General features: G+C 72.9%; 57 protein-coding genes (2 of these 57 cut by a window edge). 28 read left to right on the plus strand and 29 right to left on the minus strand.

Annotated features, from left to right (window positions below; genetic code table 11):
• The 3 genes in view from AC5WRL_RS15550 to AC5WRL_RS15560 are tightly spaced (at most 48 nt apart) and all read right to left on the minus strand, a layout consistent with a single transcriptional unit that may run on beyond the window.
• Window positions 1-259: the 5' portion of a prevent-host-death family protein gene (locus AC5WRL_RS15550; protein ID WP_496089094.1), read on the minus strand. 203 nt of this gene lie to the left of the window's left edge; 259 of the gene's 462 nt are visible here — the first part of the coding sequence; the start codon lies at window positions 257-259; its stop codon lies beyond the left edge, outside the window.
• 42 nt (window positions 260-301) lie between these two features.
• On the minus strand, window positions 302-784 hold the full coding sequence (locus tag AC5WRL_RS15555) for a pyridoxamine 5'-phosphate oxidase family protein (protein WP_496089095.1): 483 nt from the start codon (window positions 782-784) through the stop codon (window positions 302-304).
• A gap of 48 nt (window positions 785-832) precedes the next feature.
• Window positions 833-1,060 carry a hypothetical protein gene (locus AC5WRL_RS15560; RefSeq protein ID WP_496089166.1) on the minus strand — a complete coding sequence of 76 codons (228 nt, stop codon included), beginning with the start codon at window positions 1,058-1,060 and terminating at the stop codon, window positions 833-835.
• A gap of 74 nt (window positions 1,061-1,134) precedes the next feature.
• Here AC5WRL_RS15560 and holA point away from each other — a divergent pair, with 74 nt between their 5' ends.
• The gene (holA, locus tag AC5WRL_RS15565; protein ID WP_496089096.1) at window positions 1,135-2,124 is read left to right on the plus strand and encodes a DNA polymerase III subunit delta; all 990 of its coding nucleotides are present in this window, start codon (window positions 1,135-1,137) and stop codon (window positions 2,122-2,124) included.
• Window positions 2,125-2,136: 12 nt separating this feature from the next.
• On the opposite strand, the gene AC5WRL_RS15570 is transcribed toward holA, so the two are convergent.
• Window positions 2,137-2,892: a hypothetical protein gene (locus AC5WRL_RS15570; protein ID WP_496089097.1), complete on the minus strand. Its 756-nt coding sequence runs from the start codon at window positions 2,890-2,892 to the stop codon at window positions 2,137-2,139.
• A gap of 222 nt (window positions 2,893-3,114) precedes the next feature.
• The gene (rpsT, locus tag AC5WRL_RS15575) at window positions 3,115-3,381 is read right to left on the minus strand and encodes a 30S ribosomal protein S20 (protein WP_496089098.1); all 267 of its coding nucleotides are present in this window, start codon (window positions 3,379-3,381) and stop codon (window positions 3,115-3,117) included.
• A 272-nt stretch (window positions 3,382-3,653) separates the two neighbouring features.
• Here rpsT and lepA point away from each other — a divergent pair, with 272 nt between their 5' ends.
• Entirely contained in the window at window positions 3,654-5,510 is a 1,857-nt protein-coding gene (gene lepA / locus AC5WRL_RS15580) for a translation elongation factor 4 (protein WP_496089099.1), read from the plus strand.
• Window positions 5,511-5,644: 134 nt separating this feature from the next.
• Window positions 5,645-7,525 (plus strand): AMP-dependent synthetase/ligase, encoded by a 1,881-nt coding sequence (locus tag AC5WRL_RS15585; protein ID WP_496089100.1) that lies wholly within the window; start codon window positions 5,645-5,647, stop codon window positions 7,523-7,525.
• A 62-nt stretch (window positions 7,526-7,587) separates the two neighbouring features.
• On the opposite strand, the gene hemW is transcribed toward AC5WRL_RS15585, so the two are convergent.
• From hemW to AC5WRL_RS15610, 5 genes are read right to left on the minus strand one after another with little or no spacing between them, the layout of a single operon-like run.
• Window positions 7,588-8,820: a radical SAM family heme chaperone HemW gene (gene hemW, locus AC5WRL_RS15590; RefSeq protein ID WP_496089101.1), complete on the minus strand. Its 1,233-nt coding sequence runs from the start codon at window positions 8,818-8,820 to the stop codon at window positions 7,588-7,590.
• 49 nt (window positions 8,821-8,869) lie between these two features.
• Entirely contained in the window at window positions 8,870-9,319 is a 450-nt protein-coding gene (locus AC5WRL_RS15595; protein WP_496089102.1) for a type II toxin-antitoxin system VapC family toxin, read from the minus strand.
• The gene (locus AC5WRL_RS15600; protein WP_496089103.1) at window positions 9,309-9,578 is read right to left on the minus strand and encodes a type II toxin-antitoxin system Phd/YefM family antitoxin; all 270 of its coding nucleotides are present in this window, start codon (window positions 9,576-9,578) and stop codon (window positions 9,309-9,311) included. Before AC5WRL_RS15600 ends, AC5WRL_RS15595 begins: the two co-directional genes overlap by 11 nt.
• A 52-nt stretch (window positions 9,579-9,630) precedes the next feature.
• On the minus strand, window positions 9,631-10,464 hold the full coding sequence (locus tag AC5WRL_RS15605; RefSeq protein ID WP_496089104.1) for a DUF3097 domain-containing protein: 834 nt from the start codon (window positions 10,462-10,464) through the stop codon (window positions 9,631-9,633).
• Window positions 10,465-10,469: 5 nt separating this feature from the next.
• Entirely contained in the window at window positions 10,470-11,150 is a 681-nt protein-coding gene (locus AC5WRL_RS15610) for an MBL fold metallo-hydrolase (protein ID WP_496089105.1), read from the minus strand.
• Between the two features lie 190 nt (window positions 11,151-11,340).
• Here AC5WRL_RS15610 and hrcA point away from each other — a divergent pair, with 190 nt between their 5' ends.
• The 3 genes from hrcA to AC5WRL_RS15625 are packed head-to-tail and all read left to right on the plus strand — an operon-like array spanning window position 11,341 to window position 14,243.
• Window positions 11,341-12,357 carry a heat-inducible transcriptional repressor HrcA gene (gene hrcA, locus AC5WRL_RS15615; RefSeq protein ID WP_496089106.1) on the plus strand — a complete coding sequence of 339 codons (1,017 nt, stop codon included), beginning with the start codon at window positions 11,341-11,343 and terminating at the stop codon, window positions 12,355-12,357.
• Entirely contained in the window at window positions 12,358-13,500 is a 1,143-nt protein-coding gene (dnaJ, locus tag AC5WRL_RS15620) for a molecular chaperone DnaJ (RefSeq protein WP_496089107.1), read from the plus strand.
• Window positions 13,497-14,243, plus strand: a complete 747-nt coding sequence (locus tag AC5WRL_RS15625; RefSeq protein ID WP_496089108.1) for a 16S rRNA (uracil(1498)-N(3))-methyltransferase — start codon at window positions 13,497-13,499, stop codon at window positions 14,241-14,243. The genes dnaJ and AC5WRL_RS15625 overlap by 4 nt, the downstream gene beginning before the upstream one ends.
• 78 nt (window positions 14,244-14,321) lie before the next feature.
• Here the strand turns inward: AC5WRL_RS15625 and AC5WRL_RS15630 are convergent, their stop codons facing one another.
• Together AC5WRL_RS15630 and AC5WRL_RS15635 are read right to left on the minus strand one after the other, a co-directional pair.
• On the minus strand, window positions 14,322-14,432 hold the full coding sequence (locus tag AC5WRL_RS15630) for a methionine/alanine import family NSS transporter small subunit (RefSeq protein ID WP_496089109.1): 111 nt from the start codon (window positions 14,430-14,432) through the stop codon (window positions 14,322-14,324).
• On the minus strand, window positions 14,429-15,970 hold the full coding sequence (locus tag AC5WRL_RS15635) for a sodium-dependent transporter (RefSeq protein ID WP_496089110.1): 1,542 nt from the start codon (window positions 15,968-15,970) through the stop codon (window positions 14,429-14,431). The genes AC5WRL_RS15630 and AC5WRL_RS15635 overlap by 4 nt, the downstream gene beginning before the upstream one ends.
• Before the next feature lie 133 nt (window positions 15,971-16,103).
• Between AC5WRL_RS15635 and AC5WRL_RS15640 the strand changes: the two genes are divergently transcribed.
• The 5 genes from AC5WRL_RS15640 (at window position 16,104) to AC5WRL_RS15660 (ending at window position 22,917) form a co-directional block, all read left to right on the plus strand.
• Window positions 16,104-19,262 (plus strand): S41 family peptidase, encoded by a 3,159-nt coding sequence (locus tag AC5WRL_RS15640; RefSeq protein ID WP_496089111.1) that lies wholly within the window; start codon window positions 16,104-16,106, stop codon window positions 19,260-19,262.
• A 43-nt stretch (window positions 19,263-19,305) separates the two neighbouring features.
• The gene (locus tag AC5WRL_RS15645) at window positions 19,306-19,665 is read left to right on the plus strand and encodes a histidine triad nucleotide-binding protein (protein WP_496089112.1); all 360 of its coding nucleotides are present in this window, start codon (window positions 19,306-19,308) and stop codon (window positions 19,663-19,665) included.
• 13 nt (window positions 19,666-19,678) lie between these two features.
• Window positions 19,679-20,584, plus strand: a complete 906-nt coding sequence (locus AC5WRL_RS15650; protein WP_496089113.1) for a ribonuclease Z — start codon at window positions 19,679-19,681, stop codon at window positions 20,582-20,584.
• 20 nt (window positions 20,585-20,604) lie between these two features.
• Window positions 20,605-22,155 carry a glycoside hydrolase family 43 protein gene (locus AC5WRL_RS15655; RefSeq protein ID WP_496089114.1) on the plus strand — a complete coding sequence of 517 codons (1,551 nt, stop codon included), beginning with the start codon at window positions 20,605-20,607 and terminating at the stop codon, window positions 22,153-22,155.
• Between the two features lie 96 nt (window positions 22,156-22,251).
• On the plus strand, window positions 22,252-22,917 hold the full coding sequence (locus AC5WRL_RS15660) for an SDR family NAD(P)-dependent oxidoreductase (protein WP_496089115.1): 666 nt from the start codon (window positions 22,252-22,254) through the stop codon (window positions 22,915-22,917).
• A 7-nt stretch (window positions 22,918-22,924) separates the two neighbouring features.
• Here AC5WRL_RS15660 and AC5WRL_RS15665 read toward each other — a convergent pair whose 3' ends face one another.
• The gene (locus AC5WRL_RS15665) at window positions 22,925-24,250 is read right to left on the minus strand and encodes a family 4 glycosyl hydrolase (protein WP_496089116.1); all 1,326 of its coding nucleotides are present in this window, start codon (window positions 24,248-24,250) and stop codon (window positions 22,925-22,927) included.
• Window positions 24,251-24,310: 60 nt separating this feature from the next.
• Between AC5WRL_RS15665 and AC5WRL_RS15670 the strand changes: the two genes are divergently transcribed.
• The 4 genes from AC5WRL_RS15670 (at window position 24,311) to AC5WRL_RS15685 (ending at window position 28,505) form a co-directional block, all read left to right on the plus strand.
• Window positions 24,311-25,474 carry a carbohydrate kinase family protein gene (locus tag AC5WRL_RS15670; protein ID WP_496089117.1) on the plus strand — a complete coding sequence of 388 codons (1,164 nt, stop codon included), beginning with the start codon at window positions 24,311-24,313 and terminating at the stop codon, window positions 25,472-25,474.
• Window positions 25,475-25,596: 122 nt separating this feature from the next.
• Entirely contained in the window at window positions 25,597-26,652 is a 1,056-nt protein-coding gene (locus AC5WRL_RS15675) for a PhoH family protein (RefSeq protein WP_496089118.1), read from the plus strand.
• Window positions 26,653-26,665: 13 nt separating this feature from the next.
• Entirely contained in the window at window positions 26,666-27,163 is a 498-nt protein-coding gene (gene ybeY, locus AC5WRL_RS15680; protein ID WP_496089119.1) for an rRNA maturation RNase YbeY, read from the plus strand.
• A 22-nt stretch (window positions 27,164-27,185) separates the two neighbouring features.
• The gene (locus AC5WRL_RS15685; protein WP_496089120.1) at window positions 27,186-28,505 is read left to right on the plus strand and encodes a hemolysin family protein; all 1,320 of its coding nucleotides are present in this window, start codon (window positions 27,186-27,188) and stop codon (window positions 28,503-28,505) included.
• 246 nt (window positions 28,506-28,751) lie between these two features.
• On the opposite strand, the gene AC5WRL_RS15690 is transcribed toward AC5WRL_RS15685, so the two are convergent.
• On the minus strand, window positions 28,752-29,207 hold the full coding sequence (locus AC5WRL_RS15690) for a hypothetical protein (RefSeq protein WP_496089121.1): 456 nt from the start codon (window positions 29,205-29,207) through the stop codon (window positions 28,752-28,754).
• Window positions 29,208-29,543: 336 nt separating this feature from the next.
• Between AC5WRL_RS15690 and AC5WRL_RS15695 the strand changes: the two genes are divergently transcribed.
• The 3 genes from AC5WRL_RS15695 to era are packed head-to-tail and all read left to right on the plus strand — an operon-like array spanning window position 29,544 to window position 31,716.
• Complete coding sequence (locus AC5WRL_RS15695; RefSeq protein WP_496089122.1) at window positions 29,544-30,383, plus strand: hypothetical protein; 840 nt, start codon at window positions 29,544-29,546, stop codon at window positions 30,381-30,383.
• Between the two features lie 20 nt (window positions 30,384-30,403).
• The gene (locus AC5WRL_RS15700; RefSeq protein ID WP_496089123.1) at window positions 30,404-30,757 is read left to right on the plus strand and encodes a cytidine deaminase-like protein; all 354 of its coding nucleotides are present in this window, start codon (window positions 30,404-30,406) and stop codon (window positions 30,755-30,757) included.
• Window positions 30,758-30,774: 17 nt separating this feature from the next.
• Window positions 30,775-31,716, plus strand: coding sequence for a GTPase Era (era, locus tag AC5WRL_RS15705; RefSeq protein WP_496089167.1), 942 nt, complete (start codon window positions 30,775-30,777; stop codon window positions 31,714-31,716).
• Here era and AC5WRL_RS15710 read toward each other — a convergent pair.
• Complete coding sequence (locus AC5WRL_RS15710) at window positions 31,713-32,477, minus strand: GNAT family N-acetyltransferase (protein ID WP_496089124.1); 765 nt, start codon at window positions 32,475-32,477, stop codon at window positions 31,713-31,715. The genes era and AC5WRL_RS15710 overlap by 4 nt on opposite strands.
• 315 nt (window positions 32,478-32,792) lie before the next feature.
• Between AC5WRL_RS15710 and leuA the strand changes: the two genes are divergently transcribed.
• Entirely contained in the window at window positions 32,793-34,502 is a 1,710-nt protein-coding gene (gene leuA / locus AC5WRL_RS15715) for a 2-isopropylmalate synthase (RefSeq protein ID WP_496089168.1), read from the plus strand.
• 158 nt (window positions 34,503-34,660) lie between these two features.
• On the plus strand, window positions 34,661-35,299 hold the full coding sequence (locus AC5WRL_RS15720) for a TerB family tellurite resistance protein (protein WP_496089125.1): 639 nt from the start codon (window positions 34,661-34,663) through the stop codon (window positions 35,297-35,299).
• 79 nt (window positions 35,300-35,378) lie between these two features.
• Here AC5WRL_RS15720 and AC5WRL_RS15725 read toward each other — a convergent pair whose 3' ends face one another.
• From AC5WRL_RS15725 to AC5WRL_RS15740, 4 genes are all read right to left on the minus strand, one after another.
• Window positions 35,379-35,603 carry a hypothetical protein gene (locus tag AC5WRL_RS15725; RefSeq protein ID WP_496089126.1) on the minus strand — a complete coding sequence of 75 codons (225 nt, stop codon included), beginning with the start codon at window positions 35,601-35,603 and terminating at the stop codon, window positions 35,379-35,381.
• A gap of 244 nt (window positions 35,604-35,847) precedes the next feature.
• Entirely contained in the window at window positions 35,848-36,684 is an 837-nt protein-coding gene (locus tag AC5WRL_RS15730) for a helix-turn-helix domain-containing protein (protein ID WP_496089127.1), read from the minus strand.
• A gap of 25 nt (window positions 36,685-36,709) precedes the next feature.
• A complete protein-coding gene (locus tag AC5WRL_RS15735; protein ID WP_496089128.1) occupies window positions 36,710-37,276 on the minus strand; it encodes a DUF6879 family protein in 567 nt (188 codons plus the stop codon).
• Window positions 37,263-37,475: a hypothetical protein gene (locus AC5WRL_RS15740; protein WP_496089129.1), complete on the minus strand. Its 213-nt coding sequence runs from the start codon at window positions 37,473-37,475 to the stop codon at window positions 37,263-37,265. The genes AC5WRL_RS15735 and AC5WRL_RS15740 overlap by 14 nt, the downstream gene beginning before the upstream one ends.
• Before the next feature lie 200 nt (window positions 37,476-37,675).
• Between AC5WRL_RS15740 and AC5WRL_RS15745 the strand changes: the two genes are divergently transcribed.
• A complete protein-coding gene (locus tag AC5WRL_RS15745; RefSeq protein ID WP_496089130.1) occupies window positions 37,676-38,320 on the plus strand; it encodes a maltokinase N-terminal cap-like domain-containing protein in 645 nt (214 codons plus the stop codon).
• Here the strand turns inward: AC5WRL_RS15745 and AC5WRL_RS15750 are convergent.
• Window positions 38,307-38,942, minus strand: a complete 636-nt coding sequence (locus AC5WRL_RS15750) for an NIPSNAP family protein (protein ID WP_496089131.1) — start codon at window positions 38,940-38,942, stop codon at window positions 38,307-38,309. The two genes, AC5WRL_RS15745 and AC5WRL_RS15750, sit on opposite strands and share 14 nt — an antisense overlap.
• Window positions 38,943-39,004: 62 nt before the next feature.
• On the opposite strand from AC5WRL_RS15750, the gene AC5WRL_RS15755 reads away from it, so the two are divergent.
• Window positions 39,005-40,039 carry a helix-turn-helix transcriptional regulator gene (locus AC5WRL_RS15755; protein WP_496089132.1) on the plus strand — a complete coding sequence of 345 codons (1,035 nt, stop codon included), beginning with the start codon at window positions 39,005-39,007 and terminating at the stop codon, window positions 40,037-40,039.
• On the opposite strand, the gene AC5WRL_RS15760 is transcribed toward AC5WRL_RS15755, so the two are convergent.
• Window positions 40,008-40,991, minus strand: a complete 984-nt coding sequence (locus AC5WRL_RS15760; RefSeq protein ID WP_496089133.1) for a helix-turn-helix transcriptional regulator — start codon at window positions 40,989-40,991, stop codon at window positions 40,008-40,010. The genes AC5WRL_RS15755 and AC5WRL_RS15760 overlap by 32 nt on opposite strands.
• Window positions 40,992-41,101: 110 nt before the next feature.
• On the opposite strand from AC5WRL_RS15760, the gene AC5WRL_RS15765 reads away from it, so the two are divergent.
• Entirely contained in the window at window positions 41,102-41,632 is a 531-nt protein-coding gene (locus tag AC5WRL_RS15765; protein ID WP_496089134.1) for a DinB family protein, read from the plus strand.
• A 63-nt stretch (window positions 41,633-41,695) separates the two neighbouring features.
• Window positions 41,696-42,436: an SDR family NAD(P)-dependent oxidoreductase gene (locus AC5WRL_RS15770; RefSeq protein ID WP_496089135.1), complete on the plus strand. Its 741-nt coding sequence runs from the start codon at window positions 41,696-41,698 to the stop codon at window positions 42,434-42,436.
• On the opposite strand, the gene AC5WRL_RS15775 is transcribed toward AC5WRL_RS15770, so the two are convergent.
• Both AC5WRL_RS15775 and AC5WRL_RS15780 read right to left on the minus strand, forming a co-directional pair.
• Window positions 42,426-42,818 (minus strand): DUF4180 domain-containing protein, encoded by a 393-nt coding sequence (locus tag AC5WRL_RS15775; protein ID WP_496089136.1) that lies wholly within the window; start codon window positions 42,816-42,818, stop codon window positions 42,426-42,428. The two genes, AC5WRL_RS15770 and AC5WRL_RS15775, sit on opposite strands and share 11 nt — an antisense overlap.
• Window positions 42,815-43,252: a helix-turn-helix domain-containing protein gene (locus AC5WRL_RS15780; protein ID WP_496089137.1), complete on the minus strand. Its 438-nt coding sequence runs from the start codon at window positions 43,250-43,252 to the stop codon at window positions 42,815-42,817. The genes AC5WRL_RS15775 and AC5WRL_RS15780 overlap by 4 nt, the downstream gene beginning before the upstream one ends.
• A gap of 287 nt (window positions 43,253-43,539) precedes the next feature.
• On the opposite strand from AC5WRL_RS15780, the gene AC5WRL_RS15785 reads away from it, so the two are divergent.
• From AC5WRL_RS15785 to AC5WRL_RS15800, 4 genes are read left to right on the plus strand one after another with little or no spacing between them, the layout of a single operon-like run.
• Complete coding sequence (locus AC5WRL_RS15785; protein WP_496089138.1) at window positions 43,540-44,697, plus strand: hypothetical protein; 1,158 nt, start codon at window positions 43,540-43,542, stop codon at window positions 44,695-44,697.
• Entirely contained in the window at window positions 44,684-45,688 is a 1,005-nt protein-coding gene (locus tag AC5WRL_RS15790; protein ID WP_496089139.1) for a hypothetical protein, read from the plus strand. The genes AC5WRL_RS15785 and AC5WRL_RS15790 overlap by 14 nt, the downstream gene beginning before the upstream one ends.
• Window positions 45,689-45,730: 42 nt before the next feature.
• Window positions 45,731-46,480: a DNA repair protein RecO gene (gene recO, locus AC5WRL_RS15795; protein ID WP_496089140.1), complete on the plus strand. Its 750-nt coding sequence runs from the start codon at window positions 45,731-45,733 to the stop codon at window positions 46,478-46,480.
• Window positions 46,481-46,527: 47 nt separating this feature from the next.
• Entirely contained in the window at window positions 46,528-47,379 is an 852-nt protein-coding gene (locus tag AC5WRL_RS15800; RefSeq protein ID WP_496089141.1) for an isoprenyl transferase, read from the plus strand.
• 45 nt (window positions 47,380-47,424) lie between these two features.
• Here the strand turns inward: AC5WRL_RS15800 and AC5WRL_RS15805 are convergent, their stop codons facing one another.
• The 6 genes from AC5WRL_RS15805 to eccCa form a co-directional block, all read right to left on the minus strand.
• Complete coding sequence (locus AC5WRL_RS15805; RefSeq protein ID WP_496089142.1) at window positions 47,425-48,102, minus strand: hypothetical protein; 678 nt, start codon at window positions 48,100-48,102, stop codon at window positions 47,425-47,427.
• Window positions 48,099-49,295 carry a type VII secretion protein EccE gene (locus AC5WRL_RS15810; RefSeq protein WP_496089143.1) on the minus strand — a complete coding sequence of 399 codons (1,197 nt, stop codon included), beginning with the start codon at window positions 49,293-49,295 and terminating at the stop codon, window positions 48,099-48,101. Before AC5WRL_RS15810 ends, AC5WRL_RS15805 begins: the two co-directional genes overlap by 4 nt.
• Window positions 49,292-50,788 carry a type VII secretion protein EccB gene (gene eccB / locus AC5WRL_RS15815; RefSeq protein WP_496089144.1) on the minus strand — a complete coding sequence of 499 codons (1,497 nt, stop codon included), beginning with the start codon at window positions 50,786-50,788 and terminating at the stop codon, window positions 49,292-49,294. Before eccB ends, AC5WRL_RS15810 begins: the two co-directional genes overlap by 4 nt.
• Window positions 50,789-50,905: 117 nt before the next feature.
• On the minus strand, window positions 50,906-52,273 hold the full coding sequence (locus AC5WRL_RS15820; RefSeq protein ID WP_496089145.1) for a S8 family serine peptidase: 1,368 nt from the start codon (window positions 52,271-52,273) through the stop codon (window positions 50,906-50,908).
• A gap of 5 nt (window positions 52,274-52,278) precedes the next feature.
• Entirely contained in the window at window positions 52,279-53,742 is a 1,464-nt protein-coding gene (eccD, locus tag AC5WRL_RS15825) for a type VII secretion integral membrane protein EccD (protein WP_496089146.1), read from the minus strand.
• Window positions 53,739-54,363, minus strand: the final stretch of a protein-coding gene (gene eccCa / locus AC5WRL_RS15830) for a type VII secretion protein EccCa (RefSeq protein WP_496089147.1). 3,398 nt of this gene lie beyond the right edge of the window; only the last 625 of its 4,023 coding nucleotides appear in the window; its start codon lies off the right edge, out of view; its stop codon occupies window positions 53,739-53,741. Before eccCa ends, eccD begins: the two co-directional genes overlap by 4 nt.

Here is a 54,363-nt window from a genome sequence, read left to right on the forward strand (position 1 = left end):
GATGGCGGGTCCACGGGAAGACGGTGGGCAGGGCGCGCCGCACCGCTCGGCTGCCCTCGTCGCTGGCCATCAGCGCGGTGATGAGCCGCGCGGTGATCTCGGCGGTTTCCTCGCGCTGCTGGTCGTGTCGCGCGGTGGTCAGGAACAGGTCTTCGCCGTCCCGCCGAGTGACATGCAGACGTTGCACCCGGTCCAGGGTCTCGGCGACGTGCCGCGAATTCTTCGAGAGCTCGGAGAACGACACCGTGGGAGTGGCCATGGCACCAGACATTACTTCGGAACGTATTCCGAAGTCAAGGGGTCAGATCAGCCAGCTGCCGTCCCGCATCAGGAGGCGGGTGGAGAGCTCGTTGACCTCGCGCCAGGCGCGCAGGGTGCGGGGACGGAAGCGGAGGTGGCTCCAGGTCGGGCGGCCTCGCGGGTCCCAGTGGTGTTTGGCCGCGAAGGCGTCGTGTTCGTTGTCGGGGATGTCGTCCGACGTCAGCAGCTCGGCGGTGGCTTCGATCAGCACCACGTCGCGGGTGGTGCCCAGCGAGAGGACCGCGTGGCCGTTGTGGGCGATGTTGACGGCGGTGGGGTTGGTGGTGCGGGTCGTCATCAGCAGGGTGCCGGCCGTCCACAGGAAGGACAGCGGGACCATCGTCGGGGTGCCGTCCGGGCCGGCCGTGGCGACCCACGCGTCCTCGTCGGCCGCGAGCCGGGCCAGTGCGTCCTGCTTGCGCCGGAGGGCCGGCCTCGCCGGGGGTGGGGGTGGCGGCGTGCGTTCCGCCGGTTCCGTTGTCATGATCCGCAACGTAGCCGCGGCCCCGGTTCCGTACATCGGGCGGCGGTCCTAGGACCGTTCCAGCCAGCCGTCGTGGGCTTCCGCCAGTGCGGCCAGGGCGGCTTCGTCCAGTGTGGCCGGGGGTGTTTCCAGGACCACCAGCCATTGGGCGTCCTCCGCGTCGTCCTCGCCGGCCAGGGCCTCTCGTACCAGTTGGGGCTCGGTGGGCAGCGGGAAGTGGTCGGTCAGTTCGGCGGCCACCTCCTCGGCCGCGTCGCGGTCGGGCAGCACCAGGATCAGGGTGGTCGCTTCGGTCACCCGTCCATTGTCGCCGCCGTCCGGTGTCAGTGGCGCGTGGGATGCTGGGGGCGATGGCCAGGAAGACGCAGGACACCGCCGATGACCCGCTCGCTCCCCTCACCCTCGCCGTGGGGCAGGAGGAGTTGCTGCTGGACCGCGCCGTGCGGGAGGTCACCGCCGCCGCCAGGGCGGCGGACCCGGACACGGATGTACGGGACCTGGCGCCCGGTGAGTTGCAGCCCGGCACGTTGGCCGAGTTGACCAGCCCGTCGCTGTTCGCCGAGCGCAAGGTGATCGTCATCCGGGGGGCGCAGGATCTGGGCGCGGACGCCGTCAAGGAGCTGAAGCCGTATCTGGCGGCCCCCGTCGAGGAGATCACCCTCGTGCTGTTGCACGCCGGCGGGGCCAAGGGCAAGGGGCTGCTGGATGCCGCGCGTAAGGCCGGGGCGCGGGAGGTGGCCTGTCCGAAGATGACCAAGCCGGCCGACCGGCTGACCTTCGTGCGCGGGGAGTTCCGGGCCATCGGGCGCAGCGTCACCCCCGGTGCCTGCCAGGCGCTGGTGGACGCCATCGGCAGCGATCTGCGGGAGCTGGCCTCGGCCGCCGCCCAGCTGACCGCCGATGTGGAGGGCGCCATCGATGAGGCGGTGGTGGCCCGTTACTACACGGGGCGGGCCGAGGCGTCCAGCTTCACCGTCGCCGACCGGGCGGTGGAGGGCCGGGCGGCCGACGCGCTGGAGGCGTTGCGCTGGGCGCTGTCCACCGGGGTGGCGCCGGTGCTGGTGACCAGCGCGCTGGCCCAGGCGGTGCGGGCGATCGGCAAGCTGGCGTCCGCGCCCGGCGGTATGCGGCCCGGTGATCTGGCGCGGGAGCTCGGCATGCCGCCGTGGAAGATCGACCGGGTGCGGCAGCAGATGCGCGGCTGGTCGGCGGACGGGGTGGCGGTCGCGCTGCGCGCGGTCGCCGACGCGGACGCCGCCGTCAAGGGTGGTGGCTATGACCCGGGTTACGCCCTGGAGAAGGCTGTCGTCGCCATCGCCGGGGCGGCTCGTTCCCGGTGAGCCGCACGATCCTTACTCCCCGAGCGCTGCCAGGGTGGACTCCATTGCCGCGCGGAGGGTGAGGGTGACCGTGCGGGCCTCCATCAGCTCGGCGTACTCCGGCGAGTCCAGATAGGCGTTCCAGGTCAGGCTGGTCTCGAACCAGCCGTCGCGGACGCCCAGCATCACCCAGTCGACGTCGCCGGAGCTGTTGGTGCGGGTGACCAGGTACGCCTCGTCGCCGAGCCCCGACAACTCCTCGACGGTGAAATCGGTGTCGCCCCACGCGTACATCTCCTGGGACCGGTAGTCGGCGGCGAACTCGGGGGCGGGGTCCGTTCCGTGGTGCCAGGTCGAGTTGTAGGTGATGTAGGCGTAGTTGTAGTTGTCGTCGCCGATCGGGGCGAGGGTGAAGTCGCAGCTCCCGACCTGGAGCGTGTCGTCGCTGTAGGTGGCGGCCTCCGGCTCCGAGTCCAGCGCGTAGGAGTCCTCGAAGGCGGAGACGTCCGCCGCCGCGCACAGATCCTCGGGGAAGGTGTAGCCGGCCAGATCGGGCTTCGGGTCGCCGCTCAGGTTGCCGGTCGCCAGCAGGGCGCCGCCCCAGGCGGCCGAGGCGATCACCGCTCCGCCCAGGCCCCACAGCCAGCCCGGTACGCCACGGCCCCGGCCCCCGGCCTGGGGAACGGGCTGCGGCGGATAGGGGCCGTACCCGCCTCCGTACCCCCCGCCGTACGGGTTCGGCTGCTGTGGCTGGAGATAGGGATTGGGCTGGCCCCCCGGTATGGACATGACGGGTAACCTACCGCGTTCATGCCGAAGGCCCCAGACCATCCCGGGGAAGGGGATGTTCCAGGGCCTTCAGAGCACTGATGCGGTACAAGCTGTACCAGAGGCGCCGCGCTCGCGTGGCGAACGTCGGACAGCGCGACGCGTGCGGACCGGCCGGGGCGGAGAGAGGGGCCGCCTGATCCGGGAGCCGGTCACCGATCGATCGGTGCGAGAGGCGAAGGGTCAGCCCTTGAGCGCGTTGACCTGGCTGGCCAGCGCGGACTTCTTGTTGGCCGCGTTGTTCTTGTGCAGCACACCCTTGCTGACAGCCTTGTCCAGCTTGCGGGCGGCCACCTTGTGGGCGGCCTCCGCCTTCTCGACGTCACCGGCGGCCACGGCCTCACGGGCGGCGCGGACGGCGGTCTTGAGCTCGGACTTGACCGCCTTGTTGCGCAGCCGCGCCTTCTCGTTGGTCGTGATCCGCTTGATCTGGGACTTGATGTTCGCCACGAAGGAGCCTCTACAGATTCGCTACAGGTGATGTCGCTACAGGCTTTTGCTGAGCTTCCGCGCCGTGCCGGATCCTCCCAGCACAGACACAGTGGGCCAGCTTACCAGCGCCCCCGTACGGTCCCGTAGGCTTCCATGGGCTGCCACCGGGCCGGCCGAAGGACAATGGTCCGGCCGCCCCTCGCCGCGGCGGCCGTCCCGCGCGGCTCCCGCCGGGCGCCAGGCGCACCACGACACCTCCGAGACATTGAAGAAAGTGCAGGTCAGAGTACGTGCATCTGCCCGGGAACACGGATTCGGCACTGATCCGCAACTTCTGCATCATCGCCCATATCGACCACGGCAAGTCCACTCTGGCCGACCGGATGCTCCAGCTGACCGGGGTCGTGGATCAGCGGCAGATGCGCGCCCAGTACCTCGACCGCATGGACATCGAGCGTGAGCGCGGCATCACGATCAAATCACAGGCGGTCCGGATGCCCTGGAGCTCGGAGAGCACCGGTGGCACCTCGCACGTACTGAACATGATCGACACCCCCGGGCACGTCGACTTCACCTATGAGGTCTCCCGTTCGCTGGCCGCCTGCGAGGGCTGTGTCCTGCTGGTGGACGCCGCCCAGGGCATCGAGGCGCAGACCCTCGCCAACCTCTATCTGGCGATGGAGAACGACCTCACCATCATCCCGGTGCTCAACAAGATCGATCTGCCGGCCGCCCAGCCGGAGAAGTTCGCCGCCGAGCTGGCGCACCTCATCGGCTGCGAGCCCTCCGATGTGCTGAAGGTCTCGGCCAAGACCGGCGAGGGCGTGGCCGAGCTGCTGGACGTGGTGGTCCGGCAGGTGCCCGCCCCCGTCGGGCAGCTCGACGCCCCCGCCCGCGCGATGATCTTCGACTCGGTGTACGACGCGTACCGGGGCGTCGTCACCTACGTCAAGGTGGTCGACGGCCGGCTCGGCAAGCGTGAGCGCATCGCCATGATGTCCACCGGCGCCACCCACGAACTGCTGGAGATCGGCACCAACGCCCCGGAGATGACCGCCGCCGACGGGCTCGCGGTCGGCGAGGTCGGCTATCTCATCACCGGGGTGAAGGACGTCCGCCAGTCGAAGGTCGGCGACACCATCACCCTCCAGCGCGGCGGCGCCACCGTACCGCTGGGCGGCTACAAGGACCCGAAGCCGATGGTGTTCTCCGGGCTCTATCCGCTGGACGGCTCCGACTACCCCGATCTGCGCGACGCCCTGGACAAGCTCCAGCTGAACGACGCCGCCCTGGTGTACGAGCCGGAGACCTCCGCCGCCCTCGGCTTCGGCTTCCGGGTCGGCTTCCTGGGGCTGCTGCACCTGGAGGTCATCCGCGAACGCCTGGAGCGCGAGTTCGATCTGTCGCTGATCGCCACCGCCCCCAGCGTCGTCTACCAGGTGACCATGGAGGACGGCACCCAGCACACGGTCACCAACCCCAGCGAGTACCCGGCCGGCAAGGTCGCCGAGGTGCGCGAGCCGGTGGTACGGGCCACCCTCATCGCCCCGAACGAGTTCGTCGGCGCGATCATGGAGCTGTGCCAGAGCCGGCGCGGCTCGATGCAGGGCATGGACTACCTCTCCGAGGACCGGGTCGAGCTGCGCTACACCCTCCCGCTCGCCGAGATCGTCTTCGACTTCTTCGACGCCCTCAAGTCCAAGACCCGCGGCTACGCCTCGCTGGACTACGAGCCCACCGGGGAGCAGCCCTCCCAGCTGGTGAAGGTCGACATCCTGCTGCACGGTGATCCGGTCGACGCGTTCTCGGCGATCGTGCACAAGGACAAGGCGTACGCGTACGGCGTCAAGATGGCCTCCAAGCTGCGCGAGCTCATCCCGCGCCAGCAGTTCGAGGTGCCGATCCAGGCCGCCATCGGCTCGCGCGTCATCGCCCGCGAGACGGTCCGCGCCATCCGCAAGGACGTGCTGTCCAAGTGCTACGGCGGTGACATCTCGCGCAAGCGGAAGCTGCTGGAGAAGCAGAAGGAGGGGAAGAAGCGGATGAAGATGGTCGGCCGGGTCGAGGTCCCGCAGGACGCCTTCATCGCCGCGCTCTCCTCGGACGCCGACGGCGCGGGCGGCACCGAGGGCAAGAACAAGAAGTAAGGGCGAGGTGTGGTCGTTACGGGCCTTACGCGGGGCAGGGTTGAGCCGTAATCTGATCGTCCCAAGTTACCCATGAGTTACTCATCAGTCACCCATGTGTCGCCCCCATTGGCGCGGGAAGACCGGAGGAAGCCGTGAGCGAGCAGCAGCACCAGTCGATCGAGAACCGTCCACCGTCCCTGGCGCAGCTGTTCCTCGACCGCGTAGCGGCCACCCCCGACCGGGAGGCGTTCCGCTACCCGGTCCCGCCGGCCGCCGGCAGCGGGCCCGACGACTGGGCCTCGTACACCTGGGGCGAGGCGGCCGAGCGGGTCTTCGCCATCGCCGCCGGGCTGATGGACCTCGGGGTACGCCCGCAGGAGCGGGTGGCCATCGCCTCCAGCACCCGGGTGGACTGGGTCCTGTCCGACCTGGGCGTGATGTGCGCCGGCGCGGCCACCACCACCATCTACACGCAGACCAACGCCGACGAGACGGCGTACATCCTCTCCGACTCCGGCAGCAAGGTGCTGATCGCCGAGGACGCCGAGCAGCTGGCCAAGGCCCGCGAGCGGCGTGCCGAGCTGCCCGCGCTCGAACATGTGGTGGTCATCGAGGCCACCGACGCGCTGCCGGCCGAGGGCGACCCGGAGGGCTGGGTGCTGTCGCTGGCCGACCTCGCCGAGCGCGGCGCCGCCTACCTGGACAAGCACCCCGACGCCGTCAAGGAGAGCGTGGCGGCGCTGCGCCCCGAGCAGCTGGCCACCCTCATCTACACCTCGGGCACCACCGGCAGACCCAAGGGCGTACGACTGCGGCAGGACACCTGGTCGTACATGGGGTACGCGATCGACGCCATCAACCTGCTGCGCCCCGACGACGTGCAGTATCTGTGGCTGCCGCTGGCCCACATCTTCGGCAAGGTGCTGATCTCCGCCCATGTGAAGGTCGGGCACGTCAGCGCGGTGGACGGGCGGGCCGACAAGATCGTCGAGAATCTGCCGGTGGTGCGCCCCACCTACATGGCCGCCGTGCCGCGGATCTTCGAGCGGGTGTACAACGGCGCGCAGGCGAAGGCGCGGGCGGGTGGCGCCGCGAAGCTGCGGATCTTCGAGTGGGCGGCGCGGACGGCCGTCGAGTACGCCAAGACGTCGCAGGAGAACTACCGGCGTACGGGCGCGGCGACGGTGCCGTTCGCCCTGGCGGCGCGGCACAAGGTGGCCGACAAGCTGGTGTACGCGAAGCTGCGGACCGCGATGGGCGGGAATCTGCGCGGTACGGTCTCCGGCGCGGCGGGTCTGGCGCCGGACATCGGGTACTTCTTCTCCGGGGCCGGCATCCACATCCTTGAGGGGTACGGGATGACCGAGTCGGCGGCGGCGAGCTTCGTGAATCCGGAGGTCGGCTACCGCACCGGGACGGTCGGCAAGGCGCTGCCCGGCTGTGAGGTGCGGATCGCGGAGGAGGACGGCGAGATCCTGCTGCGCGGGCCGGGGATCATGGAGGGTTACCACGGGCTGCCGGAGCTGACCGCCGAGGTGCTGGAGGAGGACGGCTGGTTCCACACCGGGGACATCGGTGAGCTGTCGGACGACGGCTATCTGACGATCACCGACCGGAAGAAGGATCTCTTCAAGACATCGGTCGGGAAGTATGTGGCGCCGACCGCGATCGAGGGCCGGTTCAAGGCGATCTGTCCCTATGTCTCGAATGTGCTGGTGATCGGGGCGGAGCGGAAGTACTGCTCGGCGCTCATCGCTCTGGACGAGGTGTCGATCCTGGGCTGGGCGGCGGAGCAGGGCATGGCGGGCAAGCCGTACGCGGAGGTCGTGGCCGACCCGCGCACCCGGGAGCTGATCGAGGGGTACGTCGGGCAGGTGAACGAGGGCTTGCAGCGCTGGCAGAGCGTCAAGCAGTTCCGGCTGCTGCCGCGCGACCTGGATGTGGAGCACGGGGAGCTGACGCCGAGCCTGAAGCTGAAGCGGCCGGTGGTCGAGGGCACGTTCAAGGAACTGATCGACGACATGTACAGCTAGTTCTTGGTACGGCAACGGCATGGCCCCACCCCAACGGGTGGGGCCATGCCCGTCCGCCGGAGTCAGTCGACCAGGTCGCGGACCAGGGCGTCGGCCAGCAGGCGGCCCTTCAGGGTGAGGGCCGCCCGGCCCGCCTCGTACGCCGCCGGGTCCAGGAGACCGTCGGCCAGCGCGCGGGCGGCTGCCGCCGTGCCGGCCTCGTGGAGCAGGGACAGCTCGCAGCCGGCCGCCAGCCGCAGCTCCAGCAGGACGCGCTCGACCCGCTGGTCCTCCGGGCTCAGCAGCTCCCGGCCTGCGCCGGGCGAGCGCCCGCCGGCCAGGGCCTGGGCGTAGGCGCCGGGGTGCTTCACGTTCCACCAGCGGACCCCGCCCACATGGCTGTGCGCGCCGGGCCCGGCGCCCCACCAGTCGGCGCCGGTCCAGTACAGCTCGTTGTGCCGGCAGCGGGCGGCGGCGGAGGTGGCCCAGTTGGACACCTCGTACCAGGAGAAGCCCGCCGCCGACAGCGCCTCCTCGGCGATCAGATAGCGGTCGGCGTGCACATCGTCGTCCGTCATCGGGATCTCGCCGCGCCGCACCCGGCCGGCGAGGCGGGTGCCCTCCTCGACGATCAGGGAGTACGCGGAGATGTGGTCGGGCCCGGCGGCCACGGCGGCGTCCAGCGTGGCGCGCCAGTCGGCGTCGCTCTCGCCGGGGGTGCCGTAGATCAGATCGAGGTTGACGTGCTCGAACCCGGCGGCGTGCGCCTCGGCCACGCACGCCTCGGGGCGGCCGGGGGTGTGGGTGCGCTCCAGGATGTTCAGGATGTGCGGGCTGGCGCTCTGCATGCCGAACGAGATCCGGTTGAAGCCGGCGGCGCGCAGCTCGGCGAGATAGCCGGGGTCGACCGAGTCCGGGTTGGCCTCGGTGGTCACCTCGGCGCCGGGCGCCAGACCGAACTCCTCCCGTACGGTCGCCAGCATCGCGCCGAGGTCGGCGGCCGGCAGCAGCGTCGGGGTGCCGCCGCCGACGAAGACGGTCCGGACGGGGCGCGGGTCCTCCCCCAGCACCTTGCGGGCCAGCCGGATCTCCTCGGCGAGGGTGGCCGCGTAGTTCTCCCGGGAGGCCAGCGCCCCGCCCGAGCCGCGCAGCTCGGTGGCGGTGTAGGTGTTGAAGTCGCAGTAGCCGCAGCGGGTGGCGCAGTACGGCACGTGCAGATAGAACGCGAGCGGCCGGTCGGCGGCGCCGGCGAGGGCGGCGGCGGGCAGCGAACCGTCCTCGGGAACGGGCTCGCCATCGGGCAGGACGGAGGGCATGCCCTTCATTGTCCGGCATCCGCCGTCAGGACAGCTGCCCGGTGGTCGGTCAGGACCCTTCGGGGCGCGTCAGCGGGACGACGGTGAGCAGATCGTCCAATCCCTTGAAGTCGTCCGGGTTGGTGGTGAACAAGGGGAGGTTTTCAGCGATGGCGATGGAAGCGATCATCAGATCGGCGATGCGGCGCCGGGGCGTGCGGCCGCTACTGACGACGGCTGCGCAGACACGACCGTAGACGCGAGCGGCTTCCACGTCGAAGGGGATGGGGTCGAACTCGTTCTCGGCGCGCTGGAGGACGTCGGTGCGGCGGGCGCGCTCGGCGTGCTCGTCGTAGTCGTCCTGTTCGGCGTTGCTCCGCACCTGGTGGGGGCCGGCGGAGAGTTCCGCCAGAGTGATGGTGGTGATGGCCATCTCGGCGGGTAGTTCTCCGGGGTCGATCCACTGGCGCAGGATCATGACATTGGTGTCGAGAAGGCCCTGCCGGTGCTCAACGGGCATAGGGGTCGTCGCTCTCTTGCTCGACGGCGACACTCTGGTCGGCGCGGAAGGAGTTCAGAGAGACGTCGGGGGTGGCGCGGGACATGGCGGCGAACTCGGCGCGTGGCACGAAGCGGCGACGGCGGCGCAGCGGAATCAGCTCGCCGATGCGGTGTCCGTCACGAGTGACGGTGAATGCCTGCCCGTTCTGGACAGAGTCCATGATCTCTTTGGACCTGGTGCGTAGATCACGCTGGGTGATCTCGGGCTGTGCGGTCATGCACCCACTATAGGCACGAGGTGGCACCAGGTGCTACCCCGTGCCGCTCGCGTCAGGGAACGGGCCCGCCCACCGTCACGTGGTCGATCAGGTGTTCCACCGGGCCGAGGAGGGTGGGTTCCAGGTCGCGGTAGGTGTGGACCCTGCCCAGGATGTGCCGCCAGGCGGCGGCCGTGTTCGGGGGCCAGCGCAGGGCCGCGCAGATGCCCTGCTTCCAGTCCTGGCCGCGGGGGATCACCGGCCAGGCGGGGATGCCCACCGACGAGGGCTTGACCGCCTGCCAGATGTCGATGAAGGGGTGGCCCACGATCAGGACGTTCTCGTCCGTCACCTCGGCCGCGATCCGTGACTCCTTCGAACCGGGCACCAGATGGTCCACCAGCACCCCGAGCCTGGCGTCCGGCGTCGGCGCGAACTCCCGCACGATCGCCGGGAGATCGTCGATGCCCTCCAGATACTCGACCACCACCCCCTCGATCCGCAGATCGTCGCCCCAGACCTTCTCCACCAGCTCCGCGTCGTGCCGGCCCTCCACGTAGATCCGCCCGGCGCGCGCCACCCTCGCCCGCGCCCCCGGAACCGCCACCGAGCCCGACGCCGTCCGCATGGCCGCGGTCGTGGGGGCCGTCCTGGGCAGGGTCAGCGTGACCACCTTCCCCTCCAGCAGGAAGCCGCGCGGCTCCAGCGGGAACACCCGGCGCTTGCCGAACCGGTCCTCCAGTGTCACCACCGGACCCTGTGCCGTCTTCTCGCAGCCGATCACCGCCCCGCAGTACCCGGTGCCGGCCTCCTCCACCACCAGGCCGGGCTCGGCAGGCACCTCGGGAACCGGGGCGGACCGCTTCCACGGCGGCGTCAGATCGGGGCCGTACTCTCTGCTGCGCATGGCCGTCATTGTGCCCCGGCGCGCGCGGCGAGAGCCTGGCGCTGGGCACGTACGAACGCGGCGTCCACCACCGCGCCGTGCCCCGGTACATAGCGCGCCCCGGGCCCGCCCAGCTCCAGCAGCCGGTCCAGGGCCGCCGGCCAGGCGGCGAGATCCGTGTCGGGGCCCGCCTGCGGTTCGCCCGACTCCTCCACCAGGTCGCCGCAGAAGACGATGTCGTCCACCTTCACCGCCACATCGGAGCGGCTGTGGGCCGGGCCCAGCGGCACCAGGGTCACCGTCCGGCCGCCGCCCAGATACAGCGTCAGCTTCTCCTCCACCGGCCGCGCCCGTACCCGCGACAGCGCCGCCGCCCCCTCCGCGGCCTCGTGCTCCGGCATCCCGTGCCGTACCGCGTCCGCCGCCAGCTCCACCGGATCGCCCACCGTTCCGTACACCCGTGCCCCGGGGTAACCGCCCGCCCCCAGCGCATGATCGAAATGCGGATGCGTCAGCACCACCCACCGCACCGGCAGCCCCAGCAGCCCGCGCAGCTCCGCCCGGATCTCCCCGGCGACGGCCGGGGACGGCCCCGCGTCGATCAGCAGCAGGCCGCGCGCCCCGGCGATCGCCCCCACCGTCTCGTCCCAGCCGGACAGCCGGATCCGCAGCACACCCGGTGCCAGCTCTTCCCAAGTGGTCTCCATCCTGCGAAGTTAACGTCACGGAGCGGGGCATGCTCTGCCTTACGGGGCCACACCCGCGATACCGTCGGGCGGTCGCGCTTTCCCTGGCCTTGCTACCCGGCCGTACACTGGACCAGGGATTGGCACTCGGAGTGGATGAGTGCCAGGACGGCACTTACGGAAAACGCGGCCGGACGGGAGGTGTCGCTGCATGCTCAGTGAACGCAGGCTGGAAGTGCTGCGAGCCATCGTCCAGGACTATGTCGGCACCGAGGAGCCGGTCGGCTCCAAGGCGCTGACGGAGCGGCACAACCTCCGGGTGTCCCCGGCGACGGTGCGCAACGACATGGCGGCGCTGGAGGAGGAGGGCTACATCGCCCAGCCCCACACCAGCGCCGGGCGGGTGCCCACCGACAAGGGCTACCGGCTCTTCGTCGACAAGCTCGCCGACGTGAAGCCGCTGACCGCCGCCGAGCGGCGCGCGATCTCCAGCTTTCTGGAGGGCGCCGTCGACCTCGACGACGTGGTGGGCCGTACGGTACGGCTGCTGGCCACCCTCACCCGGCAGGTCGCCGTGGTGCAGTACCCCTCGCTGAGCCGCTCCACGGTGCGGCACGTCGAGCTGCTGTCGCTCGCGCCGGCCCGGGTGATGCTGGTGCTGATCACCGACACCGGGCGGGTCGAGCAGCGCATGGTGGACTGCCCGGCGCCGTTCGGGGAGACCTCGCTGGCCGATCTGCGGGCCCGGCTGAACAGCCGGATCGTGGGGGAGCGCTTCGCCGAGGTGCCCAGGCTGGTGCAGGACCTGCCCGAGTCGTTCGACAACGAGGACCGGGGCACGGTTTCCACGGTGCTGTCCACCCTGCTGGAGACCCTGGTCGAGGAGACCGAGGAACGGCTGGTCATTGGCGGCACCGCCAATCTGACCCGGTTCGGCCAGGACTTCCCGCTGACGATCCGGCCGGTGCTGGAGGCGCTGGAGGAGCATGTGGTGTTGCTCCGGCTGCTCGGCGAGGCCAAGGACACGGGTATGACCGTGCGCATCGGGCATGAGAACGCTCATGAGGGGCTGACCTCCACATCGGTCGTGGCGGTCGGCTACGGTTCCGGTAACGAGGCGGTCGCGAAACTGGGCGTGGTCGGACCGACCCGCATGGACTACCCCGGAACGATGGGAGCGGTGCGCGCAGTGGCACGGTACGTCGGACAGATCCTCGCGGAGAATTAAGTGGCGACGGACTACTACGCGATCCTGGGCGTGCAGCGTGATGCCTCACAGGACGAGATCAAGAAGGCTTTCCGCCGGCTGGCGAGGGAGCTGCATCCGGATGTGAATCCGGACCCCAAGACGCAGGAGCGGTTCAAGGAGATCAACACCGCGTACGAGGTGCTCTCCGATCCGCAGAAGAAACAGATGTACGACCTCGGCGGGGACCCGATGGGCCCCGGCGGCGGGGCGGGCGCGGCCGGCTTCGGCGGCGCGGCCGGCTTCGGGAACTTCTCCGACATCATGGACGCGTTCTTCGGCACCGCGCAGCAGCGCGGCCCGAAGTCCCGCACCCGGCGCGGCCAGGACGCCATGATCCGGCTGGAGATCGACCTCAAGGAGGCGGCCTTCGGCACCACCAAGGAGATCCAGGTCGACACCGCCACCGTGTGCAACACCTGCAACGGTGAGGGGGCGGCCCCCGGGACCTCCGCGCAGACCTGTGACATGTGCCGGGGCCGGGGCGAGGTCTCGCAGGTCACCCGCTCGTTCCTGGGGCAGGTCATGACCTCGCGGCCGTGCCCGCAGTGCCAGGGGTTCGGCACGGTCGTTCCGACCCCGTGCCCGGAGTGCGCGGGCGACGGCCGGGTACGGTCGCGGCGCACGCTCACCGTGAAGATCCCGGCCGGTGTCGACAACGGCACCCGGATCCAGCTGGCGGGCGAGGGCGAGGTCGGCCCGGGCGGCGGGCCCGCCGGCGACCTGTACGTGGAGATCCGGGAGACCGCGCATCCGGTCTTCCAGCGGCGCGGTGACGATCTGCACTGCACGGTGACCATTCCGATGACGGCGGGGGCCCTGGGCACCAAGGTGCCGCTGGAGACGCTGGACGGCACGGAGGAGGTCGACATCCGGCCGGGCACCCAGTCCGGGCAGTCGATTCCGCTGCACGGCCGGGGCGTGACCCATCTGCGCAGCAACGGGCGGGGCGATCTGATCGTCCACGTCGAGGTGCAGACCCCCTCGAAGCTCGATCCCGAGCAGGAGGAGCTGCTGCGGCGGCTGGCGAAGCTCCGGGGCGAGGAGCGTCCGCTCGGTCAGTTTCAGCCGGGGCAGCAGGGGCTCTTCTCGCGCCTGAAAGACGCCTTCAACGGCCGCACATGACGGCGCCGGTCTTTGTGACGGACGCGCCGCTGGCGGGGGTGGCGGCTGGTTCCGCCCTCACGCTGGACGGCGCCGAGGGCCGGCACGCGGTGTCGGTGCGGCGGCTGCGGGCCGGCGAGGAGATCGTGCTCACCGACGGCGCGGGCACCGGGGCGCTGGGTACGGTCGCGGCCGTCGAGGGCAAGGACCGGCTGGTGGTGGCGGTGGACGCGGTACGCGCCGAGCCGCCGCCCGCCCCCCGGATCACGGTGGTGCAGGCGCTGCCGAAGGGTGATCGCGGCGAGCTGGCCGTGGAGACCATGACCGAGACCGGTGTGGATGTGATTGTGCCCTGGTCGGCCGCCCGCTGCGTCACGCAGTGGAAGGGCGAGCGCGGCACGAAGTCGCTCGGCAAGTGGCGGGCGACGGCGCGCGAGGCCGCCAAGCAGTCGCGCCGGCTGTGGATCCCGCAGATCCCCGAGCCGATGACGACGGCGGCGGTGGCCCGGCTGCTGGCGGACGCGGCGTTCGCCGGGGTGCTGCACGAGTCGGGCACCGAGCCGCTGGCCGGTGCCGCGCTGCCCGCCGGGGGCGACATCGTCCTGGTGGTGGGCCCGGAGGGCGGGGTCGCGCCGCAGGAGCTGGAGGCGTTCGCGGCGGTGGGGGCGCGGCCGTACCGGCTGGGGCCCACCGTGCTGCGTACCTCCACGGCGGGGACGGCGGCGGCGGCGCTGCTGCTGACCCGGACCGGGCGCTGGGGCTGACCGGCAACGGTCGCGCATGCCGGAGGCCGCCGTCCTGGAAGGGACGGCGGCCTCGGTGCGTCACGGTGCCGGTCGCGATCAGTCGTCCGGGGTGTCCGGGTGCCGGGTGAGCTTGATGATCGCGCCGATCATGCCGCCCCAGACGATGACCATGGCGACGGTCATCATGATGATGGCTCCGGTGGTCATCGCGGATCCCCCTTCGTCAGCAGGTCAGGGTCGGTGTCGTCGGTGAGCGCCGGGCTGGGCCGGCGCCAGGGGACGAGGGCGAGCACGATCCCGGCGAGCAGCGCCGCCAGTGCCACGCCCCAGCCCGCGTAGAGCAGGAAGGAGGTCGGCAGCTCCTCGTAGTTCTCCCTGATGTTGCGGACCAGGTTGTCGACCATCATCCAGCCGAGCACGATCGGGGTGATGACGCCCAGGCAGATCTTCCACCAGCGGCCGAGCAGGATCGCCGAGGTGGCGTCCGCGTTCGCCTGGAGCATCGGCAGTTTGCGGGCGATCCAGCTCACCATGATCAGCAGCACCAGAGCGGCCAGCGCGATGCCGTACTGGTTGATGAAGTTGTCGGCGGCGTCCAGGAAGTACAGCCCGCCGTCGGTGGCGAACAGCACCACGGAGACCACGGCCGTCGCGCCGCCCACCGCCAGCACCGCCCTGGTGCGGCTGACGCCGGTACGGTCCTCCACGGCGGCCACGATGACCTGCACGATGCTGATCAGCGAGGTGAGCCCGGCGATCACCAGCGAGCCGAAGAACAGCACGCCGAACACCTGGCCGAACCACATCTCGGAGATGATCTGCGGGAAGGCGATGAAGGCGAGCCCCACCCCTCCGCTCACCACCTCGTGGACGCCGACCCCGGCCTGCCCGGCCATGAAGCCGAGCGCCGCGAAGACGCCGATGCCGGCCAGGATCTCGAAGGAACTGTTGGCGAACCCGGCCACCATCGCCGATCCGGAGAGGTCGGAGCGGCGGTTGAGGTACGAGGCGTAGGTGATCATGATGCCGAAGCCGATGGACAGCGAGAAGAAGATCTGTCCGTAGGCGGCCACCCACACGCCGCCGTTGGTGAGGGCACCCCAGTCGGGCTGGAAGAGGGCGTTGAGTCCGTCCGCCGCGCCGGGCAGGGTCACCGCGCGGATGACCAGGGCGCCGAAGAAGAACACCAGCAGCGGAATGAAGATCTTGTTGGCGCGTTCGATGCCGCGCCGCACGCCGAGGCCCAGAATGACCAGCACGACGATCCAGATGGCGATCAGCGGCCAGGCCACGCCGGGCACGAACGCGCCGATGGTGCCCGGCTCGTCGGCGACGTTCAGAAAGTCGTTGCTGAAGAAGGAGCTGGGATCGTCTCCCCACGCCTTGGTGAAGGAGAATCCGACATAGCGCAGCGACCAGGCCAGGATCACGGCGTAGTAGGAGGCGATGACGAAGCAGATCGCCACCTGCCACCAGCCGATGAACTGGGTGGGGCGGTACAGCGCGCGCAGTGCGGCGGGGGGCGAGGCGCGGTATTTGCGACCGATCGTGTATTCGAGGATCAGCAGGGGAATTCCGGCGGTGAGCAGCGCGATGAGATAAGGCAGCAGAAAGGATCCGCCGCCGTTGTCAAAGGCGACTTTGGGGAATCGCCAGATGTTTCCCAGTCCGATGGCTGACCCGATCGCGGCCATGAGAAACCCGAGGCGGGTTCCCCATTGTTCGCGAGGCGGCTGGTCGGTCATGTGGTGAGCGTCCTTTATTGTGCTTGTCCAACTGCGCGAACCGTACCAGTGTGATCAAAGTACGGCATTCGCTGTTCAGCCAGCGGGACGGACGCTGGTGACAGGAAGGCGGCGGAGGGCTACGGTCCGGTGGATGAGCAAGCCTTTCTACGCACGATTTCCGCATGTGTACGGCGAGTTGGTGACCTTCGTCGCCGAGGACGATGTGTGGGTGGCCGCACTCGACGGCGGCCGGGCCTGGCGGATCAGCGCGGACCACGCCCCCGCCGACCACCCCCGGATATCCCCCGACGGCCGCCGGGTCGCCTGGACCTCCTGGCGGGACGGCACCCCCGAGGTCTACGTCGCGCCGATCGACGGCGGCCCGGCCCGGCGGCTCACCTGGTGGGGCCACGGCACCACCTCGGTACGCGGCTGGTGCGGCCCCGACGAGGTACTGGTGGTCAGCGCGGCCGGCCGCCCGCACTTCGCCTGGACCTGGGCCCACGCCGTACCGGCGGACGGCGACGGCCCGCCCCGTACCCTCCCGTACGGCCCGGCCGGCTTCGCGGCGTACGGGCCGGACGGCGCGGTCCTGCTGCGCCCCGGGCGGCTGGGGCGCGGCGACGCCGCCTCGTGGAAGCGCTACCGGGGCGGCTCGGCCGGCAAGCTGTGGATCGACCGGGCCGGCGACGGCGCGTTCGTCCGCGTCCACGAAGACCTCGACGGGAACATCGAGTACCCCCTGTGGCACGGCGACCGCATCGCCTTCCTCTCCGACCACGAGGGCACCGGCGCCCTGTACTCCTCCCGACCCGACGGCGCGGAACTGCGCCGGCACACCCCGCTCGGCGGCGCCTACGCCCGGCAGGCGGCCGGCGACGGCGTACGGATGACCTACGCCGCGTACGGCGAACTGTGGCTGCTGGACGATCTGGCGGCGGGCACCGCGCCACGCCGCCCGGAGATCACGCTGGGCGGGCCGCGTACCGGGCGCCGGGTCCAGCACCCGGCCGCCGCCGACCACCTCACCGCCGCCGCCCCCGACCACACCGGAGCCGCCAGCCTGGTGGAGACCCGGGGCGCCCTGCATCTGCTGCCGCACGGCCGCGGCCCGGTCCGGGCGCTGGCCGCCGCACCCGGCGAGCACGCCAGGCTGGCCCGGATCGCCGGCGACCGCGCGCTGTGGATCACCGACGCGCCGGGCGAGGACGCCCTCGCCGTACGTCCCCTCGGGCCGGAGGACGACCACACCCCGCCCACCCTGATCGGCGCCGGCGAACTCGGCCGGGTGGTGGAACTGGCCGTCGCCCCGGACGGCAGCCGCGCCGCGCTCGCCACCCACGACGGCCGGCTGCTGCTCGCCGATCTCGCGGCCGGCACCGTACGGGAGCTGGACCGCGGCCCGCACGGCCCGGTCAGCGGGCCGGTCTTCTCCCCGGACTCGGCGTGGCTGGCCTGGTCCCACCCCGGGCCCCGCCCGCTCCAGCACCTCAAGCTCGCCCGGCTCGCCGACACCACCGTCATCGACGCCACCCCGCTGCGCTTCCGCGACTACGCGCCCGCCTTCACCCACGACGGCCGGCATCTCGCGTTCCTCTCCGAACGCAGCTTCGAACCCGTCTACGACTCCCATGTCTTCGAGGTCTCCTTCCCTGTGGCCGCCCGGCCGCATCTGCTGACGCTGGCCGCCGACGTGCCCTCGCCGCTCGGCCCCGTGCAGCCGGGGCCCGCATCCGGGGGCACCGAGGTCCGGGTGGACACGGCGGGCCTGGACCAGCGGGTGGAGCCCTTCCCGGTGCCCGCCGGACGGTACGGCGCACTGCGCGCCTACGACGGCGGTGTGCTGTGGCTCTCCCACCCCGTCACCGGCTTCGACGGCACCTACATCAGCCTGGGCGAACCGCCCCGCCCCGAACTGACCCTGCACCGCTTCGCGCTGGACGGCGCGGACGGGGCGGCGGCCGAGGAGTTCGCCACCGGGGTCGCCGACTACGCCGTCAGCGGCGACGGGCGGCGCGCCGTCCTGCGCACCGGCGACGGCCTGCGCGTCCTGCCGCTCACCGGCGACGGGGACCCGGAGCAGACCCCCGAGCTGTCCCGGATCCGGCTCACCGTCGACCCCGCCGCCGAATGGCACCAGATGTACGCCGAGGCCGGCCGGCTGATGCGGCAGCGGTTCTGGCGCGCCGACCTGGCCGGCGTCGACTACGCCGCCCAGCTGGACCGCTACCGGCCGCTGCTGGACCGGATCGGCAGCCAGAGCGACCTGGTGGACGTGCTGTGGGAGGTGCAGGGCGAACTCGGCGCCTCGCACGCCTACGTCATCCCCGCCGCCGTGCGGCCGGCCCGCCCGCAGGGCCTGCTCGGCGCCGACCTGGTGCGCCGCGAGGACGGCCGCTGGCAAGTGGCCCGGGTGCTGCCCGCCGAACCCTCCGACCCGCGCGCCCGCTCCCCGCTGGCCGCGCCCGGCGTCGCCGTCCGCGTCGGCGACACCATCACCGCGGTGGACGGCCACCCCGTCGACCCGGCGACCGGCCCCGCACCGCTGCTGGCCGGCACCGCCGGGCAGCCCGTACAGCTGACCGTCCGCCCGGCCGACGGCGGCCCCCTGCGGCACCCCGTGGTCGTACCGCTGCCCGATGAGGAGCCGCTGCGCTACCACGACTGGGTGACCGGGCGGCGCGCCGCCGTCGCCGAACTGTCGGGGGGCCGGCTCGGCTATCTGCACATCCCGGACATGATGGGCGACGGCTGGGCGCAGCTGCACCGGGACCTGCGGCTGGAGACCGCGCGCGAGGGGCTGGTGGTGGATGTCCGGGGCAACCGGGGCGGCCACACCTCCCAGCTGGTGGCCGAGCGGCTGGCGCGGCGGGTGCTCGGCTGGGAGTTCCCCCGGCTCGGCGAGCCCGAGACCTACCCCTCGCACGCCCCGCGCGGCCCGCTCGCCGTGCTCGCCGACGAGTTCTCCGGCTCGGACGGGGACAAGATCAACGCGGCGGTACGGCTGCTGGGCCTCGGCCCGGTGATCGGGGTACGCACCTGGGGCGGGCTGATCGGGCTCGGCGGCCTGCCCCGGCTGGCGGACGGCACCCAGGCCACCCAGCCCTCGTTCGCCTCCTGGCTGGACGGCGGCTTCGGCTTCGGCGTGGAGAACCACGGCGTGGACCCGGACATCGAGGTGGTGCGCCGCCCGCAGGACTGGGTCTCCGGCGCCGATCCGCAGCTGGCCGAGGGCGTACGGCACGTGCTCGCCGCGCTCGCGCAGCGGCCCGCGTCCGTACCGCCGCGGGTCCCCGGGCGCTCCCGGTAGCATCCGGGGGACCGACGACCAACGCACCGAGGAGAGCCCGGCGATGGCGGGAGAAGCCCAGGCGGACTGCCTGTTCTGCAAGATCGTGGCCGGTGAGGTGCCGGCGACCGTCGTCCGCGAGACGCGGACGACGGTCGCCTTCCGGGACATCAACCCGCAGGCGCCCACCCATGTGCTGGTGGTGCCGCGCGCCCACTATCCCGACGCGGGCACGCTGGCCGCCGCCGACCCGCAGCTGACGGCCGATGTGCTGCGCGAGACGGCGGCGGTCGCGGCGCAGGAGCACATCGACGCCGGCGGCTACCGGGTGGTGCTCAACACCGGCGCGGGCGCCGGGCAGACCGTCTTCCACGTGCACGCCCATGTGCTGGGCGGGCGCGGCTTCGAGTGGCCGCCCGGGTAACGGGGCGGCCGGCATGTCCGTACGCGAACTGGTGATCCTCGGCACCGCAAGCCAGGTGCCGACCCGGCGCCGCAACCACAACGGCTATCTGCTGCGCTGGGACGGCGAAGGGCTGCTGTTCGACCCGGGGGAGGGCACCCAGCGGCAGATGACGCACGCCGGGGTGTCCGCCACCGAGCTGACCCGGATCTGTATCAGCCACTTCCACGGCGACCACGCGCTGGGGCTGGCCGGGGTGATCCAGCGGATCAACGGCGACGGCGTGCCGCATCCGGTCCGCGCGCACTATCCGGCCAGTGGCCAGGTGTACTTCGAGCGGCTGCGGTACGCGACGGCCTATCAGGAGCGGGCCGTCATCGAGGAACACCCGGTGCGGGCGGACGGCGTGCTGGACGCGGGGCCGCGCTTCACGCTCTCGGCGGCCCGGCTGTCGCATCCGGTGGAGTCGTTCGGCTACCGGCTGGTGGAGCCGGACGGCCGCCGGATGCTGCCGGAGCGGCTGGCGGCGGCCGGCATCCGGGGGCCGGACGTACGGCGGTTGCAGCGGGAGGGTGAGCTGCACGGGGTGCGGCTCGACGAGGTGAGCGAGCCGCGGCCCGGTCAGCGGTTCGGGTTCGTCATGGACACCCGGCTGTGCGAGGGCGTGTACACGCTGGCGGCCGGCTGCGATCTGCTGGTGATCGAGGCGACCTTCGCGGACGAGGACGCCGACCTGGCCGAGAAGTACGGTCATCTGACGGCCGGCCAGGCCGGCGCGGTGGCGGCGGAGTGCGGGGTACGGCACCTGGTGCTGACGCACTTCTCGCAGCGGTACCACGACCCGGCCGCGCTCGGGGCACAGGCCCGGGCGGCGGGCTACCCGGGCGAACTGACGGTGGCCGAGGACCTGGACCGGATTCCGGTTCCCGGGCGGCTGTGACCCATGAGGAAAGGTGCGCCATGAAGGCAGCGTCGGCCGGCGGTTGGGCGGGCGGTACGTTCAGCAATCCGGTGATCCCCGGATTCCATCCCGATCCGAGCATCTGCCGGGTCGGCGAGGACTACTACCTCGCCTGTTCCAGTTTCGAGTACTTCCCCGGGGTCCCGGTCTTCCACAGCCGGGACCTCGTGCACTGGGAGCAGATAGGCAATGTGATGGAGCGGCCGGCGCAGTTGCGGCTGCCGGACAGCGCACCCTCCTCGGGTGGCGTGTACGCGCCGACGCTGCGGCACCACGACGGCCGGTTCTGGCTGATCACCACCGATGTCTCGCACGACGGCAATGTGCTGTTCACCGCCACCGACCCGGCCGGGCCCTGGTCGGACCCGCTGCCGCTGCCCGGCGTGAAGGGCATCGACCCCGATCTGGCCTGGGACGAGGACGGCCGCTGCTGGGTCACCTCCGCCGGGATCAGCCAGATCGCCATCGACCCCGACACCGGGCAGACCATCGGCGTGCCGAAGCGGCTGTGGTCCGGCACGCCGGGGGCCAAGGCCCCGGAGGCGCCGCATCTGTACCGGATCGGGGAGTTCTGGTACCTGCTGATCGCCGAGGGCGGCACCGAACGGGGCCACGGCATCTCGATCGCGCGCGGCCCGGCGCCGTACGGGCCGTTCGAGCCGTGCCCGGCCAACCCGATCCTCAGCCACCGCAGCACCGACGCCGAGATCCAGAACACCGGGCACGGGGACCTGGTCCAGGCCCCGGACGGGTCGTGGTGGCTGGTGTTCCTCGGGGTGCGGGCGGGCGGCGGCAGCCCGGGCTGGCACGTACTGGGGCGCGAGACGTTTCTGGCGCCGGTCAGCTGGAGCGACGACGGGTGGCCGGTCGTCGGCGAGGCGGCGCCGGTGATGGCGGCGCCGCCCTGGCCGCCGAAGCCGGTGCCCGTACCGCCGGTACGGGACGACTTCGACGCGGCACGGCTGGGCCCGGGGTGGCTCTCGGTGCGGTCCAGGCCCGAGGGGTACTTCTCGACGACCGAGCGGCCGGGCTGGCTGACGCTGCGCGCCCGGGGCGCGGGTCTCGACGATCCGGCGGTCACCTTCGCCGGGCAGCGGCAGCGGGACCTCTCGTGCCGGGCGCGCACGCTCATCGACCCGGGGGTCGGGCGGGGCGGGCTCGCGGTGCGGCTGGACGAACGGCACCACTACGCGGTGGAGGTGGCGGGCAGCAAGGTGCGGGTGGTCGCACGGATCGGGCCACTGCGCCGGACGGTCGCCGAGCGGCGGGTGCCGGGCGATGGCGGGCCGGGCGGGCCGGGCCGTCCCGTGACGCTGCGGATCGAGGCCGGCGGGTCGCCGGAGAGCTGGGACCCGCGGCAGGGCCCCGATGTGCTGCGGCTCGGAGTGGAGGAGCCGGACGGGGAGTTCGCGGTGCTGGCCGAGCTGGACGGCCGGTATCTGTCCACCGAGGTGGCGGGCGGCTTCACCGGCCGGGTGATCGGCCTGTACGCGGCGGAGGGCACGGTGCGGTTCGACTGGTTCGACCTCGCGGCCGGCGAGAAGGCGTAGCGCCGCGACGCGGGTGGTGGGCGGGTCGGCGGGGCGGGTGATCGGCAGCGCGGCGGCTTGACCTTGACACCGGTGTCAGGCCCTAGCGTCGGACCCATGAGCGGAGCGGTGATCATCGGGGCCGGCCCCGGCATCGGGGCGGCGGTGGCGCGGAGGTTCGCCCGGGAGGGGGTGCCGGTCGCGCTGGTGGCGCGGGAGCGGCGGACGGTGCGGGAGGCGGCCCGGGGACTCGGGCCCGGGCCCGTACTGCCGCTGACCGCCGACAGTACGGACGAGGCGGCGCTGCGGGGGGCGCTGGACGCGGCGGTCGCCGAGTTCCGGGTGCCGGACGCCGTCGTCTACAACGCGGCGCTGGTCCGCCCCGACACGGTCGGCGGGCTGACCTCCCGTGAACTGCTGGCGAGCTGGGCGGTGAACGTGGGCGGCGCCCTGACGGCCGCCGCGCACGCCCTGCCGGCGATGGCGGCGCGCGGCGGCGGCAGCTTCCTGCTGACCGGCGGGATGCCGGAGCCGAAGCCGGCCTATGCGAGCCTGTCGCTGGGCAAGGCCGGGGTACGGACGCTGGCCCGGCTGCTGGACCAGGAGTACGGCGCCCGCGGCATCCACGTGGCGACGGTGACGGTGGACGGCCCGGTCGCCCCGGGCACCCCGTTCGACCCGGACCGGATCGCCGCCCACTACTGGCGGCTGCACCGCCAGCCACCCGCCGAGTGGGACCACGACGTGCGTTTCACCGGGGAACCGGTACCGCGCACCCCCTGACCGTGGGTCAGCCGGTGGACTCCGCCAGGATCCGCGCCGCCGTCGTGGGGGAGTCGATCAGGGGGTGGAGGGTCAGGGCGCGGAGGGCCGCCTCCCGCGAGCCGGTGACCGCCGCCTCGATGGTGGCGCGTTCCACCGCCTTCAGCTGGAGCATCAGGCCCAGCTCCGCCAGCCCCGGGGAGATGGCCGGCACCGGGTGGGCGCCCTGCGCGTTCACCTCGCAGACCGTTTCGATGACGGCGTCCGGCGGCAGCTGGGGCAGGGTGTCGGCGTTGCGGACGTTGAGGATGAGGCGGGTGGTGCGGTCGGTGGCGATCGCGCGCATCAGGGCCAGGGCCACCTGCTCGTAGCCGCCGCCGTCCAGATCGCAGCTGTCGCGCGGCGCCGCGTCGCCGGCCGCCGCGCGGGCGTCCGCCCCGTAGGTCTCCTCGCGCTCCAGGCGGGTACGTTCCCACCGGGCATGCACTCTTTCCGGTGAATCGACCTCGGCCAGCGCCGCCGCGAAGAAGCCGCCCTGCTGCCGCGCCAGGAACTCGCCCCGGGTCTCGTCCGCCGCCCGCGCGGCGGCCAGGGTCTCGCGGCGGAAGTAGTAGTAGTGCAGATACTCGTTGGGCAGCGCCCCCAGCGCCCGCAGCCAGCCGGTGCCGAACAGCCGGCCCTCCTCGAACGAGCCAAGCGCCGCCTCGTCGGCCAGCAGCCCCGGCAGCAGTTCCTCGCCGTGCAGGGTGAGCGAGTGCAGCCAGCCCAGATGGTTGAGCCCGGTGTACGCGTAGCCGACGGCCGCCGGGTCGGCGCCCGCCGCCCGGGCCGCCCGCCGCACCAGGCCGACCGGCGAGTCGCAGATGCCGATCACCCGGTGCCCCAGCACCGAGGACATCGCCTCGGTCACCGTCCCGGCCGGGTTGGTGAAGTTGATGACCCACGCGCCCGGCGCCACCGCCCGCACCCGCTCGGCGATCCGCAGCGCCTCGGGGACGGACCGCAGCCCGTACAGCACCCCGCCCGCGCCGACCGTCTCCTGCCCCAGCACCCCGGCCGCCAGCGGCACCCGCTCGTCGCGCACCCGGCCGGCCACCCCGCCCACCCGGATCGCCGAGAACACGAAGTCGGCGCCGGTCAGCGCCGCGTCCAGGTCGGTGGTGGCGCGTACCGCGACGGCGCCCGCGCTCCGCGCCGCCTGCGCCGCCAGCACCGCCCCGATCACCCGCAGCCGGCCCGCATCCGGGTCGTACAGCGTCACCTCGGTGCACCGCGCCGGTCCTTCGTCGCCCAGCAGCGCGCGGTATACCAGGGGGACGCGGAATCCGCCGCCGCCAATGATCGCCAGCCTCATGCACGGCAACGTACACGTACGGACGTACCGTGGAGGCGCGTACGTACCAGGAGCACGAGGGTGACCACGGACGACCACACGAACCCACGAGGGCAGGGACCGCTGGGGCACGCGCTCGACCCGCTGGCCGCGGTCCGCCGGCCCGGTGACCCCGCCTGCGACGTGTATCTGACCGGCACCGTCTTCCTGGACATCATCTTCACCGGCCTCGACTCGGCGCCGGTGCGCGGCACCGAGTCGTGGGCCCGGGGGATGGGCTCCAGCCCGGGCGGGGTCGCCAACATGGCCACCGCGCTGGCCCGGCTGGGGCTGCGGACCTCGCTGGCGGCGGCGTTCGGCGACGACAAGTACGGGGAGTACTGCTGGGAGACCCTGGAGCGCGGCGAGGGCATCGACCTGGACGCTTCCTGGACGGTGCCGGGCTGGCACTCGCCGGTGACCGTGTCCATGGCGTACGAGGGGGAGCGCACCATGGTCTCGCACGGCCACGAGGCGCCGCCGCCCGAGGGGGCGCCGGGGGTGCGCAGGGCACCGGCCGCCAGGTCGGCGGTGGCCTCGCTCAGCCCCGGGCAGCCGCAGGAGTGGATCGCGGCGGCGGCCAAGGCCGGCAGCCTGCTCTTCGCCGACGTCGGCTGGGACGACACCGGCGCCTGGGATCTGGCGGCGCTGCCGGAGCTGGCGCACTGCGAGGCGTTCCTGCCCAACGCGCAGGAGGCGATGCGCTACACCCGCACCGACTGCCCGCGCGCCGCCGCCCGGGCGCTGACCGAGCGGGTGCCGCTGGCGGTGGTCACGATGGGTGCGGAGGGCGCGTACGCGGCGGACGGCCGGACCGGGGAGACGGCCCAGGTGCCGGCGATCGTGGTGGAGGCGCTGGACACCACCGGCGCCGGGGACGTGTTCGTGGCGGGCTTCGTCACCGGGACGCTGGCGGGCTGGCCGCTGGCTGACCGGCTGGCGTTCGCGGGGCTGACCGCCGCGCTGTCGGTGCAGGAGTTCGGCGGCTCGCTGTCGGCGCCGGGGTGGGGGGAGATCGCGGCGTGGTGGCAGCGGGTGCGGTCGCTGACGCCGGCCGGCACGCCGATGGAGGCGGCGCTGGGGCGGTACGCGTTCCTGGAACGGCTGCTGCGGCCGTGTCCGGAGCGGCCGTGGCCGCGCCGGAGGGCGGTGCCGACGCTGGGGTTCCGGGGGAACGGTACGGGGCCGGCCGTCGCCGGCTCGTAGCGGGACGATCGCACTGCGTAATTCTCTAGGGTCTGTCGGCCCCGCGTCGTACCCTGGGACCCCGGAAGGAACCCGGAATCCGAGGACTAGAGAGGGATGAGCTGGCCCTGTCGGGGCCGCCCATGACACAGACACCCACGCACCAGCCAGTGGCCCCGGCCACTGAGGCGACCGCCCGGTTCACCGTTCCCGCCAAGCACCCGATGGTCACGGTGCTGGGGTCCGGCGACTCCCTGCTGCGGGTCATCGAGAAGTCGTTTCCCGCCACCGATATCCACGTCCGGGGCAACGAGATCACCGCCACCGGCGAAGCCGCCGAGGTGGCCCTGATCCAGCGCCTGTTCGACGAGATGATGCTGGTGCTGCGCACCGGCCAGCCGCTGACCGAGGACGCCGTGGAGCGTTCCGTCGCGATGCTGCGCTCGGCGGACAACGGCGCGGCGGACGGGGCGGAGACCCCCGCCGAGGTGCTCACCCAGAACATCCTGTCCAACCGGGGCAAGACCATCCGGCCCAAGACGCTGAACCAGAAGCGGTACGTGGACGCCATCGACCGGCACACGATCGTCTTCGGCATCGGCCCGGCCGGCACCGGCAAGACCTACCTCGCCATGGCCAAGGCGGTGCAGGCGCTCCAGTCCAAGCAGGTCAACCGGATCATCCTCACCCGTCCCGCGGTCGAGGCCGGCGAGCGGCTCGGCTTCCTGCCCGGCACGCTCTACGAGAAGATCGACCCGTATCTGCGCCCGCTGTACGACGCGCTGCACGACATGCTCGACCCCGACTCGATCCCCAAGCTGCTGAGCGCGGGCACGATCGAGGTGGCGCCGCTGGCGTACATGCGGGGCCGGACGCTCAACGACGCGTTCATCATTCTGGACGAGGCGCAGAACACCAGCCCCGAGCAGATGAAGATGTTCCTGACCCGGCTCGGCTTCGAGTCCAAGATCGTCATCACCGGTGACGTGACCCAGGTCGATCTGCCCGGCACCAGCAAGAGCGGGCTGCGGCAGGTGCAGGACATCCTGGACGGGGTGCCCGATGTGCACTTCTCCCGGCTCACCAGCACCGACGTCGTACGGCACAAGCTGGTCGGGCGGATCGTGGACGCGTACGAGCGGTACGACGAGCGCACCGAACGCACCGGCGACAGCACACACCACGGACAGGGAAAGTAGCCGCGACACCATCATGGCGATCGAGGTCAACAATGAATCCGGCCTGGAGATCGATGTGGCGGCGGTGCACGACATCGCCCGCTACGCGCTGAGCCGGATGCGGATCCACCCGCTGTCCGAACTGTCGGTCATCGCGGTCGACGAGGAGGCCATGGAGGCGCTCCACATCCAGTGGATGGACCTGCCCGGGCCCACCGATGTGATGTCCTTCCCGATGGACGAGCTGCGCCCGCCGGCCAAGGACGAGGAGGAGCCCGCGAAGGGGCTGCTCGGCGACATCGTGCTGTGCCCGCAGGTGGCCACCGCGCAGGGGGCCGCCGCCCCCACCGGGCACTCCATGGACGACGAGCTGCAACTGCTCACCGTGCACGGGGTGCTGCACCTGCTGGGGTACGACCACGAGGCGCCCGACGAGCGCGCCGAGATGTTCGGGCTCCAGAAGGCCATCGTGGACGGCTGGCGCGCCGAGGCCGGGCTGAGCGGCCCGTCCCCGGCCCCGACGATCACCTGAGCGGGCGGGCGGGACAACGACAATGGACGCCACACTGTGGACGCTGTTGCTGGTACTGCTGATCGTCGCCTGGCTGGCCTCCTGCGCCGAGGCCGGGCTGACCCGGATCACCGCCTTCCGTGCCGAACAGGCGGCGCGCGACGGGCGGCGCGGCGCCGGCCGGCTGGTGACGGTGGCCGCCGACCCGACGCGCTATCTGAACCTGGCGCTGCTGCTGCGGGTCGCCGGCGAGATGGGCGTGGCCGTGCTGGTCACCTACGCCTGCCTCAAGAGCTTCGACGAGGCGTGGCAGGCGCTGCTCGTCGCCGTGCCGGTGACGGTGGTGCTGTCGTACGTCGTCATCGGCGTCTCGCCGCGCACCGTCGGGCGGCAGCACCCGGTGGCCGTGTCGAGCGCGGCGGCGCTGGTGCTGATCCCGCTGGCGCGGGTGCTCGGGCCGCTGGCCCAGCTGCTGATCATCGTCGGTAACGCGCTGACGCCGGGCGAGGGCTTCCGCAAGGGGCCGTTCGCCTCGGAGGCGGAGCTGCGGGCGATGGTGGACCTGGCGGAGCGGGAGTCGCTGATCGAGGACGAGGAACGCCGCATGGTGCACTCGGTCTTCGAGCTGGGCGACACCCTGGTGCGGGAGGTGATGGTGCCGCGCACCGATCTGATCTCCATGGACCGGGGCAAGACGCTGCGGCAGGGTCTTTCGCTGGCGCTGCGGTCCGGGTTCTCGCGTATCCCGGTGACGGGGGAGAGCGATGACGACATCGTCGGGATCGTGTATCTGAAGGACCTGGCACGGGCGGTGCACATCAGCCGGGAGGCGGAGGCCGACCCGGTGGAGTCCGTGATGCGGCCGGCCACGTTCGTGCCGGACACGAAGAACGCCGGTGATCTGCTGCGCGAGATGCAGCGCGACCACATCCATGTGGCGGTGGCGATCGACGAGTACGGCGGCACGGCCGGGGTGGTCACGATCGAGGACATCCTGGAGGAGATCGTCGGCGAGATCGCGGACGAGTACGACACCGAGCTGCCGCCGGTCGCCGAGCTGGCGGACGGGGCGTACCGGGTGACCTCGCGGCTCGACCTGGGGGATCTGGGCGAGCTGTTCGGGCTCGACCTGGAGGACGAGGACGTGGAGACGGTCGGCGGCCTGCTGGCGAAGTCCCTGGGCCGGGTCCCGATCGCCGGCGCGACGACGGTCGTCGACCTGACGGGCGACCGTTCCCACCCCGAGCTGGCGGCGCTGCGGCTGACCGCCGAACCGCCGACCGGCCGCCGCAACCGCATCGACCGCGTGGTGGTCGAACCGATCCCCCACGAACCGGAGACGGTGGAGGAGCAGGCCGCCTGAGCGGACGCCGGGCCCGGCCGGTCGGCTGGGCCGGGCCCCGGACGCCGGGTGCTGCGCACCGGCGCTGGGCGCACCGACAGCGGCGCCTGGGTGCTGCGCACCGGCGCTGGGGCGGGTGAGCGAGTCAGCCCGTCGGGGTCGCCGGGATGGCTGTGGTGCCGACTTGTGCGGTGCCCGGGGTCCTGAGACGGCGAGAAGGCCGGTGGGCCTGCCAGGCAGCCGGGGCTGCGCCGCGGGCGCGCCCGCCTATCCGGATCGGCGGCGGACCGTCGACAGCAGGCGGCGCATGCCGGTCGCGTGGCCGCCGGTGCGGATGACCAGCAGGCGGTAGAGCGCGCCGGCCGGTCCGGGGAAGGCGGCCCGGCTTTCGGCGCGCAGCCGGCAGCGGTCCTGGCCGGCCTCCTCGATGCGGAAGATCAGGGCGTACACCGAGAAGTGGTGCCGCCCCTCCAGCGCCAGCTCGCGCCCCGGGATCGCCGAGACCACCCGGAAGCCGGGGAAGGCGGAACCGGCGGCGAGTGGCCGCGGCCCGGCGGCGGCCCGGTCGGCACAGCCGACCAGCCGCGCGTAGCGGGCGAATCCCGGTCCGGAGAAGGACCCCTCGACCGTCTCGGTCAGGGCCCGCCACACGGCGTCCGACCCGGCGGCGACGAGCGTCGCGTGCTCGTCGAGGTACGGGGGCGTCGGCGGGTCGCTGGGCATTCGGGCCTCCCCGGGCTTGGCTCATCGGCGACGGCAGCACGGGCCTCCCGGCCACGAGCGACGGCGGGCGGCCGAGCCGCCTCGCCCACCCTACGAGCCCGCCCCGCCGTCCTGCCGCGCCGACCCCGCCGACCCCTCCGACCCCTCCGGCCTACGGTCCGGGGGTGCTCGCCGCCCGGCGGCTGTGGGCCTTCGTCCGGTGACGCTGCCCCGGGCATCGGCCCGGGAGGGGACCGTCGCCGTCGGGCCCCGTGCGCCGGGGGTGGGGCGGCGGTGGTCACTCGAACGGGTGTGTGGCGGTGGTGCCGGGGCCGTTCGGGTGGCGCCATGGGAGGTATGGAGCTTTCGCAGCGAACGGCAGCCATCGCCTCCCTTGCCTCGATCGCCGCCCTCGGCCTGCTCGCCGGAACGGCACTGCACCCGGGCGTTCCCGCCGGTGCCGGTGCCGCCCGTCCCAGCGCCTCCGCCACCGTGACCGGCAGCGGCATCGCCGCCGGCACGCAGACGCTCGACGAGGAACTGCTGCGCACCGCCCTGCTCGATCACACCGACTTCCCCATGGGCTGGGCCGGCGACAGCAGCGAGCAGGCCGAACGGCGCGGCATCGGCGTGCCGCGCCCCACCGAGGACGCCTGCCGGGAACTGTTCGAACCGGCCGCGGACCAGCCAGCCACCGCGCGGGCCGGGTTCGCCCGCACCCACACCGGACCGTTCGTGGTCACCGTGGCCGCCGCGCACGGCGACGAGGCGGGGGCGCACGCCGCCATGGAGGGCTTCGCGCGGGCCGCGCGCGAGTGCGCCACCTTCCACACCGAGGAGGGCCCCGAGCAGCACACCGCCACTGTCTCGTACACCGCCGCCGGCGCCGCGAACGACGGCGCCGCGAACGACGGCGCCGCGAACGATGGCGACGACGGCGCCGGGCTCGGCGAGGAGGCCGCCGCCCTGCGCTTCGAACGGGAGGCCGAGGGAGCGGAGGAGGCCGGCGTGATCGCCGAGGTGGTGATCGTCCGGGTCGGCGCCCACACCGTACGGATCGCCCAGGCCGGCCGCGACGACGCGGCGGCCGGCGGGCTGGGTGCCCTCGCCGAGCGCGCCGTGGAGAAGCTGCGACTGGTGAGTGAGGGCCACACCCCCCTGCCCCAGCCCGACCAGCCCGGGACGACCGACCTGTAGCAGCCCGTAAGCTCCTGGGTATGAGTGACACCGACGCCGAGGACCGGAAGATCATCACCCTGGCGCGCAGCGCCCGCGCCCGCAATGGGGTGCCGCAGGGTGCGGCGGTGCGGGACGAGACGGGGCGTACGTACGTGGCCGCCACCGTCGAGCTGCCCTCGCTGCGGCTGAGCGCGCTGCGCCTGGCGGTGGCGATGGCCGTGGCCGGCGGCGCGACGTCGCTGGAGGCGGCGGCCGTGGTCGCGGACGGCGCGGGCCCCGCCGAGGTGCCGGCCGAGGACCTGGCGGCGGTGCGTGACCTGGGCGGGGCGGGCACCCCTGTCCTGCTGGCTGGCCCCGAGGGCGGCCTTCGTGCGACGATCGCGGCCTCATGAGTGACTCCCTTTCCCCGATGTCCGCGATGTTCGGCTCTGTGCCGGAGGGCTACCGTTCGGGCTTCGCCTGCTTCGTCGGCCGCCCCAACGCCGGCAAGTCGACCCTGACCAACGCGCTGGTCGGCACGAAGATCGCCATCACCTCCAGCCGCCCGCAGACCACCCGGCACTCGGTGCGCGGCATCGTGCACCGCGACGACGCGCAGCTGGTGCTGGTGGACACCCCCGGGCTGCACAAGCCCCGCACCCTGCTGGGCCAGCGGCTCAACGATGTGGTGCGCACCACCTGGGCCGAGGTCGATGTCATCGGCTTCTGCCTGCCCGCCGATCAGAAGATCGGCCCGGGTGACCGCTACATCGCCAAGGAACTGGCGGAGATCAAGCGCACCCCCAAGGTCGCGGTCGTCACCAAGACCGACCTGGTGGAGCCGCAGGTGCTGGCCGAGCGGCTGCTGGACGTACAGCGGCTCGGCGCCGAGCTGGGCCTGGAGTGGGCCGAGATCGTGCCCGTCTCGGCGGTCGGCGACCAGCAGGTCGGCCTGCTCGCCGATCTGCTGGTGCCGCTGCTGCCCGAGGGCCCGCCGCTGTACCCCGAGGGCGATCTCACCGACGAGCCCGAACAGACCATGATCGCCGAGCTGATCCGGGAGGCCGCGCTCGAAGGGGTACGGGACGAGCTGCCGCACTCCATCGCCGTCGTCGTCGAGGAGATGCTGGAGCGCGAGGACCGCCCCGCCGACCGGCCGCTGCTGGACATCCACGCCAATCTCTTCATCGAGCGGCCCAGCCAGAAAGGCATCGTCATCGGCCCCAAGGGCAGCCGGCTCAAGGATGTGGGCAGCAAGGCCCGCAAGCAGATCGAGGCGCTGCTGGGCACCCCGGTCTTCCTCGATCTGCACGTGAAGGTGGCCAAGGACTGGCAGCGCGACCCCAAGCAGCTGCGCCGGCTGGGGTTCTAACCGGGGAAGTCGTACAGGTACGGCGTGGTGGTGCTGAGTTCGGTGAAGCCCAGCCGCCGCAGGATGGGGCGGCTGTCCTCGGAGGCGTCCACCTGGAGGTAGCGGACCCCGTGCCGGGCGGCGAGCCCGGCGCGTACCGCCACCAGCGCCCGGTAGATGCCCCGGCCGCGCCACCGGGGCGCGGTGCCGCCGCCCCACAGGCCGGCGAAGTCGGTGCCCGGGTAGCGTTCCATGCGCGCCGCGCACACCGGCTCGTCGCCGGCCAGCGCCACCAGCACGTCCACCAGCTCCGGGGTCTCGGCCAGCTGCGTGCGTACCATCGCGCCCAGACCGGCCGGATCCGTACCGAACGCCTGCTCGTGTGCCCGCATCATGAGGCGCACGCCCGCCTCGTCGGTCACCCGGTGCAGGGTGACGCCCTCCGGGAGGGCGCTGTCGGTGGGCAGGGCCGCCGTCTCGGCGACCATCAGGGTCTCCGGCGGCTCCGGTACGAGCCCGGCCGCCCGCAGCCGCTCGCCGAGATCGGCGGGGCGGTCATGGCCGTACGACTTCCACTCGAAGCCGCGCCCGAGCCCCGTGAAGTAGGCGATCTGCGCGGCGATCGCGGCGTCCGCCGTCCCCTCGGTGAGGCCGGACCACACCACGCCGTCCCAGCCGCCCCGCTCCCGGGTCTGCCGCACCACCGCGCCTGCCCGCTCGGCGGGGGTGAGCTGCCTGCGCAGCTGCTGATCGAAGCGGGCCAGCACCTTTTCCCTGTCCATCCGGTCAGCTGATCACTGCCCGGCTCGGCCCGCCACCGAATTCGGCCGCCATACGGGATCTCGCATAGTGATACGGCCCACGCCGGTCGACGGACGGGCGGGTTAGGCTGAGCGGGCGATGCGTTACGGGAACCTTCTTCTCCTTAGCCGCCGCGGCGAGGGTCTGTAGTCGTACGGGCCGACCCCCTCCCCGCGGAGTTCGGCGCTGCCGTCGGCCGTTCCCCCCGACCGATCTCACGCACGCATCACTCAGGAGCACTCGTGCCCAAGCCGACGCCCATCACCGCCGCCACCGCCCCGCAGCGCCCCTCCGGCATGCCGGTGCACCGCTACACCCCGTACGAGGCGGTGGAGCTGCCGGACCGCACCTGGCCCGGGAAGCGGATCACCGCCGCGCCGCGCTGGCTGTCCACCGATCTGCGGGACGGCAACCAGGCGCTGATCGACCCGATGTCGCCGGCCCGCAAACGTGCCATGTTCGATCTGCTGGTGCGGATGGGCTACAAGGAGATCGAGGTCGGCTTCCCGGCCTCCGGGCAGACCGACTTCGACTTCGTGCGCTCCATCATCGAGGAGGACGCGATCCCGGAGGATGTGACGATCTCCGTCCTCACCCAGGCCCGCGAGGAGCTGATCGCCCGCACCGTGGAGTCCCTGGTGGGCGCCCCGCGCGCCACCGTGCACCTGTACAACGCCACCGCGCCGACCTTCCGGCGGGTGGTGTTCCGGGGCGGGAAGGACGACGTACGGCGGATCGCGGTGGACGGCACCCGGCTGGTGATGGAGTACGCCGAGAAGCTGCTGGATCACCGTACGGTCTTCGGCTACCAGTACAGCCCGGAGATCTTCACCGACACCGAACCGGACTTCGCGCTGGAGGTGTGCGAGTCGGTGATGGAGGTGTGGCAGCCGGGCGAGGGCCGCGAGATCATCCTCAATCTGCCGGCGACGGTGGAGCGCTCCGTACCGTCCACCTACGCGGACCGCTTCGAGTGGATGTCGCGGCACCTGTCGCACCGCGAGTACGTGTGCCTGTCGGCGCACCCGCACAACGACCGGGGTACGGCGGTGGCCGCCGCCGAGCTGGCGGTGCTGGCCGGGGCGGACCGGGTGGAGGGGTGTCTGTTCGGGCAGGGCGAGCGCACCGGCAATGTGGACCTGGTGACGCTGGGCATGAACCTGTTCTCGCAGGGCGTGGATCCGCAGATCGACTTCTCGCGGATCGACGACGTCCGGCGCACGTACGAGTACTGCAACCAGATGGAGGTCCCGCCGCGCCACCCGTACGCCGGTGACCTGGTCTACACCTCCTTCTCCGGCTCGCACCAGGACGCCATCAAGAAGGGCTTCGAGGCGATGGACGCCGAGGCGGCCCGGCGCGGGGTCGGGGTGGACGACCTGACCTGGGACGTGCCGTATCTGCCGATCGACCCCAAGGATGTGGGGCGGTCCTACGAGGCGGTCATCCGGGTCAACTCGCAGTCCGGGAAGGGCGGCATCGCGTACGTCCTGAAGACCGACCACAAGCTGGACCTGCCGCGCCGGATGCAGGTGGAGTTCTCGCGGATCATCCAGGAGAAGACGGACGCGGAGGGCGGCGAGATCACCCCGGCGGAGATCTGGCGGGTGTTCGCCGACGAGTATCTGCCGGCGGCGGACGGGTCCCGGGGCTGGGGGCGGATCGCGCTGCGCGACGCCCAGACCTCGACCACCAGCGGGGGCGGCGTGGACGCGCTCACGGTGGAGGCGGTCGTGGACGGCGCCGACACGGTGCTGACGGGGCAGGGCAACGGCCCGCTGGCGGCGTTCTTCGACGCGCTGGCCGGGGCGGGCGTGATCGGTGAAGAGGTGCGTCTGCTGGACTACGTGGAGCACACGATGAGCGAGGGCGCCGGGTCGCAGGCTGCGGCGTACATCGAGTGCGCGATCGGCGACCGGGTGCTGTGGGGCATCGGCATCGACGCGAACATCGTGCGGGCGTCGCTGAAGGCGGTCGTCTCCGCCGTCAACCGGGCGGCTCGTTAGTCACCCGTACGAGCGGGCCCGCGCCCCGCGCCCCGTGCCGGGGCGCGGGCCTGATTCGGCCGCGCATTTGGCCGGTCTGACTACTGCCCCCGATGGGGGAGTGTGGTTAACATCACGTCTCACACCCGCAGTGTTGCGGGCGTGTTACGGAGGTCGGCGTGCCGAGGGTGGCAGGGACAGGTATCCGCACGGCGTGGCGTGTCATCGACGACGGGGACTTCTTCTGCCCCGGCTGCGGCGGTGACCGCTGCTATCAGCGGCTGACCGGCCGGCGGCGGGCGACGCTGCTGGGCGTACCGGTGCTGCGGCTGGGCACGGCCGGCCCGGTGGTGGCCTGCGTGTCGTGCGAGGGCCACTTCCCCGAATCGGCGCTGGACGGCCCGACCACCACCCGGCTGGCGGCGCTGCTGCGCGACGCGTACCGGACGGTGGCGCTGGCGACGCTGGCCACGGCCGACCGAACCGCGCTGGCGGTGGCGGTGGAGTCGCTGCGGGAGGCGGGCTTCCCGGAGTTCACCGAGGACCGGCTGGCGGGCACGGTGTCGGCGGTCGGCTTCCCCGAGAGCGCCGAGGACCGGCTGGTGGGAACGGTCTCGGAGACGGAGCTGCGCGCGGCCCTGGAGCCGCTGGCCCCGCATCTGGCGCCGGCGGGCCGCGAGAGCCTGCTGCTGCACGGCGCCCGCATCGCGCTGGCAGACGGTCCGTACACGGACCCGGAGCGGGTCACCCTGACGCTCATCGGCATGACCCTGGGCCTGGCGGCGGCCGACCGCGAGCGCCTGCTGGCGGCGGCGTAGCGGGCGGGCGACGCGCGGAAGCCCCGCCCAGGGGCCGAGGAGGCACCCGGGCGGGGCCCCGGTTCGCAGGCGCTGAAGGCTAGGAGTCCTTCTTGTCACCGCCGCTGGGGGCCGGGTCGCGCGGGGCCTCGGGAGGCATGGGGCCCCCGTCGTGCTTGCCGCCGTCGTTCTCCGCCGTCACGGGAAGGGGGAGGAGCGGTGCTGGAACAGGGGTCAGGTGCTGGGGGAGACGGAACGGTACGCCCCGCCACCCCTCGGCGTCAGGCGTACGTGTCTCGTACGCGTCGATGGTGGGTGCGGTCATCCTTGGTGTCCTCTTCCTCAGGGGGCCACACCGCCGTACCGTCGGTGGCATGACCGGAGAAACCGCAGGGCTTGTGCCCATGCGGGCGGTCACCCGCTCCGGCCGGCTGAGCTGTCCACGGCTTCCATCGGCCGGGGCGGGCGTTTGGGCAGCTGCCTCGTGTGCAACTGCTCTGAGGATGCCCGCACTTGAAGGAATTATTCACGAGATGAGTGAATAATTCAGAAGAGGGGATCGGTGTGCGTCAGGAGCCCCGTCGCTCTTGGCTGACGGCCAGCAGCAGCTCACGGGCCTCGGACCCGAACACGGCGGCCTCACTCATGGTCCGGAACATCCGCAGATACACAGCGACATCGCGCGGCTCGGTGACGGTCACCGTCGCGTGCTCCAGGCTGATGGTCACCAACCGCTCGTCGAAGATCTGATAGCCGTGCAGCGGTGTGTCCCCGGGCCGCGCGGCAAAGGGGATCACACCCACATCAACATTGCTCAATGTGGCGATCGACGCGATGTGCGCGAGCTGCGCGGCCATCACATCACCGGGACAGAAACCCCAGCGCAGTACCGCCTCCGTCAGCACGAACGTGAACCGGCGGCCGGGATCGTACAGCCCCTGCTGCCGCTCCTGCCGTACGGCGGTGGTGTGGGCGAGTTCGGCGCCGGTCAGGGTCATGGACAGGACACGCCGGACGAACTCAGCGGTCTGCAACAGGCCGGGCACCATTACGGGGGAGAAGTACCGAAGAGCGGTGGCTGAGGCTTCGGCCTGGCGGATCTGGTCCTGCTTCTGCGCGGTGCCACGCCGCCGTACCGACCGGTTGCTTTCCACCGTGGTGTGCAACCGGGCTACCAGCCCGAGCAGTTCTGTCCGCTCGGCCGGTCCGGCCCCGTACAGGTCGAGAAGCGTCTCGGCGTCCTGCCCCGAAGGCAGGAGGCGGCCATTCTCCAGCTTGGAGATCTTGGGCTGTGACATCCCGCTGGTCTCGGCCGCGCGCACGCCAGTCATGGCCGCGGCCTTGCGCAGCGCGCGCAGGGCCGCGGCCAGCCGGCGGCGGTCGGACTCGTAGCGCTCGGGATTCATCCAGCGGGGTGTCAGTCAGGGGTGGTCATGTGCTGCTCTTGTGCAGCCAGTTCTCGCGCCAGTATTGCGGATGAGTGTTCCAGTACTCCGGGAAGGGGGTGGCGATGGCCAGCGTGGCGTCCCGGAGCCGCACGTGTTCGGCGACCACGACCGGGTCATCGATGGCCGTTGCGCCGAGAAATGCCCCCGTATCGTCGTAGTGCATGCGCAGCACCACGCGGCCATCCATCATCCACCAGTCGTAGGCGGGAAGTTCGGGGACGGCGGGAACATCGGCGCGGTCGATGATGAAGGTGCGCTGACCACGCCGCTCCGTCGCGGAGTAGGACCACTCGCACTCCCACCGCTCGTACTCACTGAGCGGCCCGGTCATCACGCGTACCTTGCGGAACGCCACTCCCTCGCCCACCCGGCGCTCGATCTCCTCGTACCATCCCTTGGGGTCATCGGCCGGGTCGTACGGATCGCCGGCCAGGTAGGACCGCAGGCGCGGTTGCTCGACGGTGACTTTGTAGGAGCTGAACGCCTCCAGCCGGAACCACTCGCTCCGTGCGTTGTCGAAGTAGGCGTCGAATTCCTCATTGCTCAGCACTGCGCAGCACCTCCGCGATCAGATGAGCGGGCAGCTCGACGACTTCCTCGTGGTCGGGGAGCTTGAGAGCCAACAGAGTGCCGGCGTCAGTGACCTTCCAGCCCCGGGCGATGATGGTTCCCCGGTCTGTCCGGTACAGGGCCGGGCAGTCCCGCTCGTCATTGCAATCCTCGGTGCGGCGCACCACTTCAAGCCTCACTGGGCAACCCCCTCCATAGAGCGGACATACTCAACATTATTCGAGGCTTTCACTGAATAATTCAAGGGCGCATCAGGGATGTTCATGGCACGCGATGCGCCGGGGGGCGTGCGCCTGGGGCATCGTCGTGTTCGGGGGTGACCGGCCGGGGTGGGAGGGTGGGAGGCGCCCAGACCGATCGACGGACGTGGAGGTCCGGCATGGCTGTGATCCACAACAGCACCACGATGGTGCCCACCAAGCTGGAACTGCTCACCGAGTGGCTGCCCGCCCAGCCGTGGTACCGGGGTACCGGGCGGCCGGAGTTGTCCAAGGCCGGGGGGTTCCGGCTGGACGATCCGGCGGGGGAGGTGGGCATCGAGTTCATGGTCGCCAACGACACCTCGGGCACCGAACCCACCAGCTATCTGCTGCCGTTCGGCTATCGCGGCGAACCCCTCGAAGGCGCCGGGCACGCCCTCGTCGGGACCTCGGAGCACGGGGTGCTGGGCCGGCGGTGGATCTACGACGGGTGTCATGATCCGGTGGTGACCGCCCAACTGCTCGCCTTTGTCGAGGGCAGGACCCAGGCGCAGAACCAGAACGTCAGCGACACCCCTGATCAGGAGGTTGCCCGCCGGTACTCCGGGGAGGGGTTCGGCGCCTCGGCGTACCACTCCGTACGGGTCGTCGATGATCAGGACGGGACCGTCCTCGACGTGGGCGACGGGACGGTCCTGCGGCTGCACCGGGTGCTGCGGGCCGGCGCCTCGCACGAGGCGCCCGGCGTCGGCATCGGCGTCGAGGGGGCCTGGCAGGCGCCGGACGGTACCCGGGTGCGGGGCGCGTTCGTTACGTCCGGCTGAGCCGCAGGGTCTGGGGGACGGCGGTCTGTTCGCGCTCGATGTCCCGCATGACGGGATGGGTGCGTACCCCGTCCGGGAGGTCGCCGGGGAGGAGGAGCACCACGACGTTCTCCCCGGTGCGGACCGGCAGCCGGCTGAAGGTGTTGGGCGCCGTCTCGGTGGCCAGGACGGCGAGCGGGGCCCGGCCCGACGCGTGGAGCACGGGGAGCAGGCCGTCCCGGATGAGGGCGGCGCCCTCGGTGCTGCCGGGCGGGAAGGACCAGATGGTGGCGGTCACCAGCGGGGCGGTGAGGTCGCCGCCGCTGCCGGGCACCAGGGGCCGCAGCAGCAGGACGTCGTCGGAATCGACCATGGTGGCGTTGGCCGCCGGACCGTGTTCGGCCCAGACGGGGCCCTCCTCGTAGAAGGCCGTCAGGGCCCGGTGGCGTGCGGTCATGTCGGGGAAGCCGCGCAGCCACACGAAGCGGTCGGGGTCGTCCAGGTCCCGGAACAGGCCGAGGACGGCGATCCCCACCGCTTCCTGGCCTGCGGTGAACGCCTTGTCGAAGAGGCCGATGAGTTCGTCCCGGCGGCCGGGACGCAGCGTGTACTGGCGGAGTTCGATCACGGATGAGGTGCGCATGCCGGGAACGTTAGGCCCGTGGTGTGACAGGTGCTGTCAGGGTTTCCGGGCAGAATGCGGCCATGTCCGCCGGTCGTCTGCTGTCGCTGCTGTTGTTGCTGCAATCCCGTGGCCGGATGTCCGCGCCGGCGATCGCGGGCGAGCTGGGGGTGTCGGTACGGACCGCCTACCGTGATCTGGCCCGGCTCCAGGAGGCCGGGGTCCCGGTGTACGCGGAGCCGGGGCGCGGCGGCGGCTACCAGCTGCTCGACGGGTACCGCACCCGGCTGACGGGGCTGAGCGAGGGCGAGGCGCGGGCCCTGTTCTTCGCCGGGCTGCCCGGGCCGGCCGCCGAGCTGGGGCTCGGGGCGGAGGTGGCGGCGGCCCGGCTGAAGCTGCTGGCCGCGCTGCCCGCCGGGCCGCGCGCGGAGGCGGCGCGCAGCGCGGAGGTGTTCCACCTGGACGCCCCCGGCTGGTACCGGGAGCCAGAACCGGCACCGTTTCTGCCGCTGCTGGTGGAGGCGGTGGTCGCCCTGCGGGTGGTGGAGGTGCGGTACCGGCGCTGGCGCGCGCCGCAGGAGGTGACACGCCGGCTGCGCCCGTACGGTCTGGTCCTCAAGTCCGGGGTCTGGTACGTCGTGGCCGCGACGGCCGCCGGGGAGCATGGCCGGGTGGCGACGTACCGGGCGACCCAGGTGCTGGACGCCGCGCTGAGCGAGGAGAGTTTCGAGCGGCCGGCGGATTTCGATCTGGGCGCGTACTGGGCCGGGTATCTGGCGGAGTTCCGCGCCAACCGGTTCACCGGCACCGCCGTCATCCGGCTGTCGCCGCGCGGGCGTGAGCGGCTGGCCGACAATGTGCCGCCGGAGCTGGTGCGGGCGGTGGAGGCCACCGCGACCGAGGTGGCCGACGCGGGCGCGGAGGGGTGGATCGAGGCGGTCATCCCGACCGAGAGCACCGAGCACGCGTGCGGCGAACTGCTGCGGCTCGGGGTCGATGTCGTGGTGGTCGGGCCGCCCGTGCTGCGGGACGCGATGGCCGCCACCGTGGCCGTACTCGCCCGGGCCTACGGGCCGCCGGCCCCGCTCACGGGCTCCCGGCCGCCGCCGCCCGGGTGAAGCGGCTGCCCCAGTCGTGCAGCGCGTCGAGCAGTTCGGGCGGGGCGGTGACCCGGAACTCGGCGCCGGTCATGCCCAGCGCGAACAGCGGCCAGTCCAGCGAGTCGGTGCTCATCACGACCCGGCAGCGGCCCGGCCGGTCGGCCTCCTCGACCGTGCACCAGCGGCCGATGCGGGTGCGTACCTCCGCCGCCGGGGCCTCGACCACCGCCTCGGCCCGGTACGGGGCGGGCGGCTTGTCGATGCCGGCCCGCACAAAGGCCGCGGCGTCGGTGGCCGGCAGCTCGTGGGGCCGGAAGCGGGCGCCGGTGGGCCGGGCCGGGCCGCTGACGCGGTCGAGACGGAAGCTGCGCCAGGCGTGCCGGGTGAGGTCGTAGCCCACGAGATACCAGCGGCGGCCGAGCATCACCAGGCGGTGCGGTTCGAGATGGCGCTCGGTGTGCTCGCCGGTTGCGGCGGTGTAGGCGAAGCGCAGCCGTTCGCTGTCGCGGCAGGCCATGGCGATGCCGGTGAGCAGGTCCGGGTCGAAGCCGGCCGGTGCCGCCCCGTCGCCCCAGCCGGGGGCCGGGACGGTCACCCGGTGCAGGGCGTCCACCCGGTGCCGCAGCCGGGCCGGCAGCACCTGGACGATCTTGGCCAGCACCCGTACCGAGGACTCGGCGATGCCCTCCACGGTGCCCTGTGCGGCGGTCTGGAGGCCCACGACCAGGGCGACGGCCTCCTCGTCGTCGACCAGCAGCGGCGGCAGCGCGGCACCGGCGGCCAGCTGGTAGCCGCCCTCGGTGCCGCGCTGCGCCTCGACCGGGTAGCCGAGCTCGCGCAGCCGGTCGATGTCGCGGCGCAGGGTGCGGACGGAGACACCGAGCCGGCCGGCCAGCTCGGTGCCCGGCCAGTAGCGGTGGGTCTGGAGGAGGGACAGCAGGCGGAGGGTACGGGAGCTGGTGTTGGCCATGCGGGTCATTCTGGCGGCGGTTCAGGTCAGAAACTGACCGCTCGGGTCCCTAGCGTGGGAACTGTCAGTGACCGAGCGGCATTCGCATCACGTAGCCAAGGAGCAGCGACATGACCTCCCCTTCCCCCACCCTCGACGTCGAGCGCGCGGATCTGCTGGAGTCCTTGCGGAAGGCCCGGGGCTTTCTGCGGTTCACCGTCCGGGACCTCACCGATGAGCAGGCCGGGCTCCGTACCACGGTGAGCGAGCTGTGTCTGGGCGGGCTGATCAAGCACGTCACCGTCGTCGAGCGGAACTGGGTGCGGTTCATCGAGGAGGGGCCGGCGGCGATGCCGGACTTCACCGAGCTGACCGAGGAGGACTTCGCGCGGCGGGCCGCCGAGTTCCGGATGGCGCCGGACGACACGCTGGCCGGGGTGCTGGACGCGTACGAGGAGGTGGCGTCCCGCACCGACGAACTCGTGGCCACGTACCCGGATCTCGACCGGTCCCACCCGCTGCCGAAGGCCCCCTGGAACGAGCCGGGCGGCCGGCAGTCGGCACGCCGGACGCTCCAGCACATCATCGCGGAGACGGCGCAGCACGCCGGCCACGCGGACATCATCCGGGAGGCGCTGGACGGCCAGAAGACCATGGGCTGAGCGGGGAAGCGCCGCGTCGCTTTCCCGCCAGCGGTCCCCGGCCGCGATGACGAGGCTGGAGCCATGAATCGACTGACAGGAAAAGTGGCTCTGGTGACCGGCGGCAGCCGGGGGATCGGCGCGGCGATCGCGGTACGGCTGGCGGCGGAGGGGGCCGACGTCGTCATCACGTACGCGACCGGCGGTGACCGCGCCGCCGTGGTGGTGAAGGAGATCGAGCGGGCCGGGCGGCGCGGGCTGGCCGTCCGGGCCGACAGCGGGGATCCGGCGGCGGTGGTGGCGGCGGTGGATACGGCGGCCACCGAATTCGGGCGGCTGGACATCCTCGTGAACAACGCGGCGGTCTTCGCCTTCGGCCCGTTCGACGAGCTGGCGCCGGAGGAGATCGACCGCACCCTGGCGGTGAATGTCCGGGGCCCGCTGATCGCCGCCCGGGCGGCGGCCCGGCACATGACGGCCGGCGGGCGCGTCATCAGCATCGGCAGCAATGTGGCGGAGAGGGCGCCGTTCCCCGGCATGGCGGTGTACGCGATGAGCAAGTCGGCGCTCACCGGCATGACCAAGGGGCTGGCCCGGGACCTCGGGCCGCGCGGCATCTCGGTCACGCTGGTGCACCCGGGGCCCACCGACACGGAGGCGAACCCGGCCGACGGGCCCGACGCGGAGACCTTCGCCGGCTTCACGGCGCTCGGCCGGTTCGCCGACCCGGCGGATGTCGCCGCGACTGTGGCCCATCTGGCGGCGGAGGACGGCGGTTATCTCACCGGGACCGCGATCCACGTGGACGGCGGGTTCACCGCCTGACGCCGGCCAGCCGGGAGCCGAGCGCGGTGAGGTCGGGGAGGAACCAGAGCTGGGTGCCCTGGTTGCTCTCGCGGACGAAGTCCCGCAGCGGCGTACTCCCCTCCAGGTGGCGGGAGATGTCGCCGAGGACCGCCAGGCCCATCCGGTAGGTGGCGAACTTCTGCACGATGTCGCCCGCGACCTGGGTGCGCAGCCGGAAGAAGTCGTCGGTGAGGCGGGCGGCCGGCAGCGCCACCCAGGTGGCGCCGAGGTACCAGCCCTCGCCGATCAGATCGGTGGCGGCCCGCTCGTCGCGCAGCGGCGGGCCGTCCGCCGGGCAGACCAGGATGGTCGCGCCCGCCAGCTCCTGGACGGCGTTGGTGTTGGTGTTGGTGTCGGTCATCGGGGGTCCTCGTCGTCGATCAGGGCGTGGATGATCTTCAGCAGCTCGGCGGTGTCGGCGAGATCCCCCAGGATGATGATCTTGAGGGCGGCCCGCTCCTCGTCGTAGACGCTCTCGACGCGCAGCGGCGGGGCGCCGGCGCCCCGGCCGCCCACGCTCGCCAGCACGGTGTTGGTCAGGCGATTGGCGTCGTCCGGCGCGATCGCGTCGATCTGGACGATGCCGGACACCTCGGTGTGCCGGCGGCGCCGGGCGGGGGAGGGGGCGGGAACGGGGGCGCCGGTGAACGCCGCCAGGTCCTCCCGGGTGATCCGGTACTGGCGGCCCACCCGGCTCGCCGTCAGCCGCCCGTCCCGCACATAGCCGCGCACGGTGCGCACATGCAGCCCGAGCAGCTCCGCCACCTGGTCCACCGAGTAGTACAGCTGCCGCATCGTCCTGCCCGCCTGTCCATCTATCCGGCTACCTTCCCTTTCCTTCCCCCAAGTTACCTCAAGTATGGGGCGATGCGTCATATGAGGGAGTGATACGGCCGCTCACCGGGCGAGCACGGAGACCCGGGAGCCGGTGGCCGGCCGGGCCGGAACACCGCCCGGACCGAACGGGAAGCCCAGGACGGTCACCGCCGCGCCGATCCCCGGGTACGAGGTGCGCGGAACGCCTCCCGGCGCCGCCCCCGGCAGGGCACACTGTCCTCGGGCAACACGGGGGAGAGAGCGGCATGAACGCTGACGCACGGGACAGCGCGGTGAGCCCCCGGCTGGCCGCCCTGGTGACCGGCGGGCACGCGCTGCTGCTGGTGCTCACCATCGCGGCCCTCAACCAACTGCGCGAGGGGCCGCTGATCCGGGTCGGCCGGTACGAGCTGACCCTCGGCGAGTTCGCGGTCATCGAGAGCCCCGTCCACCGCTGGCTGCCCCAGGTGGTCTTCCTCGGGCTCTTCTCCGCGCTGGCCTACCGCGTCATGCGACGCGCCCCGCGCTACTGGCCCACGCCGTGGCCGGCCCTGCTGATCGTGGGCGCCGCACTGCCGGCGGCCGGGGTGGCCGAGCTGCTGGTGGTCCTGCTGGAGCCGTTCCCGCGCCAAGGAGGGTCCGGGCCGGCGGACTTCCTGCGCTGGGCCCTCTACTTCAACGCCGAGCAGGAGGGCGTGGTCCTCGCGGTGCGGTTCGCCCCGACGCTGCTGCTCGTGTGGGTCTGGCTGGCGCTGGCCAGATGGCTGCTCCTGCGGATCGCCGGACCCCGCAACCCCCTGGGGATCGCCCCGCCCACCCACCGGCCGCACCGGCCGGCCCCCGGCACCCCGCGCCGGCGGCGGGACGCCGCCCTCGCCGCGCTGATCCCGGTCCTGCTGCTGGCGCTGGCCGGCGGCGGCGTACTGGGCCACGTGGACGTACACCGGCCGGCACCGGGCATCACCTTCGACCCCGACCAGTGGCTGAACCCGTACCGCGAATCGTGGCAGGAACGGTGGAGCCGGCTTCTCTCCCCGGCGCTGCGGCTGCGGCCGATGGAGGACGAGCGGATCGGCGGCTGGCTCGTCACCCTCGCCGCCGCCCTGGCCCTGCTGGTGATCCTGTGGGCCCTGCTGCGCGGCCTGCTCGCCCGGGCCGGCGGCGACCGGCCCCGGCCGGACCTGGTGCTGGGCGCGTGGTGCGCGACCGTGCTCGCCGCGGCGACGGCGGTCGTGGTCAAGGCGGTCCTCGCCGCGCTGTTCGTCCCCGGGATGCGGGGCACCTCGTTCGCCGCCGAACTCTCCGACGCGGTCCGCTTCGGGACGCTGTGGGGCTGGACCGTCGGCCTGATACTGCTCGTGGCGATCCGCGTCGGCCCACGCCGCCGGGAACGGGAAGGGGCGTCGGAGCATGCCGTCGCGTAACAGAATCAGCGACAGGGCCACCCGCAACCGGGCCGGCGGGGCGACCGGCCGCACCGCCCTGGACCGGCACCGCCGCCGGGCCCGCGACGAGGACGGCCCCACCGGCCCGGCCCCGGCCGGTCGGCGGATCGCCCGGCTGGCACGCCGGCCGGCCACCTGGATCGCCGGCATCCTGGCGACGGTGGCGGCCGTCACCTTCCAGGACGTGCTGGTGGATTCGGTGAACGCGATCCTGCCGCTGGACCGGGTCGCCGACAGCGTCTCCCCGCACGAGGCGATCGCCGTGGTGGACGTACGCAACGTCAGGCAGTTCGGGGAGTTCCTGGTCCGGGACGACGAGAACGGGGAGCGCGCCGCCGAGCTGACCGCCGCCGACTGGCGGGAGCACCGCGCGGACCTCGTCGACATCGGGCGCTCGGAGTGGATGATCACCTTGCAGGGCCGGGGCCACCAGCAGGTCCGGATCACCGACATCGTCCCGGAGCTCGAAGGCGGCGCGTGCACCGCGCCACTGAGCGGCTCCGTGATCGTCGCCAGCAGCCAGGGAGACTCCGCGGTCATCCCGCTGGAGGTCGCCATCGACGACCCGGTGCCGCTGCTCCGGGCCCCCGCCGAAGGCCCGGAGGCCGGGATCGGCGAGCCCTTCTTCACCGGGCCGCACGCCACCCACATCACCCTGGACCGGAACGAGACCGAGGCGTTCATGATCTACGCGACCGCCCAGGACGGCTACTGCCGGTGGCGGTACCGGGTCCACTACGAGATCGCGGGCAGCACCCAGACCATGCTGCTCGGCGCCCCGGACGGCGAGCCCTTCGAGCTCACCGGCCGGCTCCCCGAACCGGACCGGTACGCCCGGGTCTTCTTCTCCCCGATCGACTGCGCCGGCCCGGACGGCAGCACCACCGACGGCTACGTGCGCGGCACCGGCGCCGATTTCGCGCACTACCTGGACAGCGGGGGACTCTGCCCCGACCACCTCCGCCCCTGAACCGGCCGCGAGGTCCGGGTCCGGGTCCGGCAGAATGTCGGCATGAGTCTGTTCCGCGACGACGGCATCGTGCTGCGCACCCAGAAGCTGGGGGAAGCGGACCGGATCATCACCCTGCTCACCCGCACCCACGGCCGGGTACGGGCGGTGGCGCGCGGGGTGCGGCGCACGAAGTCGAAGTTCGGGGCGCGGCTGGAGCCGTTCTCGCACGTCGATGTGCAGTTCTTCGCACGCGGCGGCGAGCTGATCGGCCGCGGCCTGCCGCTGTGCACCCAGGCCGAGACGCTCGCCCCGTACGGCCGGACCATCGTGAGCGACTACGGCCGCTACACCGCCGGCACCGCCATGCTGGAGACGGCGGAGCGCTTCACCGACCACGAGGGGGAGCCGAACGTACAGCAGTATCTGCTGCTGGTCGGCGGCCTGCGCACGCTCGCCAACGGGGAGCGGACCCCGGGCATGGTGCTGGACGCGTTTTTGCTGCGGTCGCTGGCGATGGGCGGGTACGCGCCCAGCTTCGAGGACTGCGCGAAGTGCGGGCTGCCCGGGCCGAACCGTTTCTTCTCCATCGCGGCGGGCGGGGCGATATGCGGTGACTGCCGGGTTCCGGGGAGCGTGGTGCCCTCCCCCGAGGCGCTGCGGCTGCTCGGCGCGCTGCTCACCGGCGACTGGCCGGCGGCGGAAGCGGCCGAGACCCGGCACGTACGGGAGGGCAGCGGGCTGGTGTCCGCCTATCTGCACTGGCATCTGGAGCGTGGGCTGCGCTCGTTGAGATTCGTGGAGAAGGGCTGAACGGGTTACGCTCAGCCGCAGAGCTTTCGAACCGTGGAGAGTCCCCTATGGCCGCCGTCCAGCGTCGGTTTCTGTCCCGGCAGCAGCGTGAGTACCGGGCGCCCGATCCGCACCCCTCCGGCGCGTCGGCGCCCAAACTGCCCGGCGAGCTGATCCCGCAGCATGTGGCGCTCATCATGGACGGCAACGGCCGGTGGGCGAAGGACCGCGGGCTGCCGCGCACCGAGGGACACAAGGTCGGCGAGACCGTCGTCCTCGATGTCGTCAAGGGCTGCCTGGAGCTGGGCGTCAAGAACCTGTCGCTGTACGCCTTCTCCACCGAGAACTGGAAGCGGTCCCCCGAGGAGATCCGCTTTCTGATGGCCTTCAACCGCGATGTGATCGACCGCCGCACCGAGGAACTTCACGCGCTGGGCGTCCGCATCCGGTGGGTGGGGCGCGAGCCACGGCTGTGGAAGTCGGTGGTGACCAAGCTCAAGGCCGCGGAGGAGCGGACCCGCGACAACGACGCCATGACGCTGTACATGTGCGTCAACTACGGTGGCCGGGCGGAGATCGCCGACGCGGCGGCCCGGCTGGCGGCCGATGTGGCGGCGGGCCGGCTCGACCCGGCGAAGGTCACCGAGAAGACGGTGGCGAAGTACATGTACCACCCGGACATGCCGGACGTGGATCTGTTCATCCGCCCCTCGGGGGAGCAGCGCACCTCCAACTACCTGATCTGGCAGAGCGCTTACGCCGAGATGGTGTTCCAGGACATCCTGTGGCCCGACTTCGACCGGCGGGCCCTGTGGGCGGCCTGTGTGGAGTACGCCTCCCGCGACCGCCGGTTCGGCGGGGCGCTGCCGAACGAGGTGCTGCTGGCCCAGGAGGCGGCGGCCCAGCAGCCCCGTCGGTAACTCCCGCCCGCCTGCCCGCCCCCGTCCGTCCGCCCGACCGGCCCCCTAGGAAGGGTTCCCGGGGGTCAACAGGGCGTTCTCGCCCGGGGAGATGTCGGGGCGGAGGATGACCGGGGTGCCCGAGGCCGGGAAGAGCGCGATCTCCCCGCCGTTGAGCGTGGCGGTCAGCCGGCCCGCCTCCTCGCCCAGTACGCGGGCGGTCATGTCGGCGTAACTCGCGTCCAGCGCCAGCACCGCCTCGGTGGAGTTCCAGAACACCGAGCGGTGCGGCACCGCCCGGGTCACATGCAGCACGGTGCGCCAGGGGCCCGCCGCCAGTCCGGCCGCCGGCGGCCGGCGCTGATCGCTGACCAGCGCCTGCGGCCCGGCCTCCACGGTGGGCGGGGCCGGCTGCCGGGTGGGCCAGCCGTCGGCGTTGGTGGCGACGGTCAGCCGGTCCCCGGCGGCCAGCGCCAGGCCGCTCCACTGCTGCGGCACCCGGGTGTTGGCCGTCACCTGGGCGCCGGCCGCGAGCAGCCGCAGGGCCAGCAGCCGGCCGAACAGCGAATCGCCCAGCGCGCCGATCCGGGCGCCCGCCTGCGCGGGCACCGGCAGGGAGACCGGCCGCCCGTCGCGGGCCGTCCCCAGGTGGATGCCCGCCGGGGCGGCGAGCAGCGGGTAGTCCGCCTCGTACGGGGGCTCCCAGCGGGTGGCGGGCAGGCCGGCCGGGTCGGGGGTCCTCATCGTCGGTGTGCTCCTGTCAGGGCGAACCCGGTCGCCGCGTCGAGTGGGCCCGCGGGGTACGCCACGGGGAGGGTGGCCAGCAGTCCGGCCCGCTGGTCGGCGGCCGGTGGTCCGATCAGGCCCGACTTCAGCAGCCGGTCCCGTTCGGCGGCGGCGTGCTGGGCGTGGGTGGAGACGATACGGACCGCGGTACGGACCCGCAGCGCGTCCCCGGCACCGGCACCGGCCCCCGTACCGTCCGCCGTGATGGTGGCCGCCGTGACCACCCGGTCCGCCGTGCAGCCGGCCAGCGTGCCCAGCAGCCCGCTCCATTCGGCCGGGCCGCCGACCAGGGCGGTCACGGTGCAGTGGGTGGCGTTCTTGCCGGCCCAGCTGCCGGCCAGCGCCCGGCCCTCCCCCGACCCGTCCCCCGTGTGCCGCAGCAGCGCCCGCAGCTCCGCCGCGCTCAGAGGGGTGGTGGCGAGACCGTGCGCGTCGAGCGCCGCTCGCAGCCGCGCGGTGGCGGCCACCACGGCCGCCCGCGCCCCCGTCTCCCCGCCGCCGCGCCGCCGGGCGGCGTCGGGCGCGGCCAGCGGTTCGTAGCGCAGCACCAGATAGGACCGTACGACCACCGGCCGGTTGCCGGTGGGCAGCTGGCGGTAGGCGACGGTGGGCTGGTAGCCGTAGTGGAAGTCCCACGGCGGCAGCCCGAACTGCTCGACGAACAGCTGGGCGGCGGCCGGCCGGGCCGGGTCCTCCGCCAGCCAGCGGGCCACCGGGCCGGCCGGGAAGGAGGGCACCGTGCCGCCGGGGAAGGCGATGACCGCCGCGTGGCCCCGGCCGTCCGACAGCACCCCCAGGGCCGGGCCGTTGCGGTCGGCGGCCTCGCGGATGTCCAGGGCGGGCAGCAGGGTGTGCGCCAGGCCGAGATCGTCCTCGGGCGCCCGGGGGGTCACGGCGGCCGGGGTGAACGCCCCGGCCCGTACCCGTTCCAGCACGGTGCGCTGCGCCCAGCGGCCACGGTGCCTGGCCAGCGCGGCGATCGCGATCAGCGCTCCGGCCCCGGCGAGCGGGTAGCCCCAGGGGCCGCCGAGCGCCGCGCCGGCCGCGGCGCAGCCGAGCGCGGCCTGCACGGCGACGATCCGGCCGCGCAGCGCGAGGGCACGGCGCGGTCCCGGCCGGCGGCGGGGAAGTGCGGGGCGGTCGGTGGTCACGCGGTGGGCTCCTTCTCGTCGTCCTCGGCGGTCTCGGCGGTCTCGGCGGTCTCTGCGGTGTCGTCGGTCGCGTCGGTCTCCCCGGCGCCGGCCCCGCCGCCGTCGCCCCGGTGTTCGCGGGCCGCCGTCTCGGGGTCGAGGACCGGGCCGGCCGGGAGCAGCCCGACGAAGCCGGCGGGTACGGTCGGGGCCGCGCCTGGCGCGTACCGCAGCCGTTCCACCGCCTCCGGGCTCGCGAACGGATAGGCGGTGCCGCTGTCGGTGATCAGGGTGTACGTCCCGCCGGCGCCGGCCGAGGTGGTGGCCCGGACCACCGCCCCCGACCCGGCGGGCAGGTAGATCTCGTCCAGCAGCCCGAGCCGCTTGCCGTCACCCGCCCTGACCGGCGTCATGCCGTCCGGCGCGGGCATGGTGGCCGGCAGCCGGACGGTGGCCTGCCAGGGGGCGTCGCCCGGCTGGCCGCCCGGCGGGGTGCTGACGCACACCGGCTGGTTGCGGCCCGGTTCGTCCGCCACCGGCAGCGCGTCCGGCCAGGAGCGGTCGCCCGGGGAGGGCTCGTCGGAGCGCGGCGCGCGGGCGGCCTGCGCGGCGGTCACCTCGTGATCGGCCGCCGCCTCGGAGCCCAGCAGGGTGTGCACCAGCTCGGAGACCGCCACCAGGCCGTCCGGCCGCACCACGTAGAACTGCGGCTTGGCGCCCTCGGCGTTGGTGTGGACGAGATCGCCGACGGTGGCGGGGAAGGGCAGGCCGGCGGTGGGCGCCGTCCCGGTGCCGTCCTGGGCGGGGGTGGTGATGGCCGGGCCCTCGGGGAGAGTGGCGATGATCCGGCGCGGCAGCTCCACCGGGTTTCTGGTCAGGCCGAGCAGATCCCGGATGGCGGGCGTGAGGGCGTAGCGGCGGCCCTCGGTGAGCAGCCACAGGGCATCGGTCTCGTCGCGGGCGAGGACGGTCGCCGCCTCGCCCGCCGCGTCGGCGGTGGGCGGCAGGACGGGGACCGATACGTACAGCACGGTCCGGTCGGGGGTGCCGCCGTTCTCCGCCGGGGTGGCGCACAGCGTCCAGTCCTCGTCGAGCAGCGCGTCCGAGGACGGCAGCGCGTCGGGCGCGCCGGGGATGCCGACCGGCAGGCCGCGCGGCGCGGCGTCCAGGACCGACTGCCGTACTTCGGTGAGCTGGCCGCCGCCGACCAGCAGCGCCGAGGCCAGGTTGAGCGCGGGGTGCACGACGCCGTCGCTGACGACGTACCGGTCGCCGCTGGAACCGACCACGACCGCGCCGGAGTCGGGCAGCGCCGGGCCCCGGCCGCCGCCGAGCCAGCCGGCGATGCCGAAGCCGGCCATGAGCAGGATGCCCACGGCGACGCCGCCTCCCAGGGCGCGGTTGAGCCGGCGCCGGGGGTCGGTGCGCGCCTCGTCGGTGCCCCGGATGAGGCTGGTGGTGCGGCGGCGGTTGTCGTAGGCGTACGCCTCGGCCTGCTCGCGGGTGGTGGCCATCTGTCGGGTCCGGTTCCGGGTGGTGGTGGACGGGGGGTCGGGGTACGGGGTCGGGGGTGTCGTCGAAGAAGGGCGGGCCGGGTGTCGTCCGGCCGGCGGGACTTCGGCGGCAACCCCCTATCCCTTGACAGTGTTCACGGCCGGTCCTGCGCTGCCGTCGTGGGGGCCGGAGCCGGTGAGCCAGTCGAGGCGGTCGGCGGGGGGCGGGGGTGGGGGCGGGGATGCCCGCCCCGGTTCCTCCGCATGGGCGGGGTGCCGCGCCGGTGCCGGGCCCGGATGCCAGCCGCGCCGGGCGGCCCGCCGTACCGCCGGGGCGGCGAACAGCCCCAGTAGTACGGCGAGCAGCAGCCCGCCGCTCCAGGCCAGGGCGGTGCGTACGGTCGCCGACAGGGCGGGCTCCCCGGCCGGCAGCGGCTGTACGGCGACGGCGCCGTCGTCCGGCCGCCCGCCCGCGCCGTCCCCCGTACCGCCGCCCCCTAGGTGGGTGAGGGCGCCGAACGGGTCCACGATGCCGGCGCCCGTACGGTTGTTGCGCACGCCGCCGACCGCCGAGGCCGAGCCGGTCAGCCGTTCGGCGACCTCATCGGCCGACAGGCCGGGGAAGCGGGAGAGCACCAGGGCGGCGGCCCCGGAGACCTGGGCGGCGGCGAAGCTGGTGCCGGACTCAAGCCGGTAGCCGGAGCCGCCGGGGGAGACCACGAGCAGGTTCTCGCCGTACGCGGCCAGATCGACCCACGGTCCGGCGTTCGAGGAATCCATCGGCCGGCCGCCCGCGTCCACCGCGCCGACCGCCAGCACCCCGTCGTACGCGGCGGGATACATCGGGGTCCGCCCCTCCAGGTCGCCCTCGTTGCCGGCCGCGGCGATCACCACGAGACCCGCGGCGACGGCGCGTGCCACCGCCTCCCTGATCGGCTCGTGGTCGACCGGGACGGCGAAGGACAGATTGAGCACCTGCGCGCCGGAGCCCGCCGCGTCGTCGATGGCGGCGGCCAGCGTCCCGGCGCTGGTGCCGTCGATGCCGTCGGCCAGCCGCACCGGGTACACCCGGGCGTCCGGGGCGACCCCGGCCATCCGGTCGCCCTCGGCCCGCCGGGCGGCGACCAGCCCGGCCACCGCCGTGCCGTGCCCCTCGCAGTCCTGGACCGGCGGCGGCGTGCCGCGCTCGTACTCCCGCTCGTCCCGTACCAGGGTGAACTCGCTGCCGTCGCGCACCTGGCCGTCCAGATCGGGGTGGGTGGCGTCCACCCCGGAGTCCACCACGGCGACCGTGATGCCCCGCCCGGTGGCCAGGTCCCACGCCTGACGCAGCCCCAGCTGGTCGATCAGGGGGTAGGGACCGGCGTCGGGCAACTCCTCGCCCGTCACCTGCCGCCGGCACTCGGCGGCCACCGCGCCGGGCGCGGCGCCCGGCACCGCGACCGGAACCAGTACGCCCCCGGCGACGGCCGCCGCCAGCACCAGCGCCACCGATCTCGTACGCATCCCGGTCACACCTTCAGATTCAGCAGGGCGGGGTAGACCTCCCACACGGCGAGGATCAGGGGCACCACGGAGACCAGGAACAGGGTCTCCAGCACATCGAGCCCCCGGGACAGCCGCGGGTTGGTCCGGAACCGGCCGGCGGAGACCGCCACCGCGCCGGAGATCAGGGCGATCACCAGGGCGACCGGCAGCAGGATGCCGAGCAGTTCCAGGGTGTTGCCGCGCTGCCCGGCCAGCACGAACAGGGCCGCGCCGCAGGCGGTCAGCAGGGCGGCGCCCATCGGCACCGCCGCCTGGGCGGCGTCCCGGAACAGCCGGGTGCGCAGCATCATCACCAGCACCAGCACCCCGCCGAGGGCGGCCGGCCAGGGGCGGCCGGCCGCGAACAGCACCAGCACGGCGGAGGCGGCCACCAACTGGCTGCCGGTCATCATGCCGGACAGCAGCCGGCGGGCCCTGGTGACCCGGGCGGCCAGCCGCTCGTACTCCAACTGGCTGGGCAGCGCCTCAAGTTCCTCGGCCGAGCCGACCACCTGCGGGGCCGGCACCCGGGCCACCCGCAGGGCCACCGTGGGCCACAGGGTGGTGGCGGCCAGCGCCAGCGGGGCGACGACGGCGGCGGCCCGGGCGGGTTCGGCGTCCCAGCCGGCGCACAGCAACGCCCCCACAGCGGCCAGTGGTCCGGCCACCACCAGCGCGGTGAACGTGCCGTCGCCGCTGCCGATCAGCACCGGGCCGAGCGCCCCGATGACGGCCAGCACCGCGCAGGCCAGCAGCAGATGGCCGGCGGTGAAGTCGTCCAGCAGATGCGCGCCGGTGCCCAGCAGCCGGGCCGCGCCGACCATGGCCGGCGGCGCGGCGCACACGGCGGCGAAGGTGCCCGCCGTGGTGTCGGCGAACGCCCGGGACAGCAGCACCCCGACGGCGAGGGAGAACAGTGCGGTGGCCAGGCCGAGCCAGCCGGGCAGCCGGCCGGGTGCGGCGGCCAGCGCCCCGCACACCGCGAGCACCGCGATGACGGCCACCCCGGCCGCGGCCCGGCGGGTGGCGGCGGGCGGCCAGCCGCCCCGTACCGCGTGCTCGCCGATGACCTCGACGACATCGTCGTACAGCGGGGGCGTCGTGTCGTCGTGGCCGTGTGCCACGAACAGCAGGTCGCCCTCCCGCACCCCCTGCGCCTCCAGGGAGGCGGCCGGGTCGAGCCGGCCGCCGTCGATGCGGCGCAGCACCCAGCCGCCGTGCCGCACCCCGCCGTCGGCGCCCGGCTCCTCGCCGGCGTGCCGCAGCAGGGTGGGCATCAGCCGGGCCAGCGGCAGCCCGGCGGGTACCGCGAGGTCGGCCCGGCCGGCCGGGCCGGCGATGCCGATCCGGACGAACTGGGCCGCCCCGCCGGGCGGCCGGCCCGGTTGCCGGTCCAACGTGGACGGGGACTGGGGCTGGGGCGAGGGGGATATGGAGCTGCCACTCATGAGGGGATCCTGGTCGCTGAAGCTGAATCGCGGGAGGTCAGGGGGGAGTCGGCCCGCACCAGCTGGACGGGCAGGCTGCCGAGCTTGCGGTGCAGCAGCAGGCCGCGGCCCTTCTTGCGCTGCGCGGAGCGGATGTTCCAGATGGGCATCTCGTCCTTGGGGATGCTCAGCAGGACGGCGGGGAAGTTGAGTTCCTTCATGCGGCCGAGCACGGGTTCGGTCACGGCGCGGGAGGCGCCGCCGGCCTGCCGGGTGATGTACAGGTGCAGGCCGATGCCCCGGGCCTGCGGCAGGAAGTCCAGCAGCGCGCGCAGCGGATTGCCGCGCGAGGTGGCCACCAGGTCGTAGTCGTCGACCAGCACGTAGATCTCCGGGCCGGTCCACCACGAGCGGTCCCGCAGCTGCTCGGGGGTGACGTCGGTGCTCGGCAGCCGCTTCTTCAGCCCCTGGGCGAGCCCGCCGATGACCTCCGTGGAGCGCTCGTCGGTGGTGGAGTAGCCCAGCAGATGCGGCCCGTCGAACTCCCGCAGCAGCGACATCCGGTGGTCCAGCACGATGAGCTTGGCCCGGTCGGGCGGGTAGCTCTCGACGATCTGCCGGCCGACGGCGCGCAGCAGGGAG

It is taken from the genome of Streptomyces sp. NTD107 (assembly GCF_059510435.1).

Excerpts from the sequence above, each read along its gene's own strand:
- AC5WRL_RS15555 (WP_496089095.1), bottom strand. The coding sequence starts at position 784 with ATGACAACGGAACCGGCGGAACGCACGCCGCCACCCCCACCCCCGGCG.
- holA (WP_496089096.1), top strand. The coding sequence starts at position 1,135 with ATGGCCAGGAAGACGCAGGACACCGCCGATGACCCGCTCGCTCCCCTC.
- AC5WRL_RS15570 (WP_496089097.1), bottom strand. The coding sequence starts at position 2,892 with ATGTCCATACCGGGGGGCCAGCCCAATCCCTATCTCCAGCCACAGCAG.
- hemW (WP_496089101.1), bottom strand. The coding sequence starts at position 8,820 with ATGCCCTCCGTCCTGCCCGATGGCGAGCCCGTTCCCGAGGACGGTTCG.
- AC5WRL_RS15595 (WP_496089102.1), bottom strand. The coding sequence starts at position 9,319 with ATGCCCGTTGAGCACCGGCAGGGCCTTCTCGACACCAATGTCATGATC.
- AC5WRL_RS15600 (WP_496089103.1), bottom strand. The coding sequence starts at position 9,578 with ATGACCGCACAGCCCGAGATCACCCAGCGTGATCTACGCACCAGGTCC.
- AC5WRL_RS15605 (WP_496089104.1), bottom strand. The coding sequence starts at position 10,464 with ATGCGCAGCAGAGAGTACGGCCCCGATCTGACGCCGCCGTGGAAGCGG.
- AC5WRL_RS15610 (WP_496089105.1), bottom strand. The coding sequence starts at position 11,150 with ATGGAGACCACTTGGGAAGAGCTGGCACCGGGTGTGCTGCGGATCCGG.
- hrcA (WP_496089106.1), top strand. The coding sequence starts at position 11,341 with ATGCTCAGTGAACGCAGGCTGGAAGTGCTGCGAGCCATCGTCCAGGAC.
- AC5WRL_RS15625 (WP_496089108.1), top strand. The coding sequence starts at position 13,497 with ATGACGGCGCCGGTCTTTGTGACGGACGCGCCGCTGGCGGGGGTGGCG.
- AC5WRL_RS15630 (WP_496089109.1), bottom strand. The coding sequence starts at position 14,432 with ATGACCACCGGAGCCATCATCATGATGACCGTCGCCATGGTCATCGTC.
- AC5WRL_RS15635 (WP_496089110.1), bottom strand. The coding sequence starts at position 15,970 with ATGACCGACCAGCCGCCTCGCGAACAATGGGGAACCCGCCTCGGGTTT.
- AC5WRL_RS15640 (WP_496089111.1), top strand. The coding sequence starts at position 16,104 with ATGAGCAAGCCTTTCTACGCACGATTTCCGCATGTGTACGGCGAGTTG.
- AC5WRL_RS15645 (WP_496089112.1), top strand. The coding sequence starts at position 19,306 with ATGGCGGGAGAAGCCCAGGCGGACTGCCTGTTCTGCAAGATCGTGGCC.
- AC5WRL_RS15650 (WP_496089113.1), top strand. The coding sequence starts at position 19,679 with ATGTCCGTACGCGAACTGGTGATCCTCGGCACCGCAAGCCAGGTGCCG.
- AC5WRL_RS15655 (WP_496089114.1), top strand. The coding sequence starts at position 20,605 with ATGAAGGCAGCGTCGGCCGGCGGTTGGGCGGGCGGTACGTTCAGCAAT.
- AC5WRL_RS15660 (WP_496089115.1), top strand. The coding sequence starts at position 22,252 with ATGAGCGGAGCGGTGATCATCGGGGCCGGCCCCGGCATCGGGGCGGCG.
- AC5WRL_RS15665 (WP_496089116.1), bottom strand. The coding sequence starts at position 24,250 with ATGAGGCTGGCGATCATTGGCGGCGGCGGATTCCGCGTCCCCCTGGTA.
- AC5WRL_RS15675 (WP_496089118.1), top strand. The coding sequence starts at position 25,597 with ATGACACAGACACCCACGCACCAGCCAGTGGCCCCGGCCACTGAGGCG.
- ybeY (WP_496089119.1), top strand. The coding sequence starts at position 26,666 with ATGGCGATCGAGGTCAACAATGAATCCGGCCTGGAGATCGATGTGGCG.
- AC5WRL_RS15685 (WP_496089120.1), top strand. The coding sequence starts at position 27,186 with ATGGACGCCACACTGTGGACGCTGTTGCTGGTACTGCTGATCGTCGCC.
- AC5WRL_RS15690 (WP_496089121.1), bottom strand. The coding sequence starts at position 29,207 with ATGCCCAGCGACCCGCCGACGCCCCCGTACCTCGACGAGCACGCGACG.
- AC5WRL_RS15695 (WP_496089122.1), top strand. The coding sequence starts at position 29,544 with ATGGAGCTTTCGCAGCGAACGGCAGCCATCGCCTCCCTTGCCTCGATC.
- AC5WRL_RS15700 (WP_496089123.1), top strand. The coding sequence starts at position 30,404 with ATGAGTGACACCGACGCCGAGGACCGGAAGATCATCACCCTGGCGCGC.
- era (WP_496089167.1), top strand. The coding sequence starts at position 30,775 with ATGTCCGCGATGTTCGGCTCTGTGCCGGAGGGCTACCGTTCGGGCTTC.
- AC5WRL_RS15710 (WP_496089124.1), bottom strand. The coding sequence starts at position 32,477 with ATGGACAGGGAAAAGGTGCTGGCCCGCTTCGATCAGCAGCTGCGCAGG.
- leuA (WP_496089168.1), top strand. The coding sequence starts at position 32,793 with ATGCCGGTGCACCGCTACACCCCGTACGAGGCGGTGGAGCTGCCGGAC.
- AC5WRL_RS15725 (WP_496089126.1), bottom strand. The coding sequence starts at position 35,603 with ATGACCGCACCCACCATCGACGCGTACGAGACACGTACGCCTGACGCC.
- AC5WRL_RS15730 (WP_496089127.1), bottom strand. The coding sequence starts at position 36,684 with ATGAATCCCGAGCGCTACGAGTCCGACCGCCGCCGGCTGGCCGCGGCC.
- AC5WRL_RS15745 (WP_496089130.1), top strand. The coding sequence starts at position 37,676 with ATGGCTGTGATCCACAACAGCACCACGATGGTGCCCACCAAGCTGGAA.
- AC5WRL_RS15750 (WP_496089131.1), bottom strand. The coding sequence starts at position 38,942 with ATGCGCACCTCATCCGTGATCGAACTCCGCCAGTACACGCTGCGTCCC.
- AC5WRL_RS15755 (WP_496089132.1), top strand. The coding sequence starts at position 39,005 with ATGTCCGCCGGTCGTCTGCTGTCGCTGCTGTTGTTGCTGCAATCCCGT.
- AC5WRL_RS15760 (WP_496089133.1), bottom strand. The coding sequence starts at position 40,991 with ATGGCCAACACCAGCTCCCGTACCCTCCGCCTGCTGTCCCTCCTCCAG.
- AC5WRL_RS15765 (WP_496089134.1), top strand. The coding sequence starts at position 41,102 with ATGACCTCCCCTTCCCCCACCCTCGACGTCGAGCGCGCGGATCTGCTG.
- AC5WRL_RS15770 (WP_496089135.1), top strand. The coding sequence starts at position 41,696 with ATGAATCGACTGACAGGAAAAGTGGCTCTGGTGACCGGCGGCAGCCGG.
- AC5WRL_RS15775 (WP_496089136.1), bottom strand. The coding sequence starts at position 42,818 with ATGACCGACACCAACACCAACACCAACGCCGTCCAGGAGCTGGCGGGC.
- AC5WRL_RS15780 (WP_496089137.1), bottom strand. The coding sequence starts at position 43,252 with ATGCGGCAGCTGTACTACTCGGTGGACCAGGTGGCGGAGCTGCTCGGG.
- AC5WRL_RS15785 (WP_496089138.1), top strand. The coding sequence starts at position 43,540 with ATGAACGCTGACGCACGGGACAGCGCGGTGAGCCCCCGGCTGGCCGCC.
- AC5WRL_RS15790 (WP_496089139.1), top strand. The coding sequence starts at position 44,684 with ATGCCGTCGCGTAACAGAATCAGCGACAGGGCCACCCGCAACCGGGCC.
- recO (WP_496089140.1), top strand. The coding sequence starts at position 45,731 with ATGAGTCTGTTCCGCGACGACGGCATCGTGCTGCGCACCCAGAAGCTG.
- AC5WRL_RS15800 (WP_496089141.1), top strand. The coding sequence starts at position 46,528 with ATGGCCGCCGTCCAGCGTCGGTTTCTGTCCCGGCAGCAGCGTGAGTAC.
- AC5WRL_RS15805 (WP_496089142.1), bottom strand. The coding sequence starts at position 48,102 with ATGAGGACCCCCGACCCGGCCGGCCTGCCCGCCACCCGCTGGGAGCCC.
- eccB (WP_496089144.1), bottom strand. The coding sequence starts at position 50,788 with ATGGCCACCACCCGCGAGCAGGCCGAGGCGTACGCCTACGACAACCGC.
- AC5WRL_RS15820 (WP_496089145.1), bottom strand. The coding sequence starts at position 52,273 with ATGCGTACGAGATCGGTGGCGCTGGTGCTGGCGGCGGCCGTCGCCGGG.
- eccD (WP_496089146.1), bottom strand. The coding sequence starts at position 53,742 with ATGAGTGGCAGCTCCATATCCCCCTCGCCCCAGCCCCAGTCCCCGTCC.